This window comes from Salmonella sp. 32100201201700099SM, from assembly GCF_017572645.1.
Taxonomy (GTDB): Bacteria; Pseudomonadota; Gammaproteobacteria; order Enterobacterales; family Enterobacteriaceae; genus Salmonella; species Salmonella enterica.
In genome coordinates, this window is sequence record NZ_JAGERQ010000004.1 from 341,519 (window position 1) to 392,594 (window position 51,076).

At 53.1% G+C, this 51,076-nt stretch carries 41 protein-coding genes, 1 other RNA gene, 1 pseudogene and 1 other annotated feature (1 of these 44 only partly in view); of the genes and pseudogenes, 23 read left to right on the forward strand and 20 right to left on the reverse strand.

Annotated elements, in window-relative coordinates:
• Nucleotides 1–498, reverse strand: partial view of an SPI-1 type III secretion system guanine nucleotide exchange factor SopE gene (gene sopE, locus J4685_RS09115; RefSeq protein ID WP_000161709.1) — the 5' portion only. The gene continues 225 nt to the left of window position 1, outside the view; 498 of the gene's 723 nt are visible here — the first part of the coding sequence; the start codon lies at nucleotides 496–498; the stop codon falls past the left edge of the window.
• A 210-nt stretch (nucleotides 499–708) separates the two neighbouring features.
• On the opposite strand from sopE, the pseudogene J4685_RS09120 reads away from it, so the two are divergent.
• The 9 genes and pseudogenes from J4685_RS09120 to J4685_RS09160 all read left to right on the forward strand — a co-directional run.
• A pseudogene (locus J4685_RS09120) lies at nucleotides 709–930 on the forward strand (helix-turn-helix domain-containing protein); the annotation flags it as partial.
• Nucleotides 931–1,032: 102 nt separating this feature from the next.
• The gene (locus J4685_RS09125; RefSeq protein WP_000046101.1) at nucleotides 1,033–2,205 is read left to right on the forward strand and encodes a phage tail sheath protein; all 1,173 of its coding nucleotides are present in this window, start codon (nucleotides 1,033–1,035) and stop codon (nucleotides 2,203–2,205) included.
• A 9-nt stretch (nucleotides 2,206–2,214) separates the two neighbouring features.
• Entirely contained in the window at nucleotides 2,215–2,730 is a 516-nt protein-coding gene (locus J4685_RS09130; RefSeq protein ID WP_001207653.1) for a phage major tail tube protein, read from the forward strand.
• A gap of 54 nt (nucleotides 2,731–2,784) precedes the next feature.
• A complete protein-coding gene (locus tag J4685_RS09135) occupies nucleotides 2,785–3,087 on the forward strand; it encodes a phage tail assembly protein (RefSeq protein ID WP_001280965.1) in 303 nt (100 codons plus the stop codon).
• A 14-nt stretch (nucleotides 3,088–3,101) separates the two neighbouring features.
• On the forward strand, nucleotides 3,102–3,221 hold the full coding sequence (locus J4685_RS09140; RefSeq protein ID WP_000763315.1) for a GpE family phage tail protein: 120 nt from the start codon (nucleotides 3,102–3,104) through the stop codon (nucleotides 3,219–3,221).
• On the forward strand, nucleotides 3,214–5,994 hold the full coding sequence (locus J4685_RS09145) for a phage tail tape measure protein (protein WP_001282813.1): 2,781 nt from the start codon (nucleotides 3,214–3,216) through the stop codon (nucleotides 5,992–5,994). The genes J4685_RS09140 and J4685_RS09145 overlap by 8 nt, the downstream gene beginning before the upstream one ends.
• Nucleotides 5,994–6,479: a phage tail protein gene (locus tag J4685_RS09150; protein ID WP_000980405.1), complete on the forward strand. Its 486-nt coding sequence runs from the start codon at nucleotides 5,994–5,996 to the stop codon at nucleotides 6,477–6,479. The genes J4685_RS09145 and J4685_RS09150 overlap by 1 nt, the downstream gene beginning before the upstream one ends.
• Nucleotides 6,476–7,576: a phage late control D family protein gene (locus J4685_RS09155; RefSeq protein WP_001011749.1), complete on the forward strand. Its 1,101-nt coding sequence runs from the start codon at nucleotides 6,476–6,478 to the stop codon at nucleotides 7,574–7,576. The genes J4685_RS09150 and J4685_RS09155 overlap by 4 nt, the downstream gene beginning before the upstream one ends.
• A 67-nt stretch (nucleotides 7,577–7,643) precedes the next feature.
• The gene (locus J4685_RS09160; RefSeq protein ID WP_001775272.1) at nucleotides 7,644–7,862 is read left to right on the forward strand and encodes an ogr/Delta-like zinc finger family protein; all 219 of its coding nucleotides are present in this window, start codon (nucleotides 7,644–7,646) and stop codon (nucleotides 7,860–7,862) included.
• Between the two features lie 86 nt (nucleotides 7,863–7,948).
• Here the strand turns inward: J4685_RS09160 and J4685_RS09165 are convergent, their stop codons facing one another.
• From J4685_RS09165 to smpB, 7 genes are all read right to left on the reverse strand, one after another.
• Nucleotides 7,949–8,326: a hypothetical protein gene (locus tag J4685_RS09165; RefSeq protein ID WP_001039750.1), complete on the reverse strand. Its 378-nt coding sequence runs from the start codon at nucleotides 8,324–8,326 to the stop codon at nucleotides 7,949–7,951.
• Nucleotides 8,327–8,421: 95 nt separating this feature from the next.
• Nucleotides 8,422–8,784: a transfer-messenger RNA gene (ssrA, locus tag J4685_RS09170) on the reverse strand.
• A 71-nt stretch (nucleotides 8,785–8,855) separates the two neighbouring features.
• Nucleotides 8,856–10,019, reverse strand: a complete 1,164-nt coding sequence (locus J4685_RS09175) for an HlyD family type I secretion periplasmic adaptor subunit (protein WP_000342601.1) — start codon at nucleotides 10,017–10,019, stop codon at nucleotides 8,856–8,858.
• A 7-nt stretch (nucleotides 10,020–10,026) separates the two neighbouring features.
• Nucleotides 10,027–12,207: a type I secretion system permease/ATPase gene (locus J4685_RS09180; RefSeq protein WP_000196157.1), complete on the reverse strand. Its 2,181-nt coding sequence runs from the start codon at nucleotides 12,205–12,207 to the stop codon at nucleotides 10,027–10,029.
• Nucleotides 12,204–13,613: a TolC family outer membrane protein gene (locus J4685_RS09185; RefSeq protein ID WP_000533854.1), complete on the reverse strand. Its 1,410-nt coding sequence runs from the start codon at nucleotides 13,611–13,613 to the stop codon at nucleotides 12,204–12,206. Before J4685_RS09185 ends, J4685_RS09180 begins: the two co-directional genes overlap by 4 nt.
• Before the next feature lie 64 nt (nucleotides 13,614–13,677).
• Nucleotides 13,678–25,152, reverse strand: a complete 11,475-nt coding sequence (gene bapA / locus J4685_RS09190; RefSeq protein WP_001237661.1) for a biofilm-associated protein BapA — start codon at nucleotides 25,150–25,152, stop codon at nucleotides 13,678–13,680.
• 618 nt (nucleotides 25,153–25,770) lie between these two features.
• Nucleotides 25,771–26,253 carry an SsrA-binding protein SmpB gene (smpB, locus tag J4685_RS09195; protein WP_001518569.1) on the reverse strand — a complete coding sequence of 161 codons (483 nt, stop codon included), beginning with the start codon at nucleotides 26,251–26,253 and terminating at the stop codon, nucleotides 25,771–25,773.
• Nucleotides 26,254–26,440: 187 nt separating this feature from the next.
• Here smpB and J4685_RS09200 point away from each other — a divergent pair, with 187 nt between their 5' ends.
• Both J4685_RS09200 and J4685_RS09205 read left to right on the forward strand, forming a co-directional pair.
• A complete protein-coding gene (locus J4685_RS09200) occupies nucleotides 26,441–26,878 on the forward strand; it encodes a type II toxin-antitoxin system RatA family toxin (RefSeq protein WP_001543334.1) in 438 nt (145 codons plus the stop codon).
• Nucleotides 26,868–27,158 (forward strand): RnfH family protein, encoded by a 291-nt coding sequence (locus J4685_RS09205; RefSeq protein ID WP_001112990.1) that lies wholly within the window; start codon nucleotides 26,868–26,870, stop codon nucleotides 27,156–27,158. Before J4685_RS09200 ends, J4685_RS09205 begins: the two co-directional genes overlap by 11 nt.
• Before the next feature lie 165 nt (nucleotides 27,159–27,323).
• Here the strand turns inward: J4685_RS09205 and bamE are convergent, their stop codons facing one another.
• From bamE to nadK, 3 genes are all read right to left on the reverse strand, one after another.
• On the reverse strand, nucleotides 27,324–27,662 hold the full coding sequence (gene bamE, locus J4685_RS09210; RefSeq protein WP_001203433.1) for an outer membrane protein assembly factor BamE: 339 nt from the start codon (nucleotides 27,660–27,662) through the stop codon (nucleotides 27,324–27,326).
• A 148-nt stretch (nucleotides 27,663–27,810) separates the two neighbouring features.
• A complete protein-coding gene (recN, locus tag J4685_RS09215) occupies nucleotides 27,811–29,472 on the reverse strand; it encodes a DNA repair protein RecN (RefSeq protein WP_000880965.1) in 1,662 nt (553 codons plus the stop codon).
• Between the two features lie 85 nt (nucleotides 29,473–29,557).
• Complete coding sequence (nadK, locus tag J4685_RS09220; RefSeq protein WP_001059155.1) at nucleotides 29,558–30,436, reverse strand: NAD(+) kinase; 879 nt, start codon at nucleotides 30,434–30,436, stop codon at nucleotides 29,558–29,560.
• Nucleotides 30,437–30,558: 122 nt separating this feature from the next.
• Between nadK and grpE the strand changes: the two genes are divergently transcribed.
• A complete protein-coding gene (gene grpE / locus J4685_RS09225; RefSeq protein WP_001518875.1) occupies nucleotides 30,559–31,149 on the forward strand; it encodes a nucleotide exchange factor GrpE in 591 nt (196 codons plus the stop codon).
• A 40-nt stretch (nucleotides 31,150–31,189) separates the two neighbouring features.
• On the opposite strand, the gene J4685_RS09230 is transcribed toward grpE, so the two are convergent.
• The 3 genes from J4685_RS09230 to J4685_RS09240 form a co-directional block, all read right to left on the reverse strand.
• Nucleotides 31,190–31,795, reverse strand: a complete 606-nt coding sequence (locus J4685_RS09230) for a hypothetical protein (protein WP_000271804.1) — start codon at nucleotides 31,793–31,795, stop codon at nucleotides 31,190–31,192.
• A 129-nt stretch (nucleotides 31,796–31,924) separates the two neighbouring features.
• Nucleotides 31,925–33,211, reverse strand: coding sequence for an HlyC/CorC family transporter (locus J4685_RS09235; protein WP_127908301.1), 1,287 nt, complete (start codon nucleotides 33,209–33,211; stop codon nucleotides 31,925–31,927).
• A gap of 19 nt (nucleotides 33,212–33,230) precedes the next feature.
• Entirely contained in the window at nucleotides 33,231–34,022 is a 792-nt protein-coding gene (locus J4685_RS09240) for an inner membrane protein YpjD (protein WP_001537507.1), read from the reverse strand.
• A gap of 165 nt (nucleotides 34,023–34,187) precedes the next feature.
• Here J4685_RS09240 and ffh point away from each other — a divergent pair, with 165 nt between their 5' ends.
• From ffh to rplS, 5 genes are all read left to right on the forward strand, one after another.
• Entirely contained in the window at nucleotides 34,188–35,549 is a 1,362-nt protein-coding gene (gene ffh, locus J4685_RS09245) for a signal recognition particle protein (protein ID WP_000460060.1), read from the forward strand.
• 251 nt (nucleotides 35,550–35,800) lie between these two features.
• Nucleotides 35,801–36,049, forward strand: a complete 249-nt coding sequence (gene rpsP, locus J4685_RS09250; RefSeq protein ID WP_000256453.1) for a 30S ribosomal protein S16 — start codon at nucleotides 35,801–35,803, stop codon at nucleotides 36,047–36,049.
• Nucleotides 36,050–36,067: 18 nt separating this feature from the next.
• On the forward strand, nucleotides 36,068–36,616 hold the full coding sequence (gene rimM / locus J4685_RS09255; protein ID WP_000043266.1) for a ribosome maturation factor RimM: 549 nt from the start codon (nucleotides 36,068–36,070) through the stop codon (nucleotides 36,614–36,616).
• A 44-nt stretch (nucleotides 36,617–36,660) separates the two neighbouring features.
• On the forward strand, nucleotides 36,661–37,428 hold the full coding sequence (trmD, locus tag J4685_RS09260) for a tRNA (guanosine(37)-N1)-methyltransferase TrmD (protein ID WP_000469802.1): 768 nt from the start codon (nucleotides 36,661–36,663) through the stop codon (nucleotides 37,426–37,428).
• 40 nt (nucleotides 37,429–37,468) lie between these two features.
• Entirely contained in the window at nucleotides 37,469–37,816 is a 348-nt protein-coding gene (gene rplS / locus J4685_RS09265) for a 50S ribosomal protein L19 (RefSeq protein WP_000065257.1), read from the forward strand.
• 156 nt (nucleotides 37,817–37,972) lie between these two features.
• Here rplS and dgcN read toward each other — a convergent pair whose 3' ends face one another.
• Both dgcN and J4685_RS09275 read right to left on the reverse strand, forming a co-directional pair.
• On the reverse strand, nucleotides 37,973–39,193 hold the full coding sequence (gene dgcN, locus J4685_RS09270) for a diguanylate cyclase DgcN (RefSeq protein ID WP_001030993.1): 1,221 nt from the start codon (nucleotides 39,191–39,193) through the stop codon (nucleotides 37,973–37,975).
• The gene (locus J4685_RS09275) at nucleotides 39,186–39,704 is read right to left on the reverse strand and encodes a YfiR family protein (RefSeq protein ID WP_001212373.1); all 519 of its coding nucleotides are present in this window, start codon (nucleotides 39,702–39,704) and stop codon (nucleotides 39,186–39,188) included. The genes dgcN and J4685_RS09275 overlap by 8 nt, the downstream gene beginning before the upstream one ends.
• 439 nt (nucleotides 39,705–40,143) lie before the next feature.
• On the opposite strand from J4685_RS09275, the gene aroF reads away from it, so the two are divergent.
• The 3 genes from aroF to J4685_RS09290 are packed head-to-tail and all read left to right on the forward strand — an operon-like array spanning nucleotide 40,144 to nucleotide 43,311.
• Complete coding sequence (gene aroF, locus J4685_RS09280) at nucleotides 40,144–41,214, forward strand: 3-deoxy-7-phosphoheptulonate synthase AroF (RefSeq protein WP_001168062.1); 1,071 nt, start codon at nucleotides 40,144–40,146, stop codon at nucleotides 41,212–41,214.
• Between the two features lie 9 nt (nucleotides 41,215–41,223).
• Nucleotides 41,224–42,345, forward strand: coding sequence for a bifunctional chorismate mutase/prephenate dehydrogenase (gene tyrA / locus J4685_RS09285; RefSeq protein ID WP_000225183.1), 1,122 nt, complete (start codon nucleotides 41,224–41,226; stop codon nucleotides 42,343–42,345).
• A gap of 57 nt (nucleotides 42,346–42,402) precedes the next feature.
• Complete coding sequence (locus J4685_RS09290) at nucleotides 42,403–43,311, forward strand: SMP-30/gluconolactonase/LRE family protein (RefSeq protein ID WP_000210975.1); 909 nt, start codon at nucleotides 42,403–42,405, stop codon at nucleotides 43,309–43,311.
• Here the strand turns inward: J4685_RS09290 and pheA are convergent.
• The 4 genes from pheA to bamD form a co-directional block, all read right to left on the reverse strand.
• On the reverse strand, nucleotides 43,272–44,432 hold the full coding sequence (pheA, locus tag J4685_RS09295; protein WP_000200087.1) for a bifunctional chorismate mutase/prephenate dehydratase: 1,161 nt from the start codon (nucleotides 44,430–44,432) through the stop codon (nucleotides 43,272–43,274). The two genes, J4685_RS09290 and pheA, sit on opposite strands and share 40 nt — an antisense overlap.
• Before the next feature lie 22 nt (nucleotides 44,433–44,454).
• Nucleotides 44,455–44,580: a sequence feature (Phe leader region), on the reverse strand.
• The gene (pheL, locus tag J4685_RS09300; protein ID WP_010989056.1) at nucleotides 44,532–44,579 is read right to left on the reverse strand and encodes a pheA operon leader peptide PheL; all 48 of its coding nucleotides are present in this window, start codon (nucleotides 44,577–44,579) and stop codon (nucleotides 44,532–44,534) included. (Overlaps the previous feature by 48 nt.)
• Before the next feature lie 102 nt (nucleotides 44,581–44,682).
• Nucleotides 44,683–45,021, reverse strand: coding sequence for a ribosome-associated translation inhibitor RaiA (gene raiA, locus J4685_RS09305; RefSeq protein WP_000178449.1), 339 nt, complete (start codon nucleotides 45,019–45,021; stop codon nucleotides 44,683–44,685).
• A gap of 271 nt (nucleotides 45,022–45,292) precedes the next feature.
• Nucleotides 45,293–46,030, reverse strand: a complete 738-nt coding sequence (gene bamD, locus J4685_RS09310) for an outer membrane protein assembly factor BamD (protein ID WP_000197660.1) — start codon at nucleotides 46,028–46,030, stop codon at nucleotides 45,293–45,295.
• A gap of 131 nt (nucleotides 46,031–46,161) precedes the next feature.
• On the opposite strand from bamD, the gene rluD reads away from it, so the two are divergent.
• The 3 genes from rluD to clpB all read left to right on the forward strand — a co-directional run bounded on the left by rluD (nucleotide 46,162) and on the right by clpB (nucleotide 50,573).
• Entirely contained in the window at nucleotides 46,162–47,142 is a 981-nt protein-coding gene (rluD, locus tag J4685_RS09315; RefSeq protein ID WP_000079130.1) for a 23S rRNA pseudouridine(1911/1915/1917) synthase RluD, read from the forward strand.
• Entirely contained in the window at nucleotides 47,139–47,870 is a 732-nt protein-coding gene (gene yfiH / locus J4685_RS09320) for a purine nucleoside phosphorylase YfiH (protein WP_000992634.1), read from the forward strand. Before rluD ends, yfiH begins: the two co-directional genes overlap by 4 nt.
• 129 nt (nucleotides 47,871–47,999) lie before the next feature.
• A complete protein-coding gene (clpB, locus tag J4685_RS09325) occupies nucleotides 48,000–50,573 on the forward strand; it encodes an ATP-dependent chaperone ClpB (protein WP_001235092.1) in 2,574 nt (857 codons plus the stop codon).
• Nucleotides 50,574–51,076: the final 503 nt, after the last annotated feature.

Below are 51,076 nucleotides of genomic sequence, written 5' to 3' on the forward strand. Positions count from 1 at the left end.
GCCGCTTGGCGTAAAAACGTCATTTTTGGTTGTTCCGGGCAGACCTACATTTTTCGCTGCTTCGCCAATTTCCTGAAGAAAAGGCGCTATGTTGATCCCTTTGCTGATGAGCAAATTACAACACTGATCTTTATTCTTGCTGTAAACTGCCGATAGTATAGCTTCACGGGTCTGGCTGGCGTATGCGGGGTCTTTACTCGCACTACCTCTAATATCTATATCATTGAGCGTTTGAAGCATAAAATCTTTAACGACTTTATTTGTCAACACTGCCCGGCCCTCAGATGCGCTTCCTCGGTGAAAGTGTGTTGCAGAAGACTCAGTGTTCTTATGCGAAATAAAACGTTCCGATAATTTTGACCTTAATTCGATGAAGTGATTTTTTACTGCGAGAATACTTTTTGCTAAAGAATTTTTCTCGGTTGATTTTTCTTTTAGTAGTGTGGTTTCCTGTTTTTGGATTCTAAAATTCTGGGGAGATAAAGTTATTTTTGTCACGGTAATGATCCTTTTATATGTACATAACTCATTTATATATAGATAGCAGGAATACTTTTATTTTTTATAGCAAATGCTATGTCCATCTGATTGATGAATTAGAAAAATTCGGCTGATTCAATTAATGCTACAAATAGTACTATTTTTATTTTCCAGAAACTTTCAAAAAAAGTCCTTTTCGCTCAGGAGGAGCCTTGCCGTTCTGGCATTGAAATGGAGTGTGAGCTGATCGTTGAGCGTACCAGCGCCGGGTTGGAAGTGGTGCGTTCAAAAGGTCGTATTGGTGGCAGGCGTCCAAAGCTCACCCCGGAACAATGGGAGCAGGCCGGACGGTTGCTTGCCGCCGGTGAAACTCGTCATCGTGTTGGATTGCTTTTTGATGTTAGCATTTCCACTCTTTACAAGAAATTCCCTGTAAATCAGTCGCGTTGAAAGTGGCGATATTGTACCAGCACTGACACATCGTGAAATACGTGCGCCGCACGCCTGGCAACCAGAACATAAGGTATCCCTGTCAACCGGAGAGACTGCCTTATGGCTCAGGATTACCACCACGGGGTGCGCGTTGTTGAAATCAACGAGGGCACCCGACCTATTACCACGGTGAGCACTGCCATCGTGGGCATGGTCTGCACCGGCGATGATGCTGATGCGTCCGTGTTCCCCATCAATAAGCCTGTCCTGCTGACTGATGTGCTCACCGCCAGCGGTAAAGCGGGGGAGTCCGGCACGCTGGCCCGCTCGCTGGACGCGATTGCAGATCAGGCAAAACCCGTGACTGTCGTTGTGCGTGTGGCGCAGGGCGAAACCGAAGCGGAAACCACCTCCAATATTATCGGCGGCGTAACTTCCGACGGTAAGAAAACGGGCATGAAAGCGCTACTGTCGGCGCAGTCGCAGCTCGGTGTCAAGCCGCGCATTCTTGGGGTGCCGGGACATGACACTCAGGCCGTTGCTACTGAACTGCTGGGCGTGGCGCAAAGCTTGCGCGGGTTTGCCTACCTTGCTGCTAATGGCTGCAAAACGGTGGAGGAAGCTATTGCCTATCGCGAGAATTTCAGTCAGCGCGAGGGAATGCTGATCTGGCCTGACTTCATCAACTTTGACACCGTGCTGAAAGCAGACGCGACGGCTTACGCCTCCGCCCGTGCGCTCGGCCTGCGTGCCAAAATCGACGAGCAGATCGGCTGGCATAAAACCCTGTCCAATGTGGGTGTGAACGGTGTCACCGGCATTTCCGCTGATGTGTTCTGGGATCTGCAGGACCCGGCAACCGATGCGGGACTGCTGAACAAAAATGACGTCACCACATTGATCCGCAAAGACGGCTTCCGCTTCTGGGGGTCCCGTTGTCTCAGTGACGATCCGCTGTTTGCCTTTGAGAACTACACCCGCACGGCGCAGGTGCTGGCTGACACTATGGCGGAGGCGCACATGTGGGCGGTGGATGGCGTGCTTAATCCGTCGCTGGCCCGCGACATTATTGAAGGACTACGCGCCAAGATGCGCAGTCTGGTCAACCAGGGATACCTGATTGGTGGTGACTGCTGGCTGGATGAGTCTGTTAACGATAAAGACACCCTTAAAGCCGGGAAACTGACCATCGATTATGACTACACGCCGGTGCCTCCGCTTGAAAACCTGATGCTGCGCCAGCGCATCACCGATCGTTACCTGGTCGATTTTGCCAGCCGTGTCGCTGCATAAGGGGGAATCATGGCTTTACCACGCAAGTTAAAACACCTGAACCTGTTCAACGACGGGAACAACTGGCAGGGGATCGTTGAGTCCCTGACCCTGCCGAAATTCACCCGCAAGTTTGAGAAGTATCGCGGCGGCGGTATGCCGGGCGCGGTGGACGTAGACATGGGGCTGGATGACGGCGCACTGGACACGGAATTTTCAATCGGCGGCACCGAACTGCTGTTATTCAAGCAGATGGGCAAGGCAACCGTTGACGGCATCCAGTTGCGTTTCACCGGTTCCATTCAGCGTGACGATACCGGCGAAGTGCAGGCCGTTGAGCTGGTTGTGCGCGGGCGTCATAAAGAGGTGGATTCCGGCGAGTGGAAAACCGGCGAGAGCAGCAGCACCAAAGTCAGCAGTACCAACAGCTACGCGAAGCTGACCATTAATGGTGAGGTGCTCTATGAGGTCGATCTGGTCAACATGGTAGAAATCGTTGGCGGCGTGGACCTGATGGAAGAACACCGTAATGCCCTCGGCCTCTGATTAACCTTAACGGCGCGGGCAGCCGCGCCAGTATTTCATTAACAGGAAACGAACATGAGCGACAAGCTGACTGAAAAGACCGTAAAACTGGATACCCCCATCATGCGCGGTAAAACTGAAATTACCGAAATTGTGCTGCGCAAGCCTCAGTCCGGCGCGCTGCGTGGCACCCGTCTGCAGGCCATTATGGATATGGACGTGGGCGCGATGATGACTGTGATCCCGCGAATCTCTTCCCCGACGCTGACCGCGCAGGAAATGGCAGAGCTGGACCCCGCCGATCTGACAGCAATGGCTGTAGAGGTGGTGACTTTTTTGTTGCCGAAGTCGGTGCTTGCCGATTTGCCGACAACCTGACGGTTGATGATCTGGTGGCAGACATTGCCACCATCTTTCACTGGTCGCCGTCCATCACTGACGTTATGCCGCTGACTGATGTGCTGGAGTGGCGGCATAAGGCAATTCAGAGAAGCGGGGCCAGCGATGAGTGATAATAACCTGCGACTGCAGGTAGTTCTGGGGGCGGTGGATAAGTTAACCCGCCCATTTAAAAATGCACAGGCTGGCTCTAAGGAGCTGGCATCAGCTATTAGACAAACCCGCGATCAGATTAAAAAGCTGAGTGATGCTGGAGGTCAGCTTAAATCTTTCGATCAGCTAACTCAAAGTGTTAGCCGTACTGGTGCCGAACTGGATCAGGCGAGGCTACGCGCTCAAATGATGACGCGCGAAATGTCTTCTTTGGAATCCCCGACAAAAAAACAAACGCAGGCGCTTGAAGCTCAGTGGCGTGCTGTTTCACGTCTTGAACAAAAACAGCAACAGGAAACTCGCCAGATGGCGGCAGCCAGAGCTGAGCTTTATCGGCTGGGGTTATCTGCTGGGGGCGGAGCGCGTGAGACGGCACGGATTGCACGAGAAACTGAGCGGTATAACCGACAGTTGGCTGAGCAGGAGCGCAGGCTGCGTGAAGTTGGCGAGCGTCAGCGAAAGCTCAACGCCATCAAAGCCAAGGCTGAAAAGACCCGCGAGTTAAGGAACTCTCTGGCAGGTAATGGTGCAGGGGCGATGGCGGCTGGGGTAACTACTGGCATGACGTTGCTGGCTCCAGTAAAAGCCTATTCAGAATCAGAAAATGCAGCGAATCAACTCGCCGGTTCCATGATGGGGCCGGGCGGAAAGGTAGCGCCTGAATTTGAAAAAATTAACCGGCTTGCAGTTGCTTTGGGTGATAAGCTGCCGGGAACAACAGCCGACTTTCAGAACATGATGACTATGCTACGCCGTCAGGGTATGTCGGCGCAGGTCATCCTGGGAGGCTTGGGAGAGTCAGCAGCTTATCTTGGCGTGCAGTTACAGATGGCTCCCACTGCAGCAGCTGAGTTTGCGGCTAAGTTACAAGATGCTACTCAGACCTCCGAAAAAGACATGATGAATCTGATGGACGTGATCCAGAAAGGATTCTACGCGGGGGTAGATTCAGGAAATATGCTGCAGGGTTTCTCAAAAATCAGCAGCGCGATGAATATCATCAATAAGAAGGGGTTGGAAGCGGTCAAAACTTTCGCGCCTTTGTTGGTTATGGCTGATCAGGGGAGTATGGCTGGTGAGTCTGCCGGTAATGCATACCGAAAGATTTTTCAGGCCGCTCTGGATGCTGACAATATTAAGGCGGTTAACGATGACCTGAAAGAAAAGGGCGCGGGTATTAAATTCAACTTCTCTGACGGGAAGGGTGGGTTTGGTGGTCTGGAAAATATGTATGCCCAGCTGGAGAAACTTAAAAAATTAAATCCAGAAACCCAAATGGCAACCATGAAAGATTTGTTTGGCAATGATGCGGAAACGCTACAAGCGCTGAACATTATGCTATCTAAAGGGATTGAAGGATATAGAGAAACTGCAGCAAAGCTTGAAAATCAGGCATCGCTTAGGGAGCGTGTTGATGCATCGCTGAACACCCTGGGGAATAAATGGGAGGCTGCTACCGGGACATTCACTAATGCGATGGCGAGTATTGGTGAAACCGTAGCACCTGCATTAAAGAACCTCGCCGATTGGCTGGGGGAGTTAGCCTCTCGTTTGGACGGTTTTGTTAAACGCCATCCCTCGCTTACGTCTGCCTTATTCAAGATGGCTGCAGGATTTGCCGTTGCTGCAACGGCTGTAGGGGCTATCTCTTTGGCGCTGGCATCAATCCTTGGTCCGATGGCAATCATCAGAGTGAGCGCGGGCATGTTGGGCCTGAAGTTTGCGTCGGTGGGTGGCTTGGTTCGTGCTGCGCTGGGAGGGCTCGGGAAATCAGTTTTATGGCTGGGCCGATTGATGTTTGCAAACCCTATACTGGCTGTCATAGGGCTGATCGCCGCTGGTGCTATTTATATCTGGCAGAACTGGGACACGCTTGGGCCAAAGTTCAAGGCCATGTGGGATGCCGTATGTAATGCCACAGGTACGGCATGGGATTGGATTAAAGAAAAGGCCAGCGCCGCGTGGGAGGGGATTAAGTCACTGTTCTTTAATTATACCTTGCCGGGATTAATAGCTAAAAATTGGGATGCAATAAAATCTGGCGTTTCTGAGGCGTGGGCCAATATCAGACAATCTATCAGTGATAAATGGAATGCGATCCTGGCTGATGTTTCCGCGCTTCCTGCGAAGTTTCAGGACACGGGCAGCGCCATTATTGACAGCATTCTCGATGGAATTAATGCCAAATGGGAGACACTCAAAAGCAAGCTTTCCTCAGTCACCGATTATCTGCCTGACTGGATGACTGAAAATAATAAAACACAAGACAAAGCACAGGTGCAGGTGGTTGGTGGCGCAGCGGCTGCTGCTGTTCCGTTTGCCGGGATGTATGACAGCGGTGGGATTATTCCGCGCGGTCAGTTCGGTATTGTTGGGGAGAACGGCCCTGAAATTGTGAACGGCCCCGCAAAAGTGACCAGTAGGCGGCGCACTGCCGCGTTGGCTTCCATCGTTGCAGGTGTCATGGGCGTAGCGGCAGCGCCTGCAGAGGCTGCTCCACTACATCCTTACAGTCTGCCTACTGCGGCATATAAACAAAGCCAGCCTGCGAAATCTGCCAGCGCGCCGCCAGTGATGCACTTTGAAACTCACGCGCCGATCACTATCTATGCTCAGCCAGGGCAGAGTGCGCAGGATATTGCCCGTGAAGTTGCCCGACAGCTTGACGAACGCGAGCGCAAGACCAGGGCTAAAGCACGCAGTAATTTCAGTGATCAAGGGGGATATGAATAATGATGATGGTACTGGGGTTATATGTCTTCATGCTGCGTACAGTGCCATATCAGGAGCTGCAGTATCAGCGAAGCTGGCGACACGCCGCCAACAGTCGGGTGAACCGGCGACCATCAACGCAGTTTCTTGGCCCGGATAATGACCCGCTGACGTTATCTGGCGTACTGCTGCCGGAAGTCACCGGCGGCAGGCTGTCATTGCTGGCACTTGAGCAAATGGCAGAGCTTGGCAAAGCATGGCCCCTGATTGAGGGAAGTGGGACCATTTACGGCATGTTTGTGATCGAGAGCCTGAGTCAGACAAAAACAGAGTTTTTTGAAAGCGGAATGTCTCGCCGTATTGAGTTTACGCTGACCCTGAAAAGGGTTGATGAGTCGCTGTCTGATATGTTCGGCAGTCTCAGCGATCAGCTCAGTAACCTGCAGGACTCTGCAACGTCTGCGATAGGTAATATTAAAAATACGGTTGGAGGGTTGCTGCAGTGAATTTTAGCTCTGATCTTTTTGGCCTGAACAGCAGAAGCCCGGCTTTCAGTATCACTATTGAAGGTAAGGACGTGACCACCGCGCTGGATGCGCGCCTGATGAGTCTGACGCTGACCGATAACCGGGGTTTTGAGGCTGACCAGCTTGATCTGGAGCTGGACGACGCCGACGGGCAGATCGTTCTGCCGCGACGTGGTGCCGTTATTCAACTGGCGCTGGGGTGGAAGGGCCAGCCGCTTTTCCCAAAAGGGGCATTTACGGTAGATGAGATTGAGCACAGCGGTGCTCCTGATCGTCTGACTATCTGTGCCCGTAGCGCTGATTTCCGTGAAACCCTCAATACCCGGCGCGAAAAATCATGGCATCAGACAACGGTGGGGGAGGTGGTAAAGGAAATCGCCGCCCGGCATAACCTCAAAGTGGCGCTGGGTAAAGACCTGACGGATAAGGTGCTGGATCATATGGACCAGACCAATGAAAGCGATGCAAGTTTTCTGATGAAACTGGCGAGACAGTATGGGGCGATTGCTTCCGTTAAGGACGGGAACCTGCTGTTTATCCGGCAGGGACAGGGAAGAACGGCGAGCGGCAAGCCGCTGCCGGTTATCACTATCACGCGCAAAGCCGGTGACGGTCATCGTTTTACCTTGGCTGATCGTGGCGCGTATACGGGCGTTATTGCCAGTTGGCTGCATACACGTGAACCAAAGAAGAAAGAAACAACGCAGGTAAAGCGCCGTCACAAGAAAGTCGCCACACCCAAAGAGCCGGAAGCAAAACAGGGTGATTATCTGGTGGGAACGGATGAAAACGTGCTGGTTCTTAATCGTACCTACGCCAACCGCGGCAACGCTGAGCGTGCGGCAAAAATGCAATGGGAGCGCCTGCAACGTGGTGTTGCGTCTTTCTCCCTGCAGCTCGCAGAGGGGCGGGCAGATCTCTACACCGAAATGCCAGTAAAGGTGAGCGGTTTTAAGCAGCCTATCGACGATGCCGAATGGACCATTACAACGTTGACGCATACGGTCAGCCCGGATAATGGTTTTACTACCAGTCTGGAGCTAGAAGTAAAGATTGATGATTTAGAAATAGAATAAATAAGTTCTCAATAATAATTTCTTGTGTATCATTATTGAGAACTTAATGGCGGCGGAGAAACTCAAAATGATGAATTGTCCAAAGTGTGGACACTCAGCGCACACTAGGAGCAGCTTTCAGGTTACGGACAGCACAAAAGAGCGTTACTGCCAGTGCCAGAACATTAACTGTGGTAGCACCTTTGTCACCCATGAAACGGTAGTGCGCTTTATAGTTACGCCAGCATTGGTAAATAACGCTCCTCCACATCCAACAGTGAGTGGGCAAGGGCACATGAATTTTTAAGGTAAGTTGATGGCATTCTTACTCAAAAAGACAAGGGAGGAATGCCGCAAGAAACCAAAGAAAATCATGGGTTTCATTAAACTTCATTATTGAAGAGGTTTAATAAAGCTGGTTCTATAGGTGCGCGCCTGCTCGTCTTTCATTGTGCCAGCTTTTCTACACTCATCCCCTCCAGCATTGATTTCAAAGCCCTGATCGCTAGTGACATTAAGAAGTGTAATTCTCTTGATCGTGCCAGGTTTCCACTTGTTCATATAATAATCATTACAGATGCCTTGGAACATCGATTCAGCTGCATCTACCAGCAAAAGTCGTTTGTTATATCTGATAGTCAGCCCACCATCTTCTAGGCTGTGCGTCCTGGTATCGTAAACAGCAATCAGGTTTTGGATAGAAGATGGGATTTTGTCAGCAGATGCGCTGAAGCTGGTGATGAGCAATAAGGCTATTAGAGGTTTATTCATATCTGTAGTCCTTTAATCGATAAATGCTTGCCGCCATTTTGTCGCCACTACCAAAGAAAAAGGGGCTACGTTTTCACGTAACCCATTGTTTTATTTGGTGGAGCTGGCGGGAGTTGAACCCGCGTCCGAAATTCCTACATCCTCGGTACTACATGCTTAGTCAGTCTTTACATTCGCCTGGCACCTGCGGACGGACACGCCACTACCAGACTAGCCTGATTCGTTTTAACGCCTCAACCCCAGGCAGGGCATCCGCGCGATCTCTTTTGGGTTTGACCTCTCTTGATCCCCGTCCTAAGAGCGGAGGCTAGGGAGAGAGGGCTCTAAGCAGGTTATTAAGCTGCTAAAGCGTAGTTTTCGTCGTTTGCGACTATTTTTTTGCGGCTTTTTACGAGGCCAACCGCCCCTCGGCATGCACCTTGGGTTTCGCAAATCCCGTCGAATCCAGAATCAGCCCCAATGTGTAAGGTAAGTATAACAGACTTGTGACACGCGTGACCAGCCCCCGTATCTTCTTATCTTCAACGATTTACCGCTCGCGCAGCGCTTCTTTCGCGCGATTAAACGGTTTGATTAAATAGTCGACAATGGTTTTTTCACCGGTTTTGATATCCACCGTGGCGATCATGCCTGGAACAATCGAAAAACGGCGTCCTGATTTATTTTGTAGATAGTCCTGGTGGGTGCGGATAAACACGCGATAGTAGAAAATTTCCGGTTTCACTTTATCCTGAATGGTGTCCGGTGAAATGGTCTCCACCACGCCGTCAAGCCCGCCGTAAATGGCGTAATCGTAAGCAGTAATTTTAACCAATGCGCGTTGGCCGGGATGAATAAAGGCGATATCACGCGGCGAAAGGCGGGTTTCAATCAACAGACGATCGTCTACCGGCACTATCTCCATCATCTCGCCGTTAGGCGGGATCACGCCGCCAATCGTCGTGACCTGGATATTTTTAACAATGCCGCGAACCGGCGAACGTACGGTGAGGCGGGTGACGGAATCCTCGCGTCCTTTTAAAATGGCGGAGAGCATATCGACCTCAGCGTTCGCTTTCGATAACGCTTCGCGTGCCTGCACATAATATTGTGAGCGCAGATCGGTAATTTTTAAGCCTAAATCGCTTTTTTGTCGTTGCAGGCGTAGCACTTCAACATGACTGGCCGCGCCGCTTTTCTCCAGCCGCTGGGTAATGGTCAGCTCTTTATTAACCGACGCCAGCGCATCCCGTAGCTCAGCTTCGGTATCGGCCAGCTGCGCGCGGCGGCTTTTATAGAGACGCGTCTCTGCGGCAATCAGATCCGGCCAGCCGTTCAGCTCAGCGGGGAAGGCGAGAGGTAAGTCGCTGACTTCCGCAGTTAACCGTGCGCTGGAGGCGAGTGAAGCGCGATATTTTGCCGCACTTTCACCCACATTGGACGCCAGACGCGTCGGATCAAGCCGGGCGACAATCTGGTTAGCCTGAACTCTGTCGCCTTCCCGCACCGTCAACTGCGCCAGAATGCCGCCATCCAGCGACTGCAGAACCTGTTCGCGTGAACTGGGGATCACTTTCCCGTTGCCGGTTGAAACCTCATCCAGTCGGCCAAACCACGCCCAGATGCCGAGAATGAGAAATAACAGTGAGCAGATCAGAACAATACGACCCGCGCCGGAAAACGCCCGTTCACGCTGAATATCGGGATCGTCCATCGCGGCATCATGCTGATTGATTTTCATTTTTCCACTCCCGACGGTGACTTTGCATCCGATCCGCGTTAAGCGCCTGCGCTTTTGGCGCATCCATCACCAGTTGTCCTTCTTTCAGGACAACGACACGCTCAACCAGCTCCAGTATTGGTACCCGGTGCGTCGCGACGACCAGGGTACGATTGCCAAGCCACTGATGTAACCGCTGAATAAACTCTCGTTCCGTATGCTCGTCCAGCGAGGCGCTGGGTTCGTCAAGTAGCACAATATTGGGGGAGCGCAGCAGCATTCTCGCCAGCAACAGGGACTGACGCTGCCCACCGGACAGGCCGTTACCACCCTCCATAATGGGATGATCCAACCCTTTTGCCAGCCGCCTGACGAAGACGGCGCCGCCGCTGACTTCGAGCGCGTCAAAAATCTGTTCATCGTTGGCGTGCGGCGCGCCGAGCGTCAGGTTCTCTCGTAGGGTGCCGAAGAAAAGCCGCGCGTTCTGGCTAAGAAAGCCGATGTTGCGGCGTAAATCCGCCATATCGATGTGCGACAAGCTGAGATTATCAAGCCGGGCATCTCCCTGAATCATCTCCAGGCCGCCCGCCATCGCCTGTAAAAGTGTGGATTTACCCGCGCCGTTACGCCCCAGTATCGCAATCCGCTCGCCTGGCATGATCTCCAGACGTACGAGGCGCAGCGGTATGCGTTGATCGTCGTTATGGTAACGAAACTGAGCGTTTTCAAAGAGGTAATGCCCGTGGAGGATGTCGCGGTGTATCAGGCTATCGTCATGCTGTGTCTCGGTGGGCAGTTGCATAATGTTGTCGAGACCCATCTTTGCCGCTTTCACCTGCTGCCAGCGCGCCAGCACGCCGCACAGGTTAGCCATTGGCGCGATCATCCGCGAGCCGAGCATCGACGCGGCGACCACGGCGCCGGTAGTCATACTGCCTTCAATGACCATCGGCGCGCCGAACATAATCACCGCGGCATACACCAGACTTTGTACCGACATCCCCCAACTGATAAGCCCTTGCGTGAGTTTGCGGGTGCGTAGGCCCGACTCGCCGGTAATACGGATATAGCTATTCCACTGCTGAAGAAAACGGTTCTCCGCCTGCATCAGTTTAATATCTTCCAGCCCCTGAACGCTTTCGACCAAGACTGCATTGCGTAGCGTCGCTTCGTGGGCGGCCTGGTTGGCGAGGACAGCCAGTTTTTTTTGCAGTGCCACGCCCGGCAGGATCATCAGCAGAGCCGCCACGGGCGCTATCCATGCCAGCGGTGGGGCAATAATCGCCAGGACTATCATAAACAGGAAAAAGAAAGGCAGATCGACAATGGTCGCCAGCGTTGAAGAGGTAATCATCTCGCGGATCTGCTCCAGTTCGCGTAACTGCGAGATAAAACTGCCGGTGGAACGGGGGATAGCGCTGTTGCGCAGCCTTAACGCATGACCGAATACCCGATCGGAAATGCGCATATCGGCGCGTTTACCGAGCACGTCCATAATGTGCGTACGCGCTTCACGCAGCAGAAAACCGAACAGCACCGCTACCAGCACGCCGAAGGAGAGCACGTACAGGGTAGGATATGACTGAGCGGGGATCACCCGATCGTAAACCTGCATAGAGAACACAATCCCGGCCAGCGACAGCACGTTAATCAGAAAGGCGGCGACCATTACCGGTAAATAAGGGCGAATATCCTGCAGAACCAGCTCGCGCATCCAGTCGGGTTTAAAGCGGGAGATATAGCGATCGACGCGGCTATCCTTGAGTGCCGATAGCGGGCGTAGCGCGGCAACATAGGGGATCTCCGGCAATAACTCGCTGAACGTCAGGCGGTTACGCTGACCTTCTTCTTCAATCACAAAAACGTCCGCCGCCTCTTCGCCATTAACATGTTCGATGACCAATAACTGCCCGTCCCGGAGCTCGACAACCAACGGCAATCGCCACTGACTAAATGCCGTTTTGTCTATGTCCGGCGCATGAAAGGATAAACCCGCCTGCCGCGCGAGCTGCGTTAAGGCGGTCGTTCTGCTTTTACCCCTAAACCACGGGGCGTTGGCCTGAATTGAACCGGGAGAACAGGCAACGCGATAATGACCGGCGACATAGCTGATGGCCTGCGCCCATTGGCTTAGCGCGCGCTCACTGAGTACCTCTTCTACATCGGGGGCGGCGCGGGTCATGGCTGGATCTCCACGGATTGAATGCTGCGATGATTTAACGCGAACGCCTGACGAAGCGCGCCGGTGTTATACAGACAGTTCAGTTGCAACTGATGCAACTGGCTTTCCGTTTGCAGTTCGGCAAAACGCGCCTGGTAAACTTCCTGCTCCGCATTAAGCACGTCGAGCAACGGGCGGGAACCGAGGTCAAGGTATTGCTGCTGATACAGTTCGCGCGTACGTTCGCTAAGCTGCTGTTGCCGACGAAGGATTTGTAACGCGCTGGCAAGACTCATTGCCTGGCTGCGCGCCTCCATCAGTTTCTGGCGGACATCAAGCCGGGTGCGCTGAATGGTCGACTGAGCCGCGTCTACCGCATGGCTGGCGGCGTTGCGTCGGGCGGTCAGCCCTCCGCCCTGGTAAAGCGGCATCTCAACTTTCACCCAGGTGGAATACTGGGTTTTATCCAGCACTTCATGACTGGGATATTTATCATTAAGATAATGTTGTACGGAAGGTTCGAGCGAAATCGTCGGCGTCATTTGCGCGCTGGCATAGTCCAGATTCGCCCGCGCAACGTTGGCCTGCGCCCAGGCGGCCAGTACCGCGGGCACCAGTCGATCGTCGGGAGTCGCCGTCTCACAGCTGCGAGCAAGTTTCGCCGGGAAGTCATTATTGATGCCGTTAAGCGAATTCCAGCCCAGCCAGCTCATCAGTGAGGCTTTCGCACTGTCGAGATTGGCCTGATACTGCGCCAGTTGCGAGCGGGCGGATTCGATTCTGGCTTCGGTTTGCACTACGTCAGAGAGCGACGTAGCGCCTTCATCGCTGCGCTGCCGGATAAGTTTACCGATGCTGTCCAGCGCGACGAGCTGTTCTTCCGCCGCGTCTACCATTTGCTGCCAGCTCTGCGTTTGTACAATAGCGTTGGCGGTTTCGTGCGCGACGGTATCAATACTGAGCAGCACATTGGCCTGTTGCTGCGCTGCGCCTGCGGTTTCGGCGCGAACCTGGCTTGCCACTTTGCCGAAGTCATAAAGCATTTGCGATACCGACAGCACCAGCGAGGGACTATACCCGTGATCGGTGTAGGTATTGCTGTACCCATTGTTCACACCAGCGCTGACTTGCGGATAATATTTCGATTTGGCGACCTCTATTTGTTCATTCTGTGCGAGCAGTTTGCCGACGGCTTCGCGAATAGAAGGATGCCAGCTAACGGCGTGATTGACCGCGTCATTAAGCGTCAGGTTGCCCGGCGCGGCGGCGCTGAGCGGCAACTCAGCGGCGGAGCCATCCAGCGAAGGAAGCATCTGGTCCGTTGCTAATCCTTCGGATGTAATCATTGGCGGCGCTTCTGCTCCCCGGGGCTGGTGATGAAACAAAGCAAATGCCAGTACGATGGCGACAGGCGCGACTCTTCCCATAGTTTATCCCTTTTAAATATCACCGCTTGTTGCCCCGAACGTCGTGGCGTTCGGGGCTTTTTTATCAACCGCCGGTTATCAGGTGGTTGTTCTGCAACAGATCATTTAGCGTAAGCTGCACATTCTCCAGAGTGACAAGGTCAGTTGATTTAAACGCGCTGCCGGCGCCGTCGCGATCGACGGATATCACCGTATTGGCGCCGCTGGTATGAACCTGAACAAAGTTACCCAGCGTCACCGCCTGGTGATCCCAGCCGGTCAGCAGTTCGTGGATATCGATCTTGTCGCCCTGCGCGGTAGAGAAGTTTTGCCAGCGATCGACGCCGTTGCCGCCGGTCGCGTCCGCGCCGTTTAACAGATGGTAAATCAGCGTATCGCCATAGGCGGAGCCGATGAGAACATCGTTTTGGTTGGTACTGACGATTTGCGGCGCCATATCAATGGTCAATGTGGCGCTATCCGTATGACCCATCTTGTCATCCAGTTGATAGGTAAAGACCTCTTTACTGGTGATGGACGACATCGCGACGCCATTATTCAGGGTGTAGGTGTAGGCGCCATCAAGGTTAATTTGCAATGTGCCGTAATGTCCCTGAATCGTGGCGCTGGTGGTATTCGCCGCGGCGTCCAGCGTGGCGGCGCTGCCGTTATACCCGCTAATGCTCAAGCGGGTATTCACCGTATTAAGCTGATCCATCGCCCCCGCCGCATCGCTGCCGTCAAAAATATTGCCGAGAACGGTATGCGTTCCGGACGTTTCAAAATTATCCAGATCGACAGTGGTGCCGATGACACGTGGCGTGATCGTCGCCGCCCCGGCCAGGGTATTGGTGCCGGTAAAGTTAAGCGTGTACGTTCCGGCATCCAGCTCCAGGCCGCTCAGGTTAACGGTCACCATCGCGCTGCCCAGCGTGATATTCGCCACCGGAACGGTTCCGTTGCGTATGACGGTCCCGTTCTCCTGAATGGCCCAGCTAATATTCAGATTGCCCAGCGTAATGAGCGTGGAGACATCAAAGACCAGTGACGCGCCTTTAAGTACGGTGCCCGTTGCAACGTCAAAGGTGCCGCTCCCGCTGCCCGATTTGCCGAGTAGCCCCCAACTGGCGCTGCCGACGCTGGAGTCCAGCCAGGCAGCGGTATCCTGAAGCGTGGCGACGCTAAGGGTATCGCTGACATCATTAATCGCATCCAGCGCCCTGGCGGTTGGCGTGATATTGAGCGAGGCCGTATCGGTATCGCCGTTTGGCGCTTTGACCGTATAGATAAAGCTGTCCGGCGTTTTAATGCTGTCGGCGCCGACGCCGTTCTTCAGCGTGTAGGTATAGTTGCCTCTTGCGTCAATGATGAGCGAGCCATACAGCCCGTTTACCTCCGTCGTGCCGGTCGCCGCAATCGCCACGCCGTTTACTTCAGTGAGGAGGGCGTCCGTAGGGGCGACATCATTGGTCAGTACGTTGCCGGCGGTGTTGGCGGTGATACTGTCAACGGCATAGGTGTGGTCCTGGGAAATCGCCAACGTATAGCCAGTGAGGACGCTAATGCCGCTGGCGGTATTCAGCACGAACAAGTATTCGCCGCCAGGCAACGTCAGGGTCAGCGGCTGGGACTGTCCGGCTAACAGCAGGGTGTTAATCCAGCCCTTTTGCACCCGGAACTGCTCATATTGTTGAATGGCATCGTTAAAGCGATAAACGTACAGATCGAACGTGGAAACCAGTGAGACGCCGCCGACGGTTCCCTGTAACGTCATGGTTCGCGTAGCGCCTTCTTCAACGTTAAAGATGATCGGATTAGTCATATCATCAAGCAGATTCGCGTTCAGTACATTACCAAGTCCGACGCTTAATACCGTGACGCCGCTTTGTGTCGAGGGGCCGTTGTTGACGTAGCTAACGTGAGTATCAAAGACCAGCGAGGCGTTATTGTCTGTCGCTATCACGCTGCCCGGTACAGGCGCGGGACCCAAATTAATAACCAGTTGCGCGGCGCTGCTACCGACGCCATTCTGGGTGATGGTGTAGGTGAAGCTCTCTTTATGTCCGTATCCCGCCGTGGGCTTAGTCAGCGTGTAGGTGTAACTGCCATCCTGATTAATGTGCAGCGTGCCGTATTGCCCCAGGATATCCACGCTGCCCGCGCCGACCGGCGTACTGACGCCGTTGGCGTTGGTGATGGCGGTGACCGTGGTGCCCGTCGGCGCGGTATCATCAGCCATGACGTTGCCGGTACTGATGGTTGGCCCGCTAATAATACCTGCGCTGGTCTGGTGTACATCGACATCCAGGCTGGTATATGACCCGGTGGCGAGCAGACTGGTGTTATAAGTGAGTACCCGGTACTGGCCTTCGCCCAGGCCGCTCAGGTTCAGGGTAACGCCGCTCCCGGTCAGGGTAAGCAAATTCGCGAAGTCGCCAACGGCGGTGTTGACGATCGTCGTCCAGGCGCCGAGGCTGGTGTCGTAGCGCTGTACCACAATCTCCTGAGTACTGAGCAGCGAAAGCACGATTCCCGTTGCGGCGGCATCGATGGTGACGTCGCCCGTACCACCTTCAGCAATGGTGAACTCAACCTGAGTGGTATCGTTACCCAAAACCGAGGCGACATTGCCAAGCGCGCCAACCAGCAGCAGGCCGTAATCCGAATAGTTTTGCGTGCTGGTGACGGCGGTAGAGGTCAGATCAAGACTGGTTATGTTATCCCTTGCCGCCAGCGGCAGAACCGGCGCGGTAATGCCTAACGTGCCAGAGGCGTTACCCGCAGCGTCAGTCGCCGTCACGTTAATGAGTTGACCTTCAATTTGTTTTGTCGGCAAGGTGAGAGACCATGCGCCGTTGCTGCCAGCGGTGGTGGTGAGCGTCACGCCCCCCGTCAGCGTGACGGTTACGGTGCTGTTTGCCTCTGCCAGCCCGGAAAGTGAACCGCCATCGGCGCTGAGCGTACCTGACGGCGTACCGGGCGCCAGCGTATCGACAATCACCGTCGCGGCGCTGGAGACGCTGCCTGTACCGTTGGCGTTAGTCGCGGTGGCGGTGAAGGCGTGGCTGCCTTCGGTCAAATTGCCTGTCGGGGTAAAGCTCCAGTTTCCGCTGGCGTTCGCCGTGGTGGTGCCGAGCAGCGCCCCGTTGTTATAAATGCTCACCGTGGCGCCCGCCTGAGCGGTACCATTCAATGTGGGTTGTGCGTCATTAGTGACCTGGCCGTTGGCGATAGCGCCGGTATAAATACCCACATCATCTACTACGTTGGTGATGATCGGTGCTTCCGGCACACGCGTATCGGGCGCGGTAAATCCGGCGGCAATGCCTGTGTTGCCTGCTTTATCCTGGGCAAATGCCAGTAGCGGCTGACCATTGGTCTGCGCGGGCGTGAGTGTGGCGGTGAAGCTGCCTGTACCGTCGGCGGTGGTGGTTCCCAGTACCACACCAGTATCAGAGGTAATCGTCACTGTACTGCCTGCTTCCGCGGTGCCCGTCACCCGATTACCGGTAGCATTGATGACCAGGTTGCCGGGCGCGCCGGGCGCAATGGTATCCACGATAATCGTTATCGATGGCGAAGCGGCGCTAACGTTGCCAGCCGCATCGGCGGCGCTAACGCTATAGGCGTGACTTCCCTGGCCGAGCGCGGCGGTTGGCGTCCAGCTCCAGTTGCCGCTGGCATTGGCGTTCACGGTCGCGACCAGCGCGCCATTATCGAAGATGCTTACCGCGCTGTTGGCTTCCGCAGTACCGTTGAGCGTCGGCTGTGTGTCGTTGGTCGATTGTCCATTGCCAATGGCGCTGGTATTGTTCGGGACATCATCAACGATGCTGGTTATAAGCGGAACCGTTGGCGCAAGGGTATCGACCACGATAGTAAAACCGCTGGTGGCCGGGCTAACGTTGCCTGCCGGGTCGGTGGCGGTCACTGTTAATATGCGCGTGCCGTCGTTTAACCCTGTCGTCGGCGTGAAGCTCCACGCGCCGCCCGCGTTAGCCGAGGTGACGCCAAGCAGAGTGTTGCCATCATAGATAGTGACCACGCTGCCCGCTTCGGCAGTGCCGTTCAGCGTGGGGCGGTTATCATTGGTTATCTGACCATTAGCGAGATTTCCTGTGACCCCGCCCGCGACGTCATCCACCACGGACGTCAGGATTGGCGTTTGCGGCGCGGTGGTATCGACCGTCAGGGTGAAAGCTGTACTGTTCGGGCTGCTGTTTCCTGCGGCATCGGTGGCGACGGCGGTGATGACGTGCGTTCCGCTTGCCAGCGTTGAGGTGGAGACGCTCCACGCGCCGTCAGGCTGAGCCGTTGTCGTGCCAATGACCGTGCCATTCTCATAGAGCGTAATCGTGGCGCCGGCTTCTGCGGTGCCGCTGAAGGTTGGCGTAGGATCGTTGGTATTTTGGCCGTTCGCGATCGTGCCGAGGCCTGGCGCCTGATCGTCACTGACTGATGTGATTACCGGCGTCAGCGGCGGCGTGGTATCGACGACGAAATTAACGCTGTCTGAAACGGGACTGGCGTTGCCTGCGGCATCAACGGCAATGACGGTAATTACATGGTTGCCCGTCGCCAGAGAGGCATCAGGCGTATAGCGCCAGCTACTGCTATTGTCGGCGGGAATTTCAGCCAGCAGCGTGCCGTTATCGTAGAGACGAATAGCTGTGTTGGCTTCACGGGTGCCGCTAATGACAGGGCGCGCCTCGTCTGTGATCTGCCCTGAACTCAGATTGCCGGTAATGGGGCCCGTACCGTCGTAGACCGTATCAATAACAGGCGCGGCGGGAGCCGTGGTATCAATAGTAAACGAGCGTATTTCGGACGCGGCGCTGGTGTTGCCTGCCGCATCGGTTGCTGTCGCCGTCAGGTTCCAGACGCCCGCGCCCAGCGAAGTAGACGGCGTAAAGCTCCAGCTACCGTTGGCCTGAACTTGCGCCGTGCCGACCAGCGCGCTGCCATTATAAATCGAGATGGTTGTACCCGCCTCACCGGTACCCGAGAGTGTTGGTCGGGTTTCGTTCGTCGAGCCGCCGTTGGGGACGATGCCCGTCACCGGCGCCGTATTGTCTGCCACGCTGGCGATAACCGGCGCGGCGGGCGGTGTGGCGTCAATCGTCAGCACAAATCCGCTGGACACCGCGCTGCTATTACCCGCCGGATCGGTGGCGCTAAGGGTGAACGTGTGGCTACCGTTTGCAAGCGGCGTCTGCGGCGTGAAACTCCACGTGCCGTCGCTATTCACCGTCGTGGTACCGATGGACGCGGGATTACCGTCAAGATAGACATTAATCGTCGCGCCAGCCTCTCCGCGCCCGTTCAGGGTGGGCGTCGCATCGTTCGTTAGCTGCCCGCTAACCAGGTTGCCGGTAATACCGGGCTGGTCATCCACGACGGAGGTGAGAACCGGGATCGCCGGAGGCGTAATATCGACTACGATCGTCCACGGCGCGGAGACCGCGCTGGTATTGCCCGCCGGATCGGTAGCGCTAACCGTCAGATTATGGCTTCCCTCTGACAAATTGCGGGGCACCGGGAAGGTCCAGCTACCGTTTTCGCCTACCTGAGCTGTGCCAAGCGGCGTACCGTTATCAAAAATGGTGATTGTCGCGCCAGGTTCGCCAGTTCCGTTCAGTATTGGCTGCCGATCGTCGGTGGATTGCCCCGGTAACACCGGAACGGTCGGTTGATTGTTATCGTCAATCACGGACGTGATAACCGGCACATCTGGCGCCTGCGCGTCAATGTTCAGCGTAAAGCCGTCCGAAGGCTGGCCGCTATTGCCGGCGGGATCGGTCGCTACGGCGGTAAAGATGTGCGCGTTGCTCTCCAGCGGCGCGTTCGGGGTGAAGCGCCAGTTGCCGCTTTGATCTACCGTGGCGGAACCGATTTCTACGCCGTTATCCAGAATGCGGATGGTGGCGCCTGCTTCTCCCGTTCCGTTGAGCGTCGGGCGTGAATCATTGGTGAGCGCGCCGTTATCCAGCGTACCGGTCATGCCGGGGACATCATCCGTTGCGCTGGTAATAACCGGTTGCGCCGGCGCGCTAAGATCGACAGTGATCCCGACCGGTGCGGACAGGCCGCCCTGGCCATTCGCATTGGTTGCCTGGACGGTGAAGTAATGTGTGCTTTCGCTTAATGGCGTCGCGATCTCAAAGATCCAGTTCCCGCTGGCGTCAACGGTGGCAAAGCCTGCCGAATCGCCATCAATGAAAACTTCAACGGTAGAGCCGATATCCGTGGTGCCGCGCAGCGTCGGCATGGTGTCGTCCGTGGCGCCGCCCGCCGCAATATTCCCCTGTATGCTCCCGACATCATCTTCAATCGCCGTGATGGCCGGGACGGCGGGCAGACCGCTGTCGGAAGCAGGAAAATTCGTAGCCGGGCCGTTATTCCCCGCGCGATCGATAGCAATTGCCGTCAGCGTACCGCCATCGGTTTGCGCCGGACTGAGCGTGACGACGAATTCACCGGTGCCATTAGCGACAGCGCTGCCGACCAGGGTGCCATCGGCATGATGAATTTCAACGGTAGCGTAAGGATCGGCAAGTCCGGCGACGCGCGTGCCATCATCGGCCACCGTCTGGATCGTTGGCGCGGGCGGGGCGGTGATATCCACGGTAATGGTGATCGGTTGGGTTTGCGCCGTGGTATTTCCAGCATCGTCAGTCGCGCTGAAGGTTAGCGCATGGCTGGCTTCTGACAATTCGGACGTATTGAATGTCCAGACCCCGTCGGTAACGAGCGCCGTCCCGATTGCCACGCCATTGTCGTAAATCGTGACGGTGCTGCCGTTTTCGCCGCTGCCGTTAATAGTCAGCGTCCGATCGTTAGTAAAGGCGCCATCGGTTAATGGCCCGGTCACTGGTGCAACATCGTCGAGGATCTCATTGACGACGGGCGGCTGCAACGGAACGGTGTCGACGGTGAAGGTAAAGCTGTTCGATACGCCGCTGCTGTTTCCGGCGGCATCGGCGGCAATGGCGGTCAGGGTATAGACGCCATCCGGCAACGCGCTGGTCACCGGCAGCGTCCAGGTACCGGTCTCATCGACGGTGACTACGCCCACGACACTACTGCCATTATAGAGCGTGATCACGCTGCCGATGTCGCCAGTGCCGTGAATGACCGGTGTATTGTCGTCAGTGGTTGCGCCGCTGACAATAGTATCCTGGACTTCGCCGACGTTATCTTCGGCAAAAGTGATAACCGGATTGGCGGGCGCAGTGGTGTCTAGCGTAAAAGTGACTGAGGCGGAAGGTGGACTGATATTGCCCGCTATATCGGTTTCCGTGACGGTAATGGTATAGGTTTCTGGCGTCAGTGCCGCAGGCGTAAAGTTCCAGCTACCGTTATCGCCTACCGTTGTGCGACCAATTTCACTGCCATTATTGTAGAGAATTATCGTGCTGCCGATCTCTCCCGTGCCGCTGAAGGTCGGCGTGGTATCGTTCGTTGCGCCATTATTGCCGATGTTGCCGATAATCGGCGCGACGTTATCGCTGATTAGCGGCGCGTCAGGCTGCGCTGGAGGCTGGGTATCAAGGGTAACGGAGAAAACGCCGGAGGTCGGGCTACTATTGCCTGCGGCATCCGTGGCGGTGGCCGTCAGGATGTTTAACCCTTCGCTCAGATTACGGGTTAGCGGATAGGTCCAGCTACCCTGTGGATTGACCTGGACGGTAGCCAGTTCTACGCCGTTATTGTACAGGGTGATGATGGCGCCGGGTTCGCCGGTGCCGCTGAGGGTCGGCATACGCTGATTGGTAATACTGCCGTTTGCCAGTAGCACCTCGCCTTCTCCGCCTGTGATGGCGGCTGACACGATCTGCGGCGCATCCGGCGCCTGGGTATCGATGCGTAGGGTAAAGCTGATGGATTCCGGACTTTCGTTCCCCGCCGGATCGTTGGCGCGAGCGGTCAGAAGGTGGTCGCCGTCGCCCAGCGCGGCAGGCGGCGTAAACTGCCAGCGCCCGTCCGTGCCGACCAGCGCCTGACCTATGGCATTGCCATTATCGTAAAGGATGATTGTGTCGCCTGCGGTGCCGCTACCGCTCAACCGGGGCTGGGATTCCTGGGTAATCTGATTGGTATCAATCGTATTTCCGTCGCCGTCAGCTACGCCGATAACGCCGGGGGCGGCAGGGGCCTGGGTATCAATGGTAATCGTAAAATCGGTCGAAAAAGGCGTGGTGTTGCCGTTACTGTCGCTGGCCGTCACGGTAAAGGTGTAGGTGTCGTCCGCCAGTGGCGAGGCCGTGGTGTAAGCGTAGCTCCAGACGCCAGAATTACCGACGATAATATCCGCTATCCGGGCGCCATTCTGATACAGGTGTACTGTGGAACCTGGTTCACCTGTACCGTTAATCGTTGGCGTGCTGTCGTTAGTGAGCCCCAGATGCGCGACGCTACCGAGAATACCCGGCGCATCATCTGTAATGAAGGTGATTACCGGTTGCTGCGGCGATTGCGTATCGACCACCAGGTCGAATGACGCCGCCGGACTGGCATTGCCTTTAGCGTCGGTTGCGATTACGGTCAGTCGATGCGCGCCTTCACCTAAATTTTGCGACGGCGTAAACGTCCAGCCGCCGTTGGGCTGTAGCGTGGCGAGCCCCAGCGAAACGCCGTTATCAAAAATTTCGACACGCGCGCCAGCCTCCGCCGTACCGCTAAGGGTGGGGCGGTTGTCATTGGTGGTTTGTCCGTTAACCAGCGGCCCGGTGAAGCTTTCAACATCGTCCAGCACCTGGGTGATAATGGGCTTATCCGGGGCGGTGATATCGGGCGCTTGCGCTGTAGTTGGCGGGCTGACGTTGTTGGCGCTGTCGGTGGCGGTGACGGTAACCTGTTCGCCGTTGGTCTGTGCGGGGGCGAGGGGAAGGGTAAAATGACCTTCGCCATCTGCTTTGCCGCTGCCGAGCGGCGTGCCGTCCGGCGTGGTGATCGTAATGGAGCTACCCGGTTCGGCGGTGCCGCTGATACTGGCGCCATCCTCACTAATTACCACGTTTTTCGGCATTTCTGGCGCGGTACTGTCCGGCGCGACGACCGTCGCGGCGGCGCTTTCGTTGTTCGCTATATCGGTGGCGGTAGCGATAAGCGCCTGGCCGTTAGTCTGCGCCGCATTCAGCGGAACGATAAATTGTCCGTTGCCGTTAGCGACGGCGCTGCCAAGTACGGTATTGCTACTGTCGCGGATAGTGACCGTTGCCCCGGCTTCCGCCTGACCGCTTACGGACAGACCGTCGGTCGCCACGATAAGACCGTTCGGTGCCGCAGGCGCAGTTTTATCCGGCGCGTTCAGCGTTTCTACCGGACCGCTATTCGCGGCTTTATCGGTAACGCTAATGCTTAATGTTTCACCGTTAATTTTCGCCGGGCTAATACCTATTGAGAAGGTGCCGTCGTCGCCTGCCGTTCCACTCCCGAGCGTATTTCCCAGGCTATCTTTGATAACCACAGTGCTGCCAGCTTCCGTAGTGCCGGTGAGTCTGTCGCCGACGTCGCTAACCGCCAGGCCTTCCAGCACCGGCGGCTGCGTGTCGATATCAATGGTAAAGGCGACGGACTGCCCGCTAGTGCCGCGATCGTTGGTCGCGGTAGCGGTAAAGACATGGTCGCCATCGGCAAGTGCCAGCGAGGGGGTAAAGCTCCATTTGCCGTCAGCGTCAGCGACAATGGGCGGAAAGCTCGGAACAGGAAAGCCATTATCGTTAATCGATATCGTACTGCCTGGTTCAGCAGTACCGCTGAGGGTTGGGCGGTTATCATCTGTGGCATCGCCATTTTTCAACAGCCCGGTAACGGCGCCAGCGTCATCCGTCACGGTAAGGATAGTCGGCTGGGCAGGATACTGTGAGTCAGAAGCGGTAAACTCTGTGGCGGGGCCGATGTTACCGACGGCGTCCTGAATACGCGCTTCCAGACGCTCGCCGTGGGTCTGGGCCGGATTCAGCGTGATGCTGAAGTGGTTATTTTCTCCGGTAATCGTGGAGCCCAGGTAATTTCCCGCCGGGTCATAGATCGACACGGTACTGCCAGCTTCAGCGGTGCCGCTAACGGTTGTGCCGTCTTTCGCGACATTATCAATGATAGCGGCGTCCGGCGGCGTGGTGTCCACAATGATAGTAGGCGTTGTCGTCACGCGGCTTGCGTTTCCGGCTTTGTCGCTCTGTTCGACGGTAAAGGTATGTTCGCCATCGCTTAACGGCGTAGTCGGCGTAAAGGTCCAGCGTCCATTTTCGTCTACGGTAGCGCTGCCGATAACGGTTGAACCCTCTTTAATCGTGATGGTATTGCCTGCCTCTCCCTGCCCGGAAAATAGCGGTTTTGCCTCGTCAGTCCGGTCATTATTCTGTAGCGGTCCGGTGAGCAAACCGGTGTTATCGGCCATCAGTTCAACGCGTGGAGCATCGGGGCTGAGTGTGTCGATAGTCAGCGTAAAGCGGGCTGATTCGCTACTTTCGCCTTTAACGTTAGTCGCAATGGCGGTGAAATGATTTTCCCCATCCGCTAGCGCGCTGGTAATGGCAAAATGCCAGTTTCCGCTGGTATCAACTGTTGTTGAGCCTATTTCCTGACCATTGGCGTAAATATGGATGACTGTGCCTGCGCTGCCGGTGCCCTCCAGAGTGGGGGTATTGTCGTTCGTAAACTGATTATTGCTCAGCGTGCCGGTGAGGGGAGCGGCATTATCGATAGCGGCGGTGATAACCGGTGTATCGGGGAGAGGAATGTTGGGCGCATCAATGGTTGCGGATGGGCCGGTATTGCCGGCATCGTCAGTCGCGGTCACGGTAAGTTGTTCGCCGCTAATCTGTGGCGCTGTCAGATCAATACTAAATTTACCGTCGCTATCCGCTTTGCCCTCGCCAACGACGTTGCCTGAGGGATCTTTGATGGTAATGAGACTGCCCGCTTCGGCCTCGCCGCTCACCGTTTTTCCGTCCGCTGAAATCAATAATTCGCCGGGAGCGAGAGGCGGGGTAGTATCTACAGGATTACTGCTACCTGGAGTATTGCCGTTAGGGTTACTGCCGCCGGGATTGCTGTTATCAGGGGGATTACCGTCAGGATTGGTGTTATCGGGGGGCGGATTATCGCCATCCGAATGATGGTGGGAATCGCCGCCGCCGGAAGACGCGATAGCGGCAATGCCGCCAGCCGCCACCGCGCCAGCCAGTACCCACGGCCAAACGGCGCCGCCTGCTTCATGGGAAGCGCCGGAAGTGACCAGCAGCTCATTAATATCAGCGATTTGTTCAAAATGTAGCCCGGCTTGCGGATTTTCCACCCACCATAACGTGCCATCGTTTTCCGCCAGTACCAGCTGGCTTGCGCCCAGATCGTTGGTAACGTAAAAGTTTTTAATCGTGATCGTTTCGCCGGAATGGAGCCTCACTACCAGATCCTGATTAATGCGCGTAAGTTGACTAATTTCCTCCCGGGCCACTGATAATTTAACAATTGACGGGGCGTTAAGAGTGACCGCTGAGGATTCCACAGTGGTGGAGACACCAGTCAATTTCGAAACCACGGCGAGTAGACGCATAAATCAGCTCCTGATGGATTTGCTCTGTGTATTAATTAACGGGCACAACGTTCAGGGCAAAATGCGTAGACGAGCCTTCCCGTTCATCGTGAGAGATGAATTTCCGTAGCCATATTCTTTTTATGAGCGTAGGTGGAGGTCTGGTTTTCTCGCCGAATAACCCTTTGTTTTTTGTGCCTGACTAGTGCTTTCGTATTAGATGATATAGTCAGAAAAAAATCTTTCTGCAAATTAAGATCTATTGATAAAGGTGTTAGTGCGTCTGAAATATAACGGAGTTTGTGTTAAGGAGAGGTGGGGCAGGTTAACAACGCATGATGGTTTTTTATTTATCTTTATGTTTTATAATGAATTTTAATTTAATCTTCTTTTTCTTTTTTAACATAAAAACAATACATTTTGTGAAGGTATTCAGCAATATTAAATTTTATAAAAATCATTTGAAGTATTGTGTTATTAGGCTATAAAAATTTTTTAAACAAAGAATATATTCTTGCTGTGGTGTGGTATTTATTGCTATTGATAAGCGTCAGACACAGAGAATATATTTTCGAGGCATGCATGAGATATGAATATTGACCAGCTTCATACTGAGAAGCTGGTCACAAAAAATGTCTATTATCGGCCTGCATTTTTCATAATGCGTGCTTTATCCAGTTGCCACTCACGTTCTTTAAGATCGGAACGTTTATCATGTTGTTTTTTACCTTTCGCCACGCCGATCTTCACTTTGCACCAGGCATTTTTCCAGTACAGAGAAAGCGCGACGACAGTATAACCTTCACGATTAATACGGCCATACAGTGAATCAAGCTCACGCTGATTTAACAACAGTTTGCGGGTTCGGGTTGGGTCGCATACGACATGTGTCGAGGCGACCGCCATCGGCGTAAAGTTTGCGCCAAACAGCCAGGCCTCGCCATCTTTGAGGATAACGTAACTGTCGCCGATATTGGCTTTTCCTGCGCGCAGAGATTTTACTTCCCAGCCTTGCAGGGCGAGACCAGCCTCGAACTCTTCTTCGATAAAGTATTCGTGCCGGGCGCGCTTATTCAGCGCGATGGTGGCTGAGCCCGGTTTATGTGCTTTTTTCTTCGTCATAAGTGTCGTGAATTCATAGGTAATCTGATATCGAAAACACCCCATTACGTCCTGATGAGGTGCAAAAATCTATCTTAGCATGAGTTGGGCTATGCACGCACAATTAAGGCATGACGGTTGGGGACAGCATTTTTTTACTCGCTGATAAGTGGTATTATTTACACGATTTATGTTGATGGGAATTGCTATGCCTCAGATTAGTCGGACTGCTTTAGTCCCCTACAGTGCGGAACAGATGTATCAGTTAGTGAATGACGTGCAATCGTATCCCCAGTTTTTGCCTGGGTGTGTTGGTAGTCGCGTCCTGGAGTCATCGCCAGCACAGATGACGGCGGCTGTTGACGTGTCGAAGGCGGGTATCAGCAAGACGTTTACGACGCGTAATCAGCTAACGCGTAACCAGAGCATTCTGATGCATCTGGTGGATGGCCCCTTTAAAAAGCTGATCGGCGGCTGGAAATTTACCCCGCTCAGCCCCGAGGCGTGCCGTATTGAGTTTCAGCTTGATTTTGAGTTTACCAATAAACTCATTGAGCTGGCGTTTGGTCGTGTATTCAAAGAGTTAGCGTCCAACATGGTGCAGGCGTTTACGGTTCGCGCCAAAGAGGTTTACCGTGCCGGATAAACTTGTGGTTGAAGTGGCTTATGCGCTGCCGGAAAAGCAGTATTTGCAGCGCGTAACGCTGGAGGAGGGCGCGACGGTCGAAGAGGCGATTCGCGCTTCCGGCTTGCTGGAATTGCGTACGGATATCGATCTGGCGAAAAATAAAGTAGGTATCTACAGTCGTCCGGTAAAACTCACCGATACGGTGCAGGATGGCGATCGGGTTGAAATTTACCGTCCCTTAATCGCCGATCCAAAAGCATTACGCCGCCAGCGCGCCGAAAAATCGGCTGGCAGATAATTAGCCTCTTTTGCCGGATAACGGTGTGGAAGCCGTACCACACCTGAAGCACAGGTGTGCCTGTAAGCCAGATAAACGTAGCGCCATCAGGCAAATTCGTACCAAATGGCGGGGGATAGGTTTGCAGGCCTGATGAACGTAACCTCATCAGGCGGTATCACAAAATTACTTCGTCAACGCCGGTTTGTTATCAATATTGGTTAACACGCCGCTGCTGTTAAAGGTGAGCGTCAGAGTCTGCTGCGTCACGTTCTCGTGTCCTGGCTGCTGGCGGAAGACATAAAACCAGGTATTCGTACCAAAAGGATCGGTCATCATCGGCGTGCCTAAAGCATACGCAACCTGTTGTTGCGTCATACCAACACGCACTTTGGCGACATCCGTAGGTGTAAGATAGTTCCCCTGATTGATGTCAGGTTGGTAAACCACTCGCTCCAGAGTGGAACAGCCTGCGGTCAACATCAGGAGTACTGCTGCGGCAGCAGTCAGCGTTTTACAGCGCATAGTGATTGGGTTCCTTTTCGGGCCTGAGCAGTACGTGGCTCATATTAATATGCCGATGATAATAGACCTTTCATCACTTTAAAACCTTTTGCTGTCGGGTCTTACGGCGTTTTTGTTGTGAACTCAGACCTTCGGGAGATAAAAAAGTTTACGCCGCCAGCAGTTCTTTTGCGTTTGCCAGCGTATTACGCGTAACTTCACTTCCTCCCAACAGGCGGGCCAGTTCCTGTAAACGCGCACGTTTATCCAAAGGTTGCATATGGGTTTCGGTCATTGCCCCGTCTGTTTCTTTACTGACAAAGAAGTGCTGGTGACCGCACCCGGCTACCTGTGGCAGGTGAGTGACGCACATCACCTGAGTGGATTCGCCAAGCTGACGCAGGAGTTTACCGACCACGGCGGCGGTTGGGCCGCTGATGCCAACATCGACCTCGTCAAAAATTAGCGCCGGCGTTTCCATTTTGCGCGCGGTAATCACCTGAATAGCCAGCGCAATGCGCGACAGTTCACCGCCAGACGCGACTTTAGCGATAGGCTGCAGCGGCTGACCCGGGTTTGTCGTCACTTTAAACTCCACGCGATCGGCGCCGTCGTTGCTCAGATGATGCTCATCAAATTTCACGTCGATAGTAAACAGACCGTGCGGCATCGAAAGTAAATGCATACTTTCAGTGATCAACTGCCCCAGCTCCTGGGCGTAAAACTGACGCTGTTGATGCAGCGCTTGCGCCGTTTCCAGCGCTTGTTGGTGATGCTTATTAACCGCCAGCGTTAGCGTTTCCAGCGAATCGGCCTGATCGTCGAGCTGCTGCTGTTCTTCGAGCAGTGACTGATAAAGCTGCGGCAGCGCTTCCGGGCTGACGTGATGTTTTCGCGCCAGCGAAATTTGTTTAGCGATGCGCTGTTCAAGCTCAAACAGGCGATTGGGGTCTAAATCCAGACGCTCGCAATAGTGGCGTAATTCATCGCTGGCTTCGGTGAGTTGGATAGTGGCTTCTTCCAGCATATCCAGGATGCCGGAAAGCTTGCTGTCCATACCTACCAGCTCGCTAACCAGTTGTTTTGCGCTATATAACTGGCTTTGCAGGTTAACGTCTTCGCCGTCCGCGAGTAGCGCCAGAGCGTTCTGGCTGGTCGTAAGCAACTGCCCGCTGTTGGCCAGCCGTTTGTATTCTTCGTCAATTTGCTCGAATTCGCCGGCCTGCGGATTAAAGTCGTTCAACTCTTTTAACTGATATTGCAGCAGTTCCGCGCGCGCGGCGCGTTCCTGGCTTTGTTGCTGGTGATGGGCGAGATCGCGGCAGCTTTGATGCCATAATTGGTAGCGAGCAGCCATCTGCTGCGCTAAAGCGGCTTCGTTGGCATAGCTATCCAGCAGCGATTTTTGCTGTTCGGGTTTGGTAAGCTGCTGGTGCGCATGTTGACCATGAATTTGAATCAGCAACTGACCGAGCTCGCGCAATTGAGACAGGGGTACAGCGGTGCCGTTAATAAATCCCCGTGAGCGGCCATCGCTGCTGATAACGCGGCGAAGTAAGCATTCGCGCCCTTCTTCAAGCTGGTTTTCTTCCAGCCAGCGCAATGCCGCAGGCGTGTCTTTCAGCGCAAAGCGGGCACACAAATCGGCACGGGTCGCTCCGGTACGGACCATATCGGCCTCAGCGCGACCGCCCAGACACAGACCCAGGGCATCAATCGCAATAGATTTACCCGCGCCGGTTTCACCAGTAATGACGGTCATTCCGCTCTGAAAATCGATCTCAAGCTCACGAACGATAGCAAAATTGCTGATGGTCAGTTGCGCCAACATAGCTGTTTTCCTGTATGAAAAACCATGACTGTAATTAAATACAGTATAAACTGGTTTTTTATACAGTAAAGAGGCTAACGTAAAATTAGAATAGTTTTTTTGACCAACCGAGTTTTGTGCTTAATGTATTGAAATAGCTATAGTCTTTGGGATGTATCAGGTTGAGATGGTAGTCGCAGCGGCGAATCAGCACATCTTCTCCTTCCTGAATAGGCAGCGCTATCTGGCTGTCGCAGCTAATTTCCAGATCGCTACGGCGATGCGAAAAACGCAGACGAATCGTGCTACTGCTGTTAATGACTAACGGGCGCGCAGACAAGGTATGCGGGAACATCGGCACCAGGGTGATGGCATCCAGTGAAGGGGTCAGAATAGGGCCGCCTGCGGAGAGCGAATAGGCGGTGGATCCGGTCGGCGTAGAAATGATCAGACCATCAGATCGCTGTGAAAAAGCGAAGGTTTCATCAATATAAACCTCGAATTCGATCATATGCGCCACTTTTCCCGGATGCAGCACCACTTCATTAATGGCTGTGCTGATACGCTTCTGGCGGTCCTGTTGGCAGACCTGCGCTTCCAGCAGAAAACGTTTTTCGGAGATATAGCGTCCTTCCAGCACATCAGATAATTGTTGCAGGGCGTTGTCCGGATCGAGATCGGTCAGGAAACCAAGATTACCGCGGTTAATGCCAATCACATTGATGTCATAACGCGCCAGCGTACGCGCTGCGCCAAGCATATTGCCGTCGCCGCCCACGACTACCGCCAGATCCGCCTGTTGACCAATTTCCGCCAGCGTGCCGGTTGGCACATTTTTTAGCTGTAATTCGTGGGCGATTTGTTGCTCCACAATGACCTCATAACCCTGATCGCATAGCCAACGGTAGAGCATTTCATGTGTCGTGAGTGCGGTGGGATGACGCGGATGCCCCACAATGCCGATACACTTGAAATGATTATTCATTTTTCTGAGGTCCTTGTAGCGAAGATTGATGACAATGTGAGTACTTCCCTTGAAACCCTGAATCTGATCCCCATAATAAGCGAAGTTAGCGAGATGAATGCGAAAAAAACGCGGAGAAATTCATGAGTAGTAAAGAACAGAAAACGCCTGAGGGGCAAGCCCCGGAAGAAATTATCATGGATCAGCACGAAGAGGTTGAGGCAGTTGAACCAAACGATTCTGCTGAGCAGGTGGATCCGCGCGATGAAAAAATTGCGAATCTGGAAGTTCAGCTTGCAGAAGCCCAGACTCGCGAACGCGACACCGTGTTGCGTATCAAAGCGGAAATGGAAAACCTACGCCGTCGTACTGAACAGGATATCGAAAAAGCGCATAAATTCGCTCTCGAGAAGTTCGTCAACGAATTGCTGCCGGTAATCGATAGCCTGGATCGCGCGCTGGAAGTCGCAGACAAAGCCAATCCGGATATGGCGGCAATGGTCGAAGGGATTGAGCTGACGCTGAAGTCTATGCTGGATGTGGTGCGTAAATTCGGCGTGGAAGTGATTGCTGAGACCAACGTGCCGCTGGACCCGAACGTGCATCAGGCGATTGCGATGGTGGAGTCGGAAGAGGTTCCGGCAGGCAATGTGCTGGGTATTATGCAGAAAGGCTATACGCTGAACGGTCGTACCATTCGCGCGGCGATGGTGACTGTAGCCAAAGCGAAATAAGTCATGCTGGCAGGCCGCTTTCGGGCGGCCTGCTTGACGTCTAACTTAAAAAATCTTGTACTTCGAGCCATGGAGTGTCGAAGTCAGCTATTTGTTCGTACTCATCCATAGATAAAACAAATATATTATAGGCATCAGTGCTTTCATTGAGACTGGCTATCTGAAAGCCACGTTCGTTGAGCTGGCTTTGAATGCGCTCAAATATCTCATCGACGTAACGATCGCCTTTTTTGCAGACTTTGCCTATTTCATCATATCTGGTGAGTGCCAGTAGTCGCGTTTTTAGTTCATCTGTACTGGCAAAATCTTTTGTCAGGTCATAATAACGATTGGCCGCAAAAGTGGCGAGCAGACCTTCTTCACCCTCACCCTTGTAATCAATTTCTTCAATAACGCCTTCAGCACGTAGAACCTGCATGAATGCCTGTAACAACGCACGATTGTCTAAATCACCGCCGCTGCAATCAAGCACCTCCACCATCCCGTAGTCATCGTCCTCGTCGTCTTCAAAACTGGCAGGATCGCTGGCGAGGCGGGAGACGATATTGGGCCATAAATCTGGCGTTTCCTTTAAGAAAATGCTGGCCAGCTTTTTTAAATATTCAGCAAACGCCAGATCCCATTCAATAACGTAATCATCGTACATAGTATGGTTTTCCTTTCCATTAATAAGTTTTTATTGTGTCACTATGCCGGAGAGGAGATGAATGAATAAAATCTTAATTAACAAGGTAAACGGCAAACCATTGGCTGCCGTTTTAAGAAAGGAGGAGGGTTATTCAAGAATACTCTCGCGCAGCGGTTTTACCGGTACGACCTTCACCTGCTTAATCATATTTTCCTGTACGTCGAGAATATCGATATCGTACTGCTCAATGCGCACGCGCGTGCCAGCAACCGGAATTTCCTCCAGCGCCTCCAGAATCACCCCGTTGACGGTGCGCGCGTCATCTTCCGGCAGGTGCCAGTTAAACGCTTTATTGATTTCCCGGACGTTGGCGGTACCGTCAATAATGACCGAACCGTCGTTTTGCGGCGTGACCTCTTCCGCCAGTGTCGGCGACATCGATGTGGTGAAGTCGCCAACGATCTCCTCGAGAATATCTTCCACGGTGACCAGCCCCTGGATATCGCCATATTCGTTGACGACCAGTCCGACTTTCTTTTTATTGCGCTGAAATTTAATCAGTTGCGTACTGAGCGGCGTACCTTCCGGGACGTAATAGATTTCATCGGCGGCGCGCAGCATCATCTCTTTGGTGAACTCTTTTTTCTCGGCCATTAACCGCCAGGCTTCACGCACGCGCAGCATACTGATGGCGTCATCCAGCGAATCGCGATAGAGCACAATGCGTCCGTGCGGCGAGTGGGTGAGCTGCCGCTCGATAGACTTCCAGTCGTCATTGATATCGATCCCGATAATTTCATTACGCGGCACCATGATGTCATCCACGCTGACCTTTTCCAGATCGAGAACCGACAGCAGCATATCCTGATTGCGGCGAGAGATTTGCGAACGGGATTCATGCACGATAGTGCGTAATTCCTCTTTGCTTAACGACCCGCTGACCACGATGTCCGTTTTAATTCCCATCAGACGCATCAGCAGGCGGGTGATGGTGTTAAGTAACCACACCAGCGGCATCATCAGTATCTGTAACGGCGCCAGCAGGAAGCTGCTGGGATAGGCCACTTTTTCCGGATAGAGCGCGGCGATAGTTTTGGGCAGGACTTCGGCAAAAACTAACACGACAAACGTCAGTACCCCGGTGGCGATAGCCACGCCGGCATCGCCGTAAAGCCGCATACCCACAATCGTGCCGAGCGCCGAGGCAAGAATGTTGACCAGGTTATTGCCAATCAGCACCAGGCTTATCAGTCGGTCGGGTTTACGCAGTAATTTTTCTACCCGTTTTGCCGAGCGATTACCTTGCTTCGCCATATGGCGTAAACGGTAACGGTTTAGCGTCATCATTCCAGTTTCGGAACCGGAAAAATAGGCCGAGATGACCACCATGATGATTAATATGATAATCAGCGTGGTGGTGGAGATGTGTTCCAGGGGAAACTCCTTTAAAAGCTTAGCTTACAAATTGCTGTAATATGCGGCTACCAAAATAGGCCAGCGTCAGAATACCCGCGCCTGCGACGTTAAACCACACGACCCGACGACCCCGCCAGCCTTCATGGTAATGCCCCCACAGCAGAACGATATAGACAAACCATGCCACGATAGAGAGCACGGCTTTATCAATATTTTCAGTACTGAACAGGTTATGCATGTAAAACAGGCCGGTACACAGAGTAAGGGTCAGCAGTACGACGCCAATCTGCGTGATATGAAACATTTTGCGCTCAATGCTCATCAATGGCGGCATTTCATTACTAAACGCCAGCTTTTTGTTCTTCAACTGATAGTCGATCCACGCCAGTTGTAGCGCATACAGCGCGGCGATTATCAGCGTCGCGTAAGAGAAAAGCGACAGACCGATGTGCACCATCATGCCTGGGGTCGCTTCCAGATGCGTAATATATTCATTAGGCATGAACGTGGCGAAGGCCAGGTTAATCAGCGCAAAAGCATAGACAATGGGCAGAAGTAGCCAGCCGCGATTACGCGACGCGACAATGGTCATCACCGTGCAGATCATCAGGCTGACCAGCGAACCGACATTCAGCAGGCTCAGGTTTTGTCCACTGTCGCCGCCGGGCAGAATACGCGATTCCAGCGCGACAGCATGGCACACCAGCGCGATGACCGCAGAAAGAATAGCCATACGCCGCCAGCCGCTGTTTTTTTGCAACAGTCCGGGAACGATCAGCGCGAGGCTGAAGGAGTAGGCGACAAGGGCAAGTAAAGCAAAAACGGGCATAGTTGTGTCGACAGTTGACCAGTGAGAAAGAGAAGCAGTATAGCGTTACGTGACCGCAGCTCCAACCGTTGCATAACAACAAAGACGGCTTCATGGTATACTGTGGCGAAATTCTGTAACTGTGTCGCTGCGGCGACCAATCGTTTCCACCCCAGGCGAGAGACAATGTTTGATAATTTAACCGATCGTTTGTCGCGCACGCTGCGCAATATCAGTGGCCGTGGGCGCCTTACTGAAGACAACGTTAAAGAGACGCTGCGCGAAGTGCGCATGGCGCTGCTGGAGGCTGACGTTGCGCTGCCGGTAGTGCGTGAGTTCATCAATCGCGTAAAAAAGAAAGCGGTTGGTCATGAAGTTAACAAAAGCCTGACCCCAGGGCAGGAGTTCGTCAAGATTGTCCGTAGCGAACTGGTTGCGGCGATGGGCGAAGAGAACCAGACGCTGAATTTAGCTGCGCAGCCGCCAGCCGTAGTATTGATGGCAGGTCTGCAGGGGGCGGGTAAAACCACCAGCGTCGGTAAGCTGGGGAAATTCTTGCGCGAGAAGCACAAGAAGAAGGTGCTGGTCGTCTCTGCCGACGTCTATCGCCCGGCGGCGATCAAACAGCTCGAAACGCTGGCTGAGCAGGTTGGCGTGGATTTCTTCCCGTCTGATGTCGGCCAGAAACCGGTTGATATCGTCAACGCCGCGCTGAAAGAAGCGAAGCTCAAATTCTACGACGTGCTGCTGGTGGATACCGCCGGTCGTCTGCACGTTGACGAAGCGATGATGGACGAAATCAAACAGGTCCACGCTTCTATCAAGCCGGTAGAAACGCTGTTTGTCGTCGATGCGATGACCGGTCAGGATGCGGCGAATACCGCAAAAGCCTTTAACGAAGCGTTGCCGCTGACCGGCGTGGTGCTGACCAAAGTTGACGGCGACGCTCGTGGCGGCGCGGCGCTCTCTATTCGTCATATTACCGGTAAGCCGATTAAATTCCTCGGTGTCGGCGAGAAAACCGACGCGCTGGAGCCATTCCATCCGGATCGTATCGCCTCGCGTATTCTCGGCATGGGCGACGTACTGTCTCTTATCGAAGATATCGAAAGTAAAGTTGACCGCGCACAGGCTGAGAAGCTGGCGACCAAACTGAAGAAAGGCGACGGTTTCGACCTGAACGACTTCCTGGAACAGCTCAAACAGATGAAAAACATGGGCGGTATGGCCAGTCTGATGGGCAAATTACCGGGCATGGGGCAGATTCCGGACAACGTCAAATCGCAGATGGACGACAAGGTGCTGGTGCGTATGGAGGCGATCATCAATTCGATGACGCTGAAAGAACGCGCGAAGCCGGAAATAATCAAAGGTTCCCGCAAGCGTCGTATCGCGCAGGGCTGTGGGATGCAGGTGCAGGACGTTAACCGCCTTCTGAAACAGTTCGACGACATGCAGCGCATGATGAAGAAAATGAAGAAGGGCGGGATGGCGAAGATGATGCGGAGTATGAAGGGGATGATGCCGCCAGGCTTCCCTGGCCGCTAATTTCCCGGCCTGGCTCACTTGCTATTTCGGCACCGGGGTGTGCTCGCCATCCTTACGTACTGCGTGTACGCTGCGGTGGCTGCGCGCACGCCGGCACCGAACTGGCTGCAACGGTCACGCCCTGGAATCAAGCTTCATCACATGTTGATTGCTTTTTTCCCAGAAATCAGTAAAATTTTCGGGCTTTTAATATGACGCCGGGCTCCGTTCCTCGATGGGGCCCGGTTGTTTTATTCACACAAGAGGATGTTATGGTAACTATTCGTTTAGCTCGTCACGGCGCTAAAAAGCGTCCGTTCTACCAGGTTGTTGTCACCGACAGCCGTAATGCACGCAACGGTCGCTTCATTGAGCGCGTTGGTTTCTTCAACCCAATCGCTAGCGAAAAAGAAGAAGGCACCCGCCTGGATCTGGATCGCATCGCTCACTGGGTTGGCCAGGGCGCAACCATTTCCGATCGCGTTGCGGCGCTGATCAAAGAAGTAAAAAAAGCAGCTTAATCTGTCACGGTGGTCATGATGAGCAAGCAACTCGCCGCACAAGTACCCGCTGAACCGGTTGTACTGGGGAAAATGGGTTCTTCATACGGTATCCGTGGTTGGCTCAGAGTGTTTTCCTCCACTGAAGACGCCGAAAGCATTTTTGACTATCAGCCCTGGTTTATCCAGAAGGCGGGTCAGTGGCAGCAGGTACAGCTGGAAAGCTGGAAGCACCACAATCAGGATCTGATCATCAAACTGAAAGGCGTTGACGATCGAGATGCCGCGAATCTTCTGACCAATTGCGAAATTGTCGTGGATTCCTCGCAACTTCCTGCGCTTGAGGAGGGAGACTACTACTGGAAAGACCTGATGGGTTGCCAGGTAGTCACCGCTGAAGGCTACGATCTCGGTAAAGTTATCGACATGATGGAAACCGGGTCGAATGACGTTCTCGTCATTAAGGCGAACCTGAAAGATGCATTTGGTATCAAGGAACGACTAGTACCGTTCCTCGATGGGCAGGTTATCAAGAAAGTCGATCTCGCTACTCGTACTATCGAAGTAGACTGGGATCCTGGTTTTTAAACCACCGGATAAACGGTAATAAATGGCGTTATGGGGATTGGCTTGTGTTTATTGGCATCGTTAGCCTGTTTCCTGAAATGTTCCGCGCAATTACCGATTACGGGGTAACTGGCCGGGCAGTAAAAAAAGGCCTGCTGAACATCCAAAGCTGGAGTCCTCGCGACTTCGCGCATGACCGGCACCGTACCGTGGACGACCGTCCTTACGGCGGCGGACCGGGGATGTTAATGATGGTGCAACCCTTGCGGGACGCCATTCATGCAGCAAAAGCCGCGGCAGGTGAAGGCGCTAAAGTGATTTATCTGTCGCCTCAGGGACGCAAGCTTGATCAAGCGGGCGTTAGCGAGCTGGCCACGAATCAGAAACTCATTCTGGTGTGTGGTCGCTACGAAGGCGTAGATGAGCGCGTAATTCAGGCCGAAATTGACGAAGAATGGTCAATTGGCGATTACGTTCTCAGCGGTGGCGAACTACCGGCAATGACGCTGATTGACTCCGTCGCCCGGTTTATACCGGGGGTTCTGGGGCATGAGGCATCAGCAATCGAAGATTCGTTTGCTGATGGGTTGCTGGATTGTCCGCACTATACGCGCCCTGAAGTGTTAGAGGGGATGGAAGTACCGCCAGTATTGCTGTCGGGAAACCATGCTGAGATACGTCGCTGGCGTTTGAAACAGTCGCTGGGCCGAACCTGGCTTAGAAGACCTGAACTTCTGGAAAACCTGGCTCTGACTGAAGAGCAAGCAAGGTTGCTGGCGGAGTTCAAAACAGAACACGCACAACAGCAGCATAAACATGATGGGATGGCATAGGCCCCCGAATATCAGTTTACCCAGGATAAGAGATTAAATTATGAGCAACATTATTAAGCAACTTGAACAAGAGCAGATGAAGCAGAACGTACCTTCCTTCCGTCCGGGCGATACCGTGGAAGTGAAAGTATGGGTTGTTGAAGGTACCAAGAAACGTCTGCAGGCATTCGAGGGCGTGGTTATCGCTATTCGTAACCGCGGTCTGCACTCTGCATTCACTGTTCGTAAAATTTCCAACGGCGAAGGCGTTGAGCGTGTCTTCCAGACTCACTCTCCGGTAGTTGACAGCATTGCTGTTAAACGTCGTGGTGCTGTTCGTAAAGCTAAACTGTACTACCTGCGTGAGCGTACTGGTAAAGCAGCTCGTATCAAAGAGCGTCTTAACTAAGAACGCGCTTTCGCAACATCCGAAAGCTTGTAGAAAAGAAGGGGCTGGCATTACGCTGGCCCCTTTTTTTATGGGTTGCTCCACGCCATAGACGGTTGCATGATTAAGCTGGGTCTGTGGTATCAACGCTGAGTCAGAAACGGCCTGGCCCGTTCCTTAGTTTAGCGAGCGTTCCGCACGCCGGTGTTTAGCCTGATACATATTTCGATCGGCCAGTTCTTGTAGTTTTTCGGCAGTGGCATGTTCCCATGTCAGCGCAAAGCCAATACTCAGGGTCATCGTTATTCGCTGGCCGTTATGCAGTTCAAAAGGTCGATTAAACGCCTGGGATAGTGCTGCGCAAATACGTTGTACTTCATACTCCGAATGTACACCGTAAAGCACCATCGCAAATTCATCGCCGCCGAGTCGGTAAGTCTGATAACGGCTACCACCGAATTCCGCTAATCTTTTGGCAACCTCTATAAGTACGCGGTCGCCTGCCGCATGTCCCCAGGTATCATTAATATATTTAAAGTTATCGCCATCCAGAAATAACAATGCCGAACTGCTACGAGCGGAATTGTCCTTCATCAGCGCGTTAATACAGCTGCGAAATGCCGCGCGATTGGCAAGCCCCGTCAGCGGATCGTGCAACGCGGTACGCAGTAATTGTGCATTTTTAGCCTGAAGCCGTAGCTGCCATTCTTCCATCTCATCCAGAAGGCTATTGAAATCCTGCGCAAACAGGTGAAATTCCGCAATACGCTCATCAGGTACCCGGCGTGAAAAATTTCGGTTAGTGCGAACGTCGTGTACAATTTCAGTAATATTTTGTAGCGCATCCACAACGCCATTGTGTAAATAACGCGTGAGTAGCAGGGCAATGCCGGATGCTAGCAGAATACATCCTGTCAGCACTGCCAGCGATAGCCAGATAAAATGACCAATAAGGCTGTCGCGGGCGACAAGCCGTACTTCGCCGATAGCCCTGCCGTTGTGCCAGACGGGTTGCGATACCGGCAATGGAAAAAGCCAGTGGCTAATTAAGCCGATGAGCTTATCGTCTGCGGCTCGCGCATCATATCGCCATGAGGCGATAGTACGGCCATTTTTATCGCGGACCTCCGCCGCTGAAAATTGTCCCTGGCGTCCCAGTGTGGCGAGCGTTTCCGCTGCGGCCGCGCTATCGGAAAATACCAGTGCCGCTTCAAGGCTATGGGCCATTGTGGCGGCGGTCAAATCGAGATTCTTTTGCGCATACTGTTTGAGCGTAAGGACAGACGCAACGCAAATTAATAGCCAGATCAATGTCATTGTAAGCAGCACGCTGATTATACTAATCCGCCGTAGTGTGCGTTTAAATGTTGGTCTGGACAGAGAAAATTCCTTATTCATGCTTTTGATTCCGTGCAAGCATTAATACTTCTGGATTCACTCTCACGCCGCTATGCGAGAGGGAGTCCAGGTTGACGGAAAATTTGACTTCATCATTGTTAATGATCAGACAAAATGCGCTGCCAATAATACATTCGGTATTTTGCTCGGCAATTAATAACAAGGCATTAACTGGATAATGACGCGTTAACTCCACCTGATAAGCTGGCGATTCATTGCCAAAGTAAAAACCATCACAGCGGGCGCTCAGGGCTTCTTGTGTGGTACGGATGACAAGCGGTTGATAAGGGAAAGCCCAGTTAGCCTCTTCGCTAAGTACCCTGACAAAACGCGCAGATGAAAATATGCATAGCCTTGGCGGCCCGGATAACGCTGGCCAGTGTGTATAACTGACGATACCGGAGACAATGGCGCGTACGGATTTCTCTTCTTCCGTGACACATTGAGCATACAGAGGCAAGCTTGCTAATAATAGCGATAACAGAAGGATAAATCGGTGAGAAAAACGCATTAACAAGTCCCCACCATCTTCAGTCGTAAAACATTAAAATACATCCGTGATTGTTTGTAGCAAAATAACATTATTTTGCCATATCGTCATTATGTCTTATTGATAATATGAATAATTTAAGTGGCATCCCTGATATTAAATTCTTGTGATAATGGTATTAATCACCCTATATCAGAAAGTAAAATTATGCGTGCGGAGAAAAAATAATCAAAAAATAGCGAGCATCGCTCATTTTACCGCTTTTCTGAAGCTGGGAATAAAATAATTCACTTGTTGTGTAAAGTTTTTGATACGAAATTGAGAGGTTTAATCGACGATTTAGCACGGTGTAAAGTTTATTTTACGTAATATGGATTGAAATCTTTACTTTTTGTGGTATGGTTTAAACATCCTCGTGGAGGATCAACTATCGCAAACAAGAAAAGACAGGATCGCCATCATGCAAAAAGACGCGCTGAATAACGTACGTATCACCGATGAACAGGTATTAATGACGCCGGAGCAGCTTAAAGCGGCCTTTCCGTTGAGCCTGGCGCAGGAAGCGCAGATAGCGCAGTCCCGGGGAATCATTTCTGACATTATTGCCGGGCGCGATCCGCGTCTGTTGGTGGTATGCGGTCCTTGTTCTATTCACGATCCTGAAACCGCTCTGGAATATGCCCGTCGATTTAAAGCCCTTGCCGCAGAGGTCAGCGATAGCCTCTATCTGGTAATGCGCGTCTATTTTGAAAAGCCGCGGACTACCGTCGGCTGGAAAGGGCTGATTAACGATCCTCACATGGATGGCTCATTTGATGTGGAAGCCGGGTTGAAAATAGCGCGTCAGCTACTGGTGGAACTGGTGAATATGGGGTTGCCATTGGCGACCGAAGCGTTGGATCCGAACAGCCCGCAATACCTGGGCGATCTGTTTAGCTGGTCGGCGATAGGCGCGCGCACAACCGAATCGCAAACCCACCGCGAAATGGCGTCTGGTCTTTCTATGCCGGTCGGCTTTAAAAACGGCACGGATGGCAGCCTGGCGACAGCGATTAACGCCATGCGCGCCGCTGCGCAACCTCATCGTTTTGTTGGCATTAACCAGGCCGGTCAGGTTGCGTTATTGCAAACCCAGGGAAATCCGCATGGCCATGTGATTCTGCGTGGCGGCAAAGCGCCAAACTATAGCCCGGCAGATGTCGCTCAGTGTGAAAAAGAGATGGAACAGGCGGGGCTACGTCCTTCGCTGATGGTAGATTGCAGTCATGGTAACTCCAATAAAGATTATCGCCGCCAGCCAGCCGTTGCCGAATCTGTGGTTGCGCAGATTAAAGATGGCAATCGTTCAATCATTGGCTTAATGATTGAAAGTAATATTCATGAGGGTAATCAGTCTTCCGAACAGCCGCGCAGCGAAATGAAGTATGGCGTTTCCGTCACCGATGCTTGTATTAGCTGGGAGATGACCGATGCCCTGTTACGTGAAATTCATAAAGATTTGAGCGGCCAGCTGGCGGTGCGCGTCGCATAAGAGGTTGTTATGGTTGCTGAATTGACCGCGTTACGCGATCAAATAGATGATGTCGATAAAGCGTTGTTGAATTTACTGGCTAAGCGCCTGGAACTGGTTGCCAAAGTCGGCGAGGTGAAAAGCCGTTTTGGCCTGCCTATTTACGTGCCGGAGCGTGAGGCCTCTATACTGGCTTCACGACGGGCGGAAGCAGAAGCGATCGGTGTCCCGCCCGATCTCATTGAAGATGTCCTGCGCCGGGTAATGCGTGAATCTTACTCCAGCGAAAATGATAAGGGGTTCAAAACGCTTTGTCCTTCTCTGCGTCCGGTCGTCATTGTGGGCGGCGGCGGACAGATGGGGCGTCTGTTTGAAAAAATGCTCACGCTGTCGGGCTATCAGGTCCGTATTCTGGAACAACAGGACTGGCCGCGCGCCAGGGACATTGTCGCCGATGCCGGAATGGTGATCGTCAGCGTGCCGATTCATGTTACTGAACAGGTCATAGCGCAACTGCCGCCCCTGCCGTCCGACTGTATTCTGGTCGATCTGGCATCGGTGAAAAGCGGTCCGTTACAGGCAATGTTGGCGGCCCATGATGGCCCCGTGCTGGGCTTGCACCCGATGTTTGGCCCGGACAGCGGGAGCCTGGCGAAGCAGGTGGTGGTCTGGTGTGATGGGCGTCAACCGGAAGCGTATCAGTGGTTCCTTGAGCAAATCCAGGTGTGGGGCGCGCGGTTGCACCGAATTAGCGCTGTCGAGCACGATCAGAACATGGCTTTTATCCAGGCGCTGCGCCACTTTGCTACCTTCGCTTATGGGCTGCATCTGGCGGAAGAGAACGTCCAGCTTGAGCAGCTTCTGGCGCTATCATCGCCGATTTATCGACTGGAGCTGGCGATGGTCGGGCGTCTGTTCGCCCAGGGCCCGCAGCTGTATGCAGACATTATTATGTCGTCGGAGCGCAATCTGGCGCTTATCAAGCGTTACTATAAACGTTTTGGCGATGCGATCGGGTTACTGGAACAGGGTGATAAGCAGGCTTTTATCGACAGTTTTCGCAAAGTTGAACACTGGTTTGGCGATTATGCCAGACGCTTCCAGAATGAAAGCCGTGTGTTATTACGTCAGGCGAATGACAGCCGACCATAATGATGACATCTATACTAAAAGCCAGCTTTGCTGGCTTTTTTCGTTTAAGGAACCGTTATGACTACGCCGCACCTTTTATTTGATTATGTCGGACATTTACCAGAATGCCCCACATGGAGCGAGGATGAAAGCGCGCTGTATTGGACCGATATCCTGGAACAGGAGATCCATCGTTACCATCCGGCGAGTGGGACGCATAGCGTGCTGGCGTTTCCGGAAGAGGTAGGCTGTTTTGCCTTGCGTGAGCAGGGCGGATTTATTGTGGCCATGCGTCATGCTATTTGGCTGGCCGATAAAAATGGATTATTGCAGCGTAAGGTTTGCGACAATCCCTCTAATACGAAACTGGCGCGTTTCAACGATGGCGGCACTGATGGCGATGGCCGTTTTTATGCCGGAACGTTCTGGGCGCCGGGTGACTATAATGGCGCGTTGCTGATGCGGATCGATCATGACCTGACGGCAAAAGTGATCCAGTGCGGTATCCAGGGACACAACGGCCTGGCGTTCAGCCCGAACAACCAGTGGATGTATACTTCCGATACGCCGAATGGCGTGATATACCGCACGTTACTTGATAAGCATGGCGAACCGGGCAAGCGTGAACTTTTTCGCCATTTTGGCGAAGGAGAAGGACTTCCCGACGGCGCGGCGATGGATAGCGAAGGGTGCTACTGGAGCGCGATGTTTGACGGCTGGCGCGTGGCGCGTTTCTCACCGCAAGGAGAGCAGCTGGAAGAGTACCGGTTGCCGGTACGTTGTCCGACGATGGTTTGCTTTGGCGGCGCAGATATGAAAACGCTGTTTATTACAACTACCAGAGAAAATATGTCTGCTCAGGAAGTGGCGGATTATCCGCTCTCCGGCGCCATCTTCACCCTGCAGGTAGCCGTCGCAGGGATGAAGAAAAGCCGTTTTATTGAACGTCAGGCAGGTTCTACCGGCACGACGTTTTCGCTGGGATAGCAGCCAAGCACTTTCATTGAGCGCGTGATCTCGCCCAGCTCTTTTAGCGCGCTTTGCATTACCTGCGACTCCAGGTTCGCCTGAATATCGAGATAAAACATCTCTTCCCACGGATTGCCGTGAATGGGGCGCGACTCCAGTTTCGTCATGATGAGATTGTGGTTACGCAGCACCAGCAGCGCTTCGACCAGCGCGCCAGCTTGCTGCCCGGTGGCGATTAACAGAGTGGTTTTTGCCGGAACCTGATCGGAAACGTTGATGGCTTTGCGCGCCAGTACCAGAAAGCGGGTGATATTCTGCGTCTGGTTTGCGGCGATGCGTTCCAGCACCTGTAAACCGTGCAACATGCCGCCTGCCTCGCTGCCGAGCGCCGCGACGCGCGGAGAGTTTGCCTGCGCGACTTTTTCCATCGCTGCCGACGTACTCTCGGTATAGTCGATTTTCCAGTGCGGATAGCGGCTCAAAAATTTACTGCACTGCTGAAACGGCTGCGGATGGCTGTACACCGTTTCGATGGTATTCAGATCCGTAGCGCCGGAAACCAGCACGCAGTGATCGATAGTGACGGTCATCTCACCGACAATCGACAGACTGGTGTGTTGCAATAAGTCGTACACATCGTTGATAGCGCCGGAGCTGGTGTTCTCTATCGGAACCACGGCGTAATCGGCCTGGCCGGTTTCGACCTGATGAAAAATATCGGTGAATTTTGCGCAACCGCTCTCAATAAATTGCTCAAAATGGCGTGCAGCATACTGGCGCGCCGCGAGATGAGAATAGGAGCCTTTCGGCCCAAGAAACGCAATACGTGCCGAATGAGGGTGAGTATTATTCAGATGTTGTTGCAGCAGCGCCTGCTGAGTAAGCACGGAGTCTTCAATGATAAGCTGGAACAGACGGGTAATGTAGTGTGCGTCGAGATGGTGGGCTTTACCGAGATGGATGAGTCTGTCCAGCAGCGCGCGTTCACGATCGATATCCCGAACCGGACGATGCGACAGTAGTTTTGCTTGTCCCACTTCAATCGCCAGCGCGCGTCGTTTTGCCATTAAGGCCAGTAACTCTTCGTCTAAAGCGCTGATTTTATCTCGCAGCGCCAGTAATGGGTTTTCCGATGTCATAGTGTTGCCTTTTTTGTTATCAATAAAAAAGGCCTCCCGGTGGGGGAGGCCTTCTTGTTCGTCTTCGCATTCTTTATCACATGACGAAACGCCTCCCGGTCAGGGGAAGATAAAAAAGAATGCGAAGAAAAACCGGGTGAGCTTCATAACTGTTTCCTTTGTGTACGTAAGTACAGTACCCGTACTGTTTTAATCCTGTCAACAAAAAACGCGCCCGAAGGCGCGTTGGCGATACACTCAATGTAAGGGACTACTCTTCTTCTGCTTCGACGAAGCTGGCATCTTTCACCGATGCGGTGGCACGACGGGCTTCGCCTTTGTGCTGCACTTTATTGAGCTGCCGTTCCAGCTTGTTGATCAATTCATTAATAGCGGTGTACATATCTTCGTGTTTTGCGCTGGCGACCAGATGTCCGTTCGGTGTATTAATGGTGGCGTCAGCAATAAAGCCCTGTGGCTCTTTAGACAGAATGATATGAGGATTAATCAGGTGAGTTTGCCATTTTTCCAGTTTGGCGAGACGGTCTGCGACATGTTGGCGGATTGCCGGAGTAATTTCCATTTGTTTACTGGTAATGTTCATTGTCATAAATTTTACCTCTTGTCTTTCCCGTCTTGGTGATTCCAGCATACCGTTCTTAATGTCAAAATGTGTGATGTAAATCACATTATTTTGTCACTTTTTGTCAAGGCGAACTTTTTGTGAGGCATCGCAGGAAGAAGCGATCTTTTACTTGAGGAATGGCTGAAAGCAGGCCATATTTGACTGGATGCGTTGCAGTGAAATCATTTCTGTTGCATCAGATATCGAATAAAAAAACGGCAGCCGGAAGGCTGCCGTTTTGCTTGTTGGTATTGCTTCAGGTGTTTTTGCTGTTAGCGGCAATAATTTTCGCGACTTTGTCAGCCTGCGCATTCAGCTGCATCTGACGATAGGCGTTTTCCATCAGCGGCAACGCATCGCGCGTGGCCTGCGTATCAGGATAATTGCGTAGCATACCTTCTACCCGGTTTACGACCGCAACCCATGCGCCGCGCGCGGTATAGTACTCTGCGACGGAATATTCATATTTCGCCAGACGGTCTTTCAGGAATACCAGACGCTTAGTGGCGTCGGTGGTGTACTGGCTATTAGGATAGCTGCGTACCAGTTTCGAAAAGTCATTGAACGCCGCCCGCGCATGTTGCGGATCGCGATCGCTGCGATCGACGCCAAAGAAACCCTGCAGCGCGCTATCATCCAGCGCCATGTTCGTCAGGCCGCGCATGTACATGACATAGTCAATATTAGGGTGCGTTGGATTAAGACGCATAAAACGATCGATGGCGGCCTGCGCTAGCGGCAAATCGGCGTTTTTGTAATAGGCGTAGATAAGATCCAACTGCACCTGCTGAGAATACGGTCCGAATGGATAACGATTATCTAACGCTTCCAATTGCGTTATTGCCTGTTTCCAGTTACCGTCCTGCAGCTTTTGCTGAGCAGTCGCGTAGATTTCATTCGGCGGATTATCGGGCACCTCTTCCTTTGAACCCGAGCAACCCGCCAGAAACAGGCTCAACGTGGCTGCTGCCACCAGATATTTCATGCGCGTCATGACGTTTTGACTTTCCTCAAAATGTTTTACGGGAGATTCTCTGTTCCTGCTCCCGGTTAAGACCAGCTACAATAGCACACTATATTAAACGGCAAAGCCGTAAAACCCAACGTTAAACGAAGAAGCTGTATATGGCACAACGAGTACAACTCACCGCAACGGTCTCCGAAAACCAACTCGGTCAACGCTTAGATCAGGCTTTGGCCGAAATGTTCCCGGATTATTCACGTTCGCGTATAAAAGAATGGATTTTGAATCAGCGCGTGTTGGTCAATGGTCAACTTTGCGATAAGCCAAAAGAAAAAGTGTTAGGCGGCGAGCGGGTGGCTATTGATGCGGAGATCGACGAAGAGATTCGTTTTGAAGCGCAGGATATCCCGTTAGATATTGTTTATGAAGATGACGATATTCTGGTTATCAACAAACCACGCGATCTGGTGGTACATCCTGGCGCGGGTAACCCGGACGGTACGGTACTGAACGCGTTGCTACATTATTATCCGCCGATTGCGGATGTCCCGCGCGCGGGCATTGTGCATCGTCTGGATAAGGACACGACGGGGCTGATGGTGGTGGCCAAAACCGTTCCGGCGCAAACGCGCCTGGTGGAGTCTTTGCAGCTGCGCGAGATCACCCGCGAATATGAAGCGGTCGCGATCGGACATATGACGGCGGGAGGAACGGTGAATGAACCCATCAGTCGTCACCCGACCAAACGTACCCATATGTCGGTGCATCCTATGGGCAAACCGGCGGTGACCCACTACCGCATTATGGAACATTTCCGTGTGCACACGCGTCTTAGGTTGCGTCTGGAGACCGGGCGTACGCACCAGATCCGCGTGCATATGGCGCATATTACGCATCCGTTAGTGGGCGATCAGGTCTACGGTGGTCGTCCACGTCCACCGAAAGGCGCATCGGAAGAATTTATTTCCACGCTGCGTAAGTTTGACCGCCAGGCGCTGCATGCAACGATGCTGCGTCTCTACCATCCTGTATCGGGTATCGAAATGGAGTGGCACGCGCCGATTCCACAAGATATGGTGGACCTTATCGATGCGATGCGCGCCGATTTCGAAGATCATAAAGATGATGTGGACTGGTTATGAATGCACTGATTGTCCCGCAGTGGCCGCTGCCGAAAGGCGTCGCAGCCTGTAGTTCTACCCGTATTGGCGGGGTGAGTTTACCGCCTTACGACTCGCTGAATCTGGGCGCGCATTGCGGCGATAACCCGGAGCATGTTGAAGAGAACCGCAAGCGTCTGTTCGCGGCGGGCAATCTGCCTTCGAAACCTGTCTGGCTTGAACAGGTTCACGGTAAAAATGTATTGAGGCTTACCGGAGAACCTTATGCCTCCAAACGTGCGGATGCGTCTTACAGCAATACGCCAGGAACCGTCTGCGCGGTAATGACGGCAGACTGCCTGCCTGTGCTATTCTGTAACCGTGAGGGGACAGAAGTGGCGGCGGCTCATGCGGGCTGGCGCGGATTATGTGAAGGCGTACTGGAGGAAACTGTCACCTGCTTTGCTGACAAACCAGAAAATATCATCGCCTGGTTAGGTCCGGCGATTGGCCCGGCCGCGTTTGAAGTGGGGCCGGAAGTGCGTGACGCATTTTTAGCAAAAGATGCGCAAGCCGATAGCGCATTTTTGCCGCACGGGGAAAAATTTCTGGCGGATATTTATCAGCTTGCACGCCAACGTCTGGCGAATACCGGCGTTGAACATGTCTATGGCGGGGATCGCTGCACCTTTAGCGAAAGTGAGACTTTCTTCTCTTATCGTCGCGACAAGACGACAGGTCGTATGGCAAGTTTTATTTGGCTGATATAACCTAAAGAATCAAGACGATCCGGTACGGGTAACTTTCTTTTCACATAATTCAGGTCATTCACCTTGAATAATTGAGGGATGACCTCATTTAATCTCCAGTAGCAATTTTGACCTGTTATGGGAGGAGTTATGCGTCTGGATCGTCTTACTAACAAATTCCAGCTTGCTCTTGCCGATGCCCAGTCGCTCGCGCTGGGGCACGACAACCAATTCATCGAACCTCTTCATTTAATGAGCGCCTTGCTGAACCAGGAAGGGGGATCGATACGTCCTTTATTAACCTCCGCCGGCATTAATGCTGGCCAGTTGCGCACTGCTATCGATCAGGCGCTGAGCCGTTTACCGCAGGTGGAAGGCACCGGCGGCGACGTACAGCCTTCTTCGGAACTGGTACGCGTACTGAACCTTTGCGACAAGCTGGCGCAAAAACGGGGGGACAATTTTATTTCGTCAGAGCTGTTTGTTCTGGCGGCGCTTGAGTCTCGCGGCACGTTAACCGATCTGCTGAAATCAGCCGGTGCGACTACGGCCAATATCACTCAGGCAATTGAACAGATGCGCGGAGGTGAAAGCGTGAACGATCAAGGGGCTGAAGACCAACGTCAGGCCTTGAAAAAATATACCGTCGATCTGACCGAGCGGGCTGAACAAGGTAAGCTTGACCCGGTAATTGGTCGTGATGAAGAAATTCGCCGTACCATTCAGGTATTGCAACGTCGTACTAAAAACAACCCGGTGTTAATCGGTGAGCCAGGCGTAGGTAAAACCGCCATTGTTGAAGGGCTGGCGCAACGTATTATCAACGGTGAAGTACCGGAAGGCCTGAAAGGCCGTCGCGTGCTGGCGCTGGATATGGGCGCGCTGGTGGCCGGGGCGAAATATCGCGGCGAATTTGAAGAGCGTCTGAAAGGCGTGCTGAACGACCTCGCAAAACAGGAAGGCAACGTCATCCTGTTTATCGACGAGCTGCACACCATGGTTGGCGCAGGTAAGGCTGATGGCGCAATGGACGCCGGGAATATGCTGAAACCGGCGCTGGCGCGTGGTGAACTGCACTGTGTGGGTGCCACCACGCTGGATGAATACCGTCAGTACATTGAAAAAGACGCGGCGCTGGAACGTCGTTTTCAAAAAGTGTTTGTCGCAGAACCTTCAGTGGAAGACACCATCGCTATTCTGCGTGGCCTGAAAGAACGTTACGAGCTGCACCACCATGTGCAGATCACTGACCCGGCGATTGTGGCGGCGGCAACATTATCTCACCGCTATATCGCCGACCGTCAGTTGCCGGATAAAGCTATCGACCTCATCGATGAAGCGGCATCCAGCATTCGTATGCAGATTGACTCTAAGCCGGAGGAGCTGGACAGACTCGACCGCCGCATTATTCAGCTCAAACTGGAACAGCAGGCGTTGATGAAAGAGTCTGACGAGGCGAGTAAAAAACGTCTCGATATGCTCAACGAAGAACTGGACGACAAAGAGCGCCAGTATTCTGAGCTGGAAGAAGAGTGGAAAGCGGAAAAAGCGTCGCTCTCTGGTACGCAAACTATTAAAGCGGAGCTGGAGCAGGCGAAGATTGCCATCGAGCAGGCGCGTCGCGTTGGCGACCTGGCGCGAATGTCTGAATTGCAGTACGGCAAAATTCCGGAGCTGGAAAAACAGTTGGAAGCCGCGACCCAGTCGGAAGGTAAAACCATGCGTCTGTTACGTAACAAAGTAACGGATGCGGAAATTGCCGAAGTGCTGGCGCGCTGGACCGGTATTCCGGTTGCCAGAATGCTGGAAGGCGAACGTGAAAAACTGTTGCGTATGGAACAAGAGTTACACAGCCGTGTGATCGGGCAGAATGAAGCCGTTGAAGCAGTATCGAACGCCATACGTCGTAGCCGCGCGGGGCTGTCCGATCCGAACCGTCCGATTGGTTCCTTCCTGTTCCTTGGGCCGACGGGGGTCGGTAAAACCGAACTGTGTAAAGCGCTGGCTAACTTTATGTTCGACAGCGACGACGCGATGGTGCGTATCGACATGTCTGAGTTTATGGAGAAACACTCCGTGTCTCGTTTGGTCGGGGCGCCTCCGGGATATGTCGGCTATGAAGAAGGCGGTTATTTGACGGAAGCGGTACGCCGTCGTCCTTATTCCGTCATCTTGTTGGATGAAGTAGAAAAAGCGCATCCGGATGTATTCAACATTCTGTTGCAGGTGCTGGACGACGGTCGGCTGACTGACGGGCAGGGGAGAACGGTCGACTTCCGTAATACGGTGGTCATTATGACTTCTAACCTCGGTTCCGATCTCATTCAGGAGCGCTTTGGCGAACTGGATTACGGTCGAATGAAAGAGATGGTGCTGGGTGTGGTTAGCCAAAACTTCCGTCCGGAATTTATCAACCGTATTGATGAAGTTGTGGTATTCCATCCGTTAGGTGAGCAACACATCGCTTCTATTGCTCAGATCCAGCTGCAGCGTCTGTACAAACGTCTGGAAGAACGTGGTTATGAAATCCATATCTCCGATGAGGCGCTGAAACTGTTGAGCGCCAACGGTTACGATCCGGTCTACGGGGCGCGTCCGTTAAAACGTGCTATTCAACAGCAGATCGAAAACCCACTGGCGCAGCAAATCCTGTCTGGTGAACTGGTTCCTGGCAAAGTGATTCGCCTTGAAGCCAATGATGATCGTATTGTGGCAGTGCAGTAAGTCACAAATTTGAATAAAACGGGCCCTGACGGGCTCGTTTTTGTTTAAAAACCAGGCGAAAATAGGCTTTTGGTTCAAATGTTGTTTGAAAAGTGAACGGTTGAGCTTTTTTTTGCATTTAGGTCTTGTCAGGCTCTAATAACTCCCTATAATGCGCCACCACTGACACGGAACAACGGCATACAGGCCGCCGGGTCAGAAAAGCTTCATTAAGAGGTCTGTGAGGAAAGCGAAAATAAAGGCTTGACTCAAAAAGAGGAAAGCGTAATATACGCCACCTCGCGACGGTGAGCTGAAAGCCGCGTTGCACTGCTCTTTAACAATTTATCAGACAATCTGTGTGGGCACTCGAAGATACGGCTTCTTAACGTCGCAAGACGAAAAATGAATACCAAGTCTCAAGAGTGAACACGTAATTCATTACGAAGTTTAATTCATTGAGCATCAAACTTTTAAATTGAAGAGTTTGATCATGGCTCAGATTGAACGCTGGCGGCAGGCCT

What these genes read in the sequence shown, in the direction of transcription:
- J4685_RS09125 (WP_000046101.1), top strand. Translation starts at nt 1,033, where the DNA reads ATGGCTCAGGATTACCACCACGGGGTGCGCGTTGTTGAAATCAACGAG.
- J4685_RS09130 (WP_001207653.1), top strand. Translation starts at nt 2,215, where the DNA reads ATGGCTTTACCACGCAAGTTAAAACACCTGAACCTGTTCAACGACGGG.
- J4685_RS09135 (WP_001280965.1), top strand. Translation starts at nt 2,785, where the DNA reads ATGAGCGACAAGCTGACTGAAAAGACCGTAAAACTGGATACCCCCATC.
- J4685_RS09145 (WP_001282813.1), top strand. Translation starts at nt 3,214, where the DNA reads ATGAGTGATAATAACCTGCGACTGCAGGTAGTTCTGGGGGCGGTGGAT.
- J4685_RS09150 (WP_000980405.1), top strand. Translation starts at nt 5,994, where the DNA reads ATGATGATGGTACTGGGGTTATATGTCTTCATGCTGCGTACAGTGCCA.
- J4685_RS09160 (WP_001775272.1), top strand. Translation starts at nt 7,644, where the DNA reads ATGATGAATTGTCCAAAGTGTGGACACTCAGCGCACACTAGGAGCAGC.
- J4685_RS09165 (WP_001039750.1), bottom strand. Translation starts at nt 8,326, where the DNA reads ATGAATAAACCTCTAATAGCCTTATTGCTCATCACCAGCTTCAGCGCA.
- J4685_RS09175 (WP_000342601.1), bottom strand. Translation starts at nt 10,019, where the DNA reads ATGGACGATCCCGATATTCAGCGTGAACGGGCGTTTTCCGGCGCGGGT.
- J4685_RS09180 (WP_000196157.1), bottom strand. Translation starts at nt 12,207, where the DNA reads ATGACCCGCGCCGCCCCCGATGTAGAAGAGGTACTCAGTGAGCGCGCG.
- J4685_RS09185 (WP_000533854.1), bottom strand. Translation starts at nt 13,613, where the DNA reads ATGGGAAGAGTCGCGCCTGTCGCCATCGTACTGGCATTTGCTTTGTTT.
- bapA (WP_001237661.1), bottom strand. Translation starts at nt 25,152, where the DNA reads ATGCGTCTACTCGCCGTGGTTTCGAAATTGACTGGTGTCTCCACCACT.
- smpB (WP_001518569.1), bottom strand. Translation starts at nt 26,253, where the DNA reads ATGACGAAGAAAAAAGCACATAAACCGGGCTCAGCCACCATCGCGCTG.
- J4685_RS09200 (WP_001543334.1), top strand. Translation starts at nt 26,441, where the DNA reads ATGCCTCAGATTAGTCGGACTGCTTTAGTCCCCTACAGTGCGGAACAG.
- bamE (WP_001203433.1), bottom strand. Translation starts at nt 27,662, where the DNA reads ATGCGCTGTAAAACGCTGACTGCTGCCGCAGCAGTACTCCTGATGTTG.
- recN (WP_000880965.1), bottom strand. Translation starts at nt 29,472, where the DNA reads ATGTTGGCGCAACTGACCATCAGCAATTTTGCTATCGTTCGTGAGCTT.
- nadK (WP_001059155.1), bottom strand. Translation starts at nt 30,436, where the DNA reads ATGAATAATCATTTCAAGTGTATCGGCATTGTGGGGCATCCGCGTCAT.
- grpE (WP_001518875.1), top strand. Translation starts at nt 30,559, where the DNA reads ATGAGTAGTAAAGAACAGAAAACGCCTGAGGGGCAAGCCCCGGAAGAA.
- J4685_RS09230 (WP_000271804.1), bottom strand. Translation starts at nt 31,795, where the DNA reads ATGTACGATGATTACGTTATTGAATGGGATCTGGCGTTTGCTGAATAT.
- J4685_RS09240 (WP_001537507.1), bottom strand. Translation starts at nt 34,022, where the DNA reads ATGCCCGTTTTTGCTTTACTTGCCCTTGTCGCCTACTCCTTCAGCCTC.
- ffh (WP_000460060.1), top strand. Translation starts at nt 34,188, where the DNA reads ATGTTTGATAATTTAACCGATCGTTTGTCGCGCACGCTGCGCAATATC.
- rpsP (WP_000256453.1), top strand. Translation starts at nt 35,801, where the DNA reads ATGGTAACTATTCGTTTAGCTCGTCACGGCGCTAAAAAGCGTCCGTTC.
- rimM (WP_000043266.1), top strand. Translation starts at nt 36,068, where the DNA reads ATGAGCAAGCAACTCGCCGCACAAGTACCCGCTGAACCGGTTGTACTG.
- rplS (WP_000065257.1), top strand. Translation starts at nt 37,469, where the DNA reads ATGAGCAACATTATTAAGCAACTTGAACAAGAGCAGATGAAGCAGAAC.
- dgcN (WP_001030993.1), bottom strand. Translation starts at nt 39,193, where the DNA reads ATGAATAAGGAATTTTCTCTGTCCAGACCAACATTTAAACGCACACTA.
- J4685_RS09275 (WP_001212373.1), bottom strand. Translation starts at nt 39,704, where the DNA reads ATGCGTTTTTCTCACCGATTTATCCTTCTGTTATCGCTATTATTAGCA.
- aroF (WP_001168062.1), top strand. Translation starts at nt 40,144, where the DNA reads ATGCAAAAAGACGCGCTGAATAACGTACGTATCACCGATGAACAGGTA.
- tyrA (WP_000225183.1), top strand. Translation starts at nt 41,224, where the DNA reads ATGGTTGCTGAATTGACCGCGTTACGCGATCAAATAGATGATGTCGAT.
- J4685_RS09290 (WP_000210975.1), top strand. Translation starts at nt 42,403, where the DNA reads ATGACTACGCCGCACCTTTTATTTGATTATGTCGGACATTTACCAGAA.
- pheA (WP_000200087.1), bottom strand. Translation starts at nt 44,432, where the DNA reads ATGACATCGGAAAACCCATTACTGGCGCTGCGAGATAAAATCAGCGCT.
- raiA (WP_000178449.1), bottom strand. Translation starts at nt 45,021, where the DNA reads ATGACAATGAACATTACCAGTAAACAAATGGAAATTACTCCGGCAATC.
- bamD (WP_000197660.1), bottom strand. Translation starts at nt 46,030, where the DNA reads ATGACGCGCATGAAATATCTGGTGGCAGCAGCCACGTTGAGCCTGTTT.
- rluD (WP_000079130.1), top strand. Translation starts at nt 46,162, where the DNA reads ATGGCACAACGAGTACAACTCACCGCAACGGTCTCCGAAAACCAACTC.
- yfiH (WP_000992634.1), top strand. Translation starts at nt 47,139, where the DNA reads ATGAATGCACTGATTGTCCCGCAGTGGCCGCTGCCGAAAGGCGTCGCA.
- clpB (WP_001235092.1), top strand. Translation starts at nt 48,000, where the DNA reads ATGCGTCTGGATCGTCTTACTAACAAATTCCAGCTTGCTCTTGCCGAT.